This is a genomic window from Paenarthrobacter sp. YIM B13468 (assembly GCF_042788025.1).
GTDB lineage: Bacteria > Actinomycetota > Actinomycetes > Actinomycetales > Micrococcaceae > Arthrobacter > Arthrobacter aromaticivorans.
Genome location: NZ_JBHZPI010000035.1, coordinates 1 through 44,620, shown reverse-complemented (window position 1 = coordinate 44,620; position 44,620 = coordinate 1). Strand labels below are relative to the sequence as shown.

The 44,620-nt window shown below is 60.5% G+C and carries 32 protein-coding genes and 1 pseudogene; 27 read left to right on the top strand and 6 right to left on the bottom strand.

Annotated elements, in window-relative coordinates; all coding sequences use genetic code 11:
- The 3 genes from ACFX4T_RS24140 to ACFX4T_RS24130 all read right to left on the bottom strand — a co-directional run.
- Positions 1–578, bottom strand: a 578-nt coding sequence (locus ACFX4T_RS24140; protein WP_377654806.1) for an alpha/beta hydrolase, incomplete at its 3' end; no start/stop codon positions are given.
- A gap of 1,135 nt (positions 579–1,713) precedes the next feature.
- Positions 1,714–2,499 (bottom strand): enoyl-CoA hydratase/isomerase family protein, encoded by a 786-nt coding sequence (locus ACFX4T_RS24135; protein ID WP_377654804.1) that lies wholly within the window; start codon positions 2,497–2,499, stop codon positions 1,714–1,716.
- Between the two features lie 225 nt (positions 2,500–2,724).
- Entirely contained in the window at positions 2,725–3,726 is a 1,002-nt protein-coding gene (locus ACFX4T_RS24130) for an NAD(P)H-dependent flavin oxidoreductase (protein WP_377654802.1), read from the bottom strand.
- A gap of 921 nt (positions 3,727–4,647) precedes the next feature.
- Between ACFX4T_RS24130 and leuA the strand changes: the two genes are divergently transcribed.
- The 15 genes from leuA (at position 4,648) to ACFX4T_RS24055 (ending at position 25,095) form a co-directional block, all read left to right on the top strand.
- Positions 4,648–6,381, top strand: coding sequence for a 2-isopropylmalate synthase (gene leuA, locus ACFX4T_RS24125; RefSeq protein WP_377654800.1), 1,734 nt, complete (start codon positions 4,648–4,650; stop codon positions 6,379–6,381).
- A gap of 1,413 nt (positions 6,382–7,794) precedes the next feature.
- Complete coding sequence (locus ACFX4T_RS24120; RefSeq protein ID WP_377654798.1) at positions 7,795–9,933, top strand: 3-hydroxyacyl-CoA dehydrogenase NAD-binding domain-containing protein; 2,139 nt, start codon at positions 7,795–7,797, stop codon at positions 9,931–9,933.
- Positions 9,934–10,294: 361 nt separating this feature from the next.
- The gene (locus ACFX4T_RS24115; protein WP_377654796.1) at positions 10,295–11,080 is read left to right on the top strand and encodes a TetR/AcrR family transcriptional regulator; all 786 of its coding nucleotides are present in this window, start codon (positions 10,295–10,297) and stop codon (positions 11,078–11,080) included.
- Between the two features lie 579 nt (positions 11,081–11,659).
- Positions 11,660–11,995, top strand: a complete 336-nt coding sequence (locus ACFX4T_RS24110) for a hypothetical protein (protein WP_377654794.1) — start codon at positions 11,660–11,662, stop codon at positions 11,993–11,995.
- Entirely contained in the window at positions 11,992–12,918 is a 927-nt protein-coding gene (locus ACFX4T_RS24105; RefSeq protein ID WP_377654792.1) for an aldo/keto reductase, read from the top strand. The genes ACFX4T_RS24110 and ACFX4T_RS24105 overlap by 4 nt, the downstream gene beginning before the upstream one ends.
- Before the next feature lie 141 nt (positions 12,919–13,059).
- The gene (locus tag ACFX4T_RS24100) at positions 13,060–14,232 is read left to right on the top strand and encodes a thiolase family protein (RefSeq protein WP_377654790.1); all 1,173 of its coding nucleotides are present in this window, start codon (positions 13,060–13,062) and stop codon (positions 14,230–14,232) included.
- Positions 14,232–14,984 carry an enoyl-CoA hydratase/isomerase family protein gene (locus tag ACFX4T_RS24095; protein ID WP_377654788.1) on the top strand — a complete coding sequence of 251 codons (753 nt, stop codon included), beginning with the start codon at positions 14,232–14,234 and terminating at the stop codon, positions 14,982–14,984. The genes ACFX4T_RS24100 and ACFX4T_RS24095 overlap by 1 nt, the downstream gene beginning before the upstream one ends.
- Positions 14,985–15,164: 180 nt before the next feature.
- The gene (locus ACFX4T_RS24090) at positions 15,165–15,938 is read left to right on the top strand and encodes an electron transfer flavoprotein subunit beta/FixA family protein (protein ID WP_377654786.1); all 774 of its coding nucleotides are present in this window, start codon (positions 15,165–15,167) and stop codon (positions 15,936–15,938) included.
- A 52-nt stretch (positions 15,939–15,990) separates the two neighbouring features.
- Positions 15,991–16,980, top strand: coding sequence for an electron transfer flavoprotein subunit alpha/FixB family protein (locus ACFX4T_RS24085; RefSeq protein WP_377654784.1), 990 nt, complete (start codon positions 15,991–15,993; stop codon positions 16,978–16,980).
- Between the two features lie 108 nt (positions 16,981–17,088).
- On the top strand, positions 17,089–18,399 hold the full coding sequence (locus ACFX4T_RS24080; RefSeq protein ID WP_377654782.1) for a cytochrome b/b6 domain-containing protein: 1,311 nt from the start codon (positions 17,089–17,091) through the stop codon (positions 18,397–18,399).
- A 986-nt stretch (positions 18,400–19,385) separates the two neighbouring features.
- The gene (locus ACFX4T_RS24075) at positions 19,386–20,180 is read left to right on the top strand and encodes a citrate/2-methylcitrate synthase (protein ID WP_377654780.1); all 795 of its coding nucleotides are present in this window, start codon (positions 19,386–19,388) and stop codon (positions 20,178–20,180) included.
- Between the two features lie 7 nt (positions 20,181–20,187).
- Positions 20,188–21,384, top strand: coding sequence for a CaiB/BaiF CoA transferase family protein (locus tag ACFX4T_RS24070; RefSeq protein ID WP_377654778.1), 1,197 nt, complete (start codon positions 20,188–20,190; stop codon positions 21,382–21,384).
- A gap of 207 nt (positions 21,385–21,591) precedes the next feature.
- Positions 21,592–22,497: an SDR family oxidoreductase gene (locus tag ACFX4T_RS24065; protein ID WP_377654776.1), complete on the top strand. Its 906-nt coding sequence runs from the start codon at positions 21,592–21,594 to the stop codon at positions 22,495–22,497.
- An 88-nt stretch (positions 22,498–22,585) separates the two neighbouring features.
- A complete protein-coding gene (locus ACFX4T_RS24060) occupies positions 22,586–23,563 on the top strand; it encodes a 2-hydroxyacid dehydrogenase (RefSeq protein WP_377654774.1) in 978 nt (325 codons plus the stop codon).
- 1,244 nt (positions 23,564–24,807) lie between these two features.
- Positions 24,808–25,095 carry a hypothetical protein gene (locus ACFX4T_RS24055; RefSeq protein WP_377654772.1) on the top strand — a complete coding sequence of 96 codons (288 nt, stop codon included), beginning with the start codon at positions 24,808–24,810 and terminating at the stop codon, positions 25,093–25,095.
- Positions 25,096–25,400: 305 nt separating this feature from the next.
- On the opposite strand, the gene ACFX4T_RS24050 is transcribed toward ACFX4T_RS24055, so the two are convergent.
- On the bottom strand, positions 25,401–26,747 hold the full coding sequence (locus ACFX4T_RS24050; protein WP_377654769.1) for an MFS transporter: 1,347 nt from the start codon (positions 26,745–26,747) through the stop codon (positions 25,401–25,403).
- Between the two features lie 1,030 nt (positions 26,748–27,777).
- Between ACFX4T_RS24050 and ACFX4T_RS24045 the strand changes: the two genes are divergently transcribed.
- The 7 genes from ACFX4T_RS24045 (at position 27,778) to ACFX4T_RS24015 (ending at position 34,279) form a co-directional block, all read left to right on the top strand.
- Positions 27,778–28,914: a thiolase family protein gene (locus ACFX4T_RS24045; RefSeq protein WP_377654767.1), complete on the top strand. Its 1,137-nt coding sequence runs from the start codon at positions 27,778–27,780 to the stop codon at positions 28,912–28,914.
- A 93-nt stretch (positions 28,915–29,007) separates the two neighbouring features.
- Positions 29,008–29,805 (top strand): enoyl-CoA hydratase/isomerase family protein, encoded by a 798-nt coding sequence (locus tag ACFX4T_RS24040; RefSeq protein WP_377654765.1) that lies wholly within the window; start codon positions 29,008–29,010, stop codon positions 29,803–29,805.
- Positions 29,806–29,909: 104 nt separating this feature from the next.
- On the top strand, positions 29,910–30,686 hold the full coding sequence (locus ACFX4T_RS24035) for a nitroreductase (RefSeq protein WP_377654763.1): 777 nt from the start codon (positions 29,910–29,912) through the stop codon (positions 30,684–30,686).
- A 123-nt stretch (positions 30,687–30,809) separates the two neighbouring features.
- Positions 30,810–31,880, top strand: coding sequence for an acyl-CoA dehydrogenase family protein (locus ACFX4T_RS24030; protein ID WP_377654761.1), 1,071 nt, complete (start codon positions 30,810–30,812; stop codon positions 31,878–31,880).
- Complete coding sequence (locus tag ACFX4T_RS24025; RefSeq protein ID WP_377654759.1) at positions 31,877–33,022, top strand: acyl-CoA dehydrogenase family protein; 1,146 nt, start codon at positions 31,877–31,879, stop codon at positions 33,020–33,022. Before ACFX4T_RS24030 ends, ACFX4T_RS24025 begins: the two co-directional genes overlap by 4 nt.
- Before the next feature lie 367 nt (positions 33,023–33,389).
- Positions 33,390–34,121, top strand: coding sequence for a glycerate kinase (locus ACFX4T_RS24020; protein ID WP_377654756.1), 732 nt, complete (start codon positions 33,390–33,392; stop codon positions 34,119–34,121).
- Positions 34,109–34,279, top strand: a complete 171-nt coding sequence (locus tag ACFX4T_RS24015; RefSeq protein ID WP_377654754.1) for a hypothetical protein — start codon at positions 34,109–34,111, stop codon at positions 34,277–34,279. The genes ACFX4T_RS24020 and ACFX4T_RS24015 overlap by 13 nt, the downstream gene beginning before the upstream one ends.
- A 531-nt stretch (positions 34,280–34,810) precedes the next feature.
- Here the strand turns inward: ACFX4T_RS24015 and ACFX4T_RS24010 are convergent.
- Together ACFX4T_RS24010 and ACFX4T_RS24005 are read right to left on the bottom strand one after the other, a co-directional pair.
- On the bottom strand, positions 34,811–35,359 hold the full coding sequence (locus ACFX4T_RS24010) for an IclR family transcriptional regulator (protein ID WP_377654808.1): 549 nt from the start codon (positions 35,357–35,359) through the stop codon (positions 34,811–34,813).
- Positions 35,360–35,419: 60 nt separating this feature from the next.
- Positions 35,420–35,569 (bottom strand): annotated as a pseudogene (locus ACFX4T_RS24005) (helix-turn-helix domain-containing protein); the annotation flags it as partial.
- Positions 35,570–36,349: 780 nt separating this feature from the next.
- Here ACFX4T_RS24005 and ACFX4T_RS24000 point away from each other — a divergent pair.
- The 5 genes from ACFX4T_RS24000 (at position 36,350) to ACFX4T_RS23980 (ending at position 44,014) form a co-directional block, all read left to right on the top strand.
- Positions 36,350–37,933: an ABC transporter substrate-binding protein gene (locus ACFX4T_RS24000; protein ID WP_377654752.1), complete on the top strand. Its 1,584-nt coding sequence runs from the start codon at positions 36,350–36,352 to the stop codon at positions 37,931–37,933.
- A gap of 111 nt (positions 37,934–38,044) precedes the next feature.
- Positions 38,045–38,986, top strand: coding sequence for an ABC transporter permease (locus ACFX4T_RS23995; RefSeq protein ID WP_377654750.1), 942 nt, complete (start codon positions 38,045–38,047; stop codon positions 38,984–38,986).
- The gene (locus ACFX4T_RS23990) at positions 38,983–40,941 is read left to right on the top strand and encodes a dipeptide/oligopeptide/nickel ABC transporter permease/ATP-binding protein (protein WP_377654748.1); all 1,959 of its coding nucleotides are present in this window, start codon (positions 38,983–38,985) and stop codon (positions 40,939–40,941) included. The genes ACFX4T_RS23995 and ACFX4T_RS23990 overlap by 4 nt, the downstream gene beginning before the upstream one ends.
- Positions 40,938–42,218: an ATP-binding cassette domain-containing protein gene (locus ACFX4T_RS23985; protein ID WP_377654746.1), complete on the top strand. Its 1,281-nt coding sequence runs from the start codon at positions 40,938–40,940 to the stop codon at positions 42,216–42,218. The genes ACFX4T_RS23990 and ACFX4T_RS23985 overlap by 4 nt, the downstream gene beginning before the upstream one ends.
- Before the next feature lie 1,013 nt (positions 42,219–43,231).
- Complete coding sequence (locus ACFX4T_RS23980; protein ID WP_377654743.1) at positions 43,232–44,014, top strand: TetR/AcrR family transcriptional regulator; 783 nt, start codon at positions 43,232–43,234, stop codon at positions 44,012–44,014.
- Positions 44,015–44,620 lie beyond the last annotated feature (606 nt).

The following is a 44,620-nucleotide window of genomic DNA, read 5'->3' as shown; positions in this document are numbered from 1 at the left end:
CGATGGAAGGCCGCGGTGAAGGCGCCTGCGCCACCGGAGCTGAAGCCGCAGATGACCCGGCCCTTCGGGTCATCCGTGAGCCTGACCTTGGTCCGGATGACCGGAAACAGTTCCTCTACGAGGTAGCGGGCGAAGTCTCCGCTGACAGTGTCATATTCGACAGCACGGTTTGTGTTGCCGCCGTAGATCGGGTAGCCCGGTCCCGTCTCCCCAGGGTTGTGGAACAGGCCCACGGTCATTGGGATCTCGCCAGAGTGCACGAGGTTGTCCAGCACCGTAGTGGCACGGACATGCTCTCCAACGTATTCCAGGCCGTCCAAGCAGACCATCAGGTTGACCGACTCGGCCTCCTCGGCACCATGGGGCAGGTAAAGGTAGACGCTGCTAGGGACGCCGGGGTAGACGGTGTGGCTGGTCCACCGGAAGTGGTAGTACTTCCCGGCAGGAACGCCCTCCTGCGGCAGCGACTCGGATGTCAGGCGGTACCCAGCCTCGATGTCGTTTTCTGATAACTCAACAGCGGCTAGGTCCTTGCCCGGGAGCTGACTCTCATCCAACAGGGTTGCTTCAGACGACATCCCGCAATGGTCAAGATCGACAAGTTCGAGCCCCGTCCTTCCTGTCTGCGAGTGGTTCATGGTGAAATACCCTTCTTCTTCTCAAGGTGGTCGAGATCTAGTCTCGAGGTCGCGTGCGGAGACGCTGCGTCTAGTCCGCAGCACGCTGGGATGGTTCTTCGAGTGAGCTCACTAGCGCCCTTGCTCGTTGGCGGTCTCCAGCCTCGATCGCTGCCGCCAGCTCGCGGAATCGCCCGACGAAGACCTCGGGCATGGTCGATTCGGGCTGGTTTCTCAAATTTCATCAGCCATGATGTCGGTGCTGCGGAGCCGAGTCGCCCGGTCCTTGACCTGGTCGCGGAAAGTCCAGCGTAGTGTCCCTGGAAGCACCGCGCCGCGGGCCTCATACTTTGCCCTCCGGCGCCCAACACAAACTATCGAATCCTAACGGCGATACTGTAAGGCCACGTTGAGATCGTGGTTGGCTCTGCGGCCATGGCCAAGATCGGCTTACGCATCCAGCTGGCTCCCTCTGCATGCACACCCTCAGATGGTCTCCTTACGTTGAGCCCGTAGTCGACGGCTGTAAAGTTCGTGCCGTTTGAGTGGTCTTGAGTGACCTTTGCGCTGCCAATCAGGACACGAATCCAAACCCTCACTTCAGCAGCATGAGTTGATTCTGCCCCAAGTGAACTGTTTGGCTAGTGGTGGTTTAACCAATCGGCGCAGAAGGATTTGGTCCTGTTTCAGTGTCCAAACCCACTACCTGGGGTGTACCCCGCTTCACGAGGAGCAGATGTTCATATTTCTGTGAATGGTGGCGGAAGTATTTAGGCCGGTGTTGGAAGTCGTTGTTACTTGTGATCCCGAACAGCGCTTTCGATGAGGTACATGGAGAGCTCTTCGACCTGATAGCCCAGCTCTTGCGCACTCCGGACTGCACACCCGTCACCCAGGCGTTAAACGATCTCCGGCTTCGGCCATGCGGTTATAAACTCTGGAGGGAAGGCTTCCGTGCCGGACATCGCAGGCAACGCTGAAGTAGCGCCCGACCTGGAAGAGTTGATTATCAAGGCATCCTCATGTGCCACTAGTTCATCACGGTTGAAGGGAGACGTGTGCGATCTTGCCCTCGATTGCGAAGGAGACTGTTGATTCAGTTACCTGTGAACGCGATGGCGTTGAGGTCTCCTTTGCTCTGAAACGTGTTAACGGCACGTTTATGGTCTTCAGTGGCTGCGAGGACTCCTTGAGCAAGACCCTCGCGATCCAGTGCGTCTCCGAGGGTGCCGTCTACTGAGCGGTTGGTAAGTAATTTGGTCAGTCCGACGGCCAGGGGGGCTCGTTGGGAAAGCGCTGCACAGTACGCGACTGCTCGGTCGTCAAAAGACTCACCCTCCAGCACTTCTGCGACGAACCCCAACTGTTTGCCCTCATGCGCGGAAAACCTGCGCATGTTCAGCACTGCGTCCTTGGCACGGTGCAGCCCGATGGATTGGGCGAGCAGGTACGTTCCTCCCATATCCGGCATCAGCCCCAATTTAACGAACGACTGCTGGAACCAAGCCTGCGGGGCGGCCACGATGAGGTCACAGGCAAGGGCAAGATTGAAACCAGCTCCCGAGGCAATGCCGTTCACGGCAGCCACCACCGGCTTCTGCAGATTGGACAGGCCTTCGGTAATCTGGCGGCCGTACGTCAGCACCTGGTTCATCTCCGCCGGAGTGCGTTCCCCCATACCTCGAATATCGCCTCCGGAACAGAACGCGCGGCCAGCACCAGTCAGCATCAGAACCCGCACCTCAGGTTCAGAAGCCGACCGGACAATTTGCTCCACCAGGGCACGCTTGACCGGATCATCGAGCGCATTCAAAGTATCGGGTCCGTCCAACCGACAGCGGAGCACTCCCGCTGCGGGATGGTCAATTCTGAGCTCTGTCATGCCGACACTCCTAGAAAGGAGCGGCGATCTACCACGAGGGTCGGGTGGTTGTGCCATCTGACGTCGCGGTTGGAGTACCTGCGGATCCGACTGCCACTACTTAAGCAATCTGCGACGGGCAGTACCGTCGCGTTTGGACCGACCCATGTCGCCGAATGGCTAGGCGGTACCACGCCTGCAATATCGAGTGCGTGGGTATGCCGCTGCGTCGCCATCTGCATTTTGCTAGGCGTCAACGGCATCGGAATTATCGCGGGTTTCAAAGGGTGGTCGGAATGCGGGAATCTGGCAGGCAGCTTGGTACTCGATACATAGGCGCTGAACCAATTCCGCTACGGAAGGAGCATCGGCGATGAGGTCAATGCCTTGGCCGGCACTCCAGATGTCACGCCATGGTCGGGTGTTGGGCGGCAGGTGGTCATAATTACCGCGGCCGGAGGAGACCGGCAGATCCTCAGGATCTAAGCCGACTGAGGCGAGTGAGGGCTTCAACCAATTGGCCGGAACGGCAGTTACGCTGCTCGTGTAGATCAGATCAGTCGACCTCGACTCCACAAGCATCCGCCGATAGTCCGGAGGTATATTCGCCTCCTTTGTCGCAATGAAGCGAGTCCCCAGATATGCAAGATCTGCACCGAGGATCTCTGCTGACCTAATCGCGGCGCCGGTTGAAATGGCTCCGGCCAACAGGACCGTGCCATCGAATATACTCCGCACCTGCGGAATGAAGACGAATGGGCTGAGTAGCCCGGAGTGGCCACCTCCTCCGCCCACAATGCACGTCAGGCCGTCAACGCCGGCAGAGATCGCCTTCTCAGCGAAACGCATGCTCGTGACATCGTGATAGACCTTGCCACCCCACCCGTGAACAGTCTGGGTGAGTTCGGTGGGATCGCCCATGGCGCTGACGATGACCTCCACCCCGTACCGATCGCAGAGATCAAGGTTTGCTCTCATTTCATCAGCGGCCCAGCGCCGAGAGAAATTCACTGCCAGAGGACCGATGATCGCAGCAGGATATCGTTCCTTATGCTGATCAAGACCTCTACGGATCTGACGGAGCCAATCCGCGAATTGTGCGGTGTCCACGGCGTTGTGTCTAGGCAAAACGCCCATAATTCCTGACTTGCATGCCTCCCGAACCAAGTCAGGCCCGGACACCCCTGCCATGGGTGCACACACGACTGGAAGAACGAGCGAGCTACGTTGTGCTGGATCCAGTGACATGTAATCCTCTGCTCTTTCGACCAGGAACCTGGCCGGCGATCTCGATTCACACTTCTGAGATAGCAGCATACGCCAATATAGTTGCGAGTCAATAAGTAAGTTAGTTTTTGGTTAGCAACGGTAGCGCTTTACTATCACAGGCCTAAACAGTGTCTGTGGCAACTCGGCCTAAGCCGCTCCCTTTCTGGAATGCGTTGACCTTGGCAGAGATGCGTGCCGATTTTCATCTGCCAGAAGGGACAGTTGAGGACCAGCCGTGCCGGTCCGGCCAAGCCGCCCACCCGCCCGGACCGGGTTCGGTTCGGGGCGTCAAGGCCTACTCATCCAGAGCCATCCGAACCCACCTACGCGATCCTGGCATCGTCGCTGTTATCCCGCAGTCCTCCGACCAGATCGGTCACCGGAGGCGGCGAGGATTCGCTGGCGGTTGAGCCCCGGGCTTCGACAAAGAGGACTACAGGGCCGCAATTTCGTCGAACGAAACTTCAACACCTTCAAACAGTGGAGAGCCCTGGCAACCCACGACGACGCGCTCGTGCACTTACCTGCAGAGGAGGAGCTGTCCTCAGGGCAATCAGCGTCTGGCTGTCAGCATTAGGAGCTCGGGAGCCTCTCCGTGGGGTTGCGGGCTTGAGAAAACGGCCTTGTGGGGTGGCCCGGGTAACGGGCGGATGCGGGCGGCGCCGCGGTCGATGCCGCTTTGTCTTAATGCTTAGAGCCCGTCTAGGAGCGTGACGTGAAGGGCTTCCAGGGAACCGTGGAGGAACACCCGTGCTACACTCCAAGGGTGCGTGCAGAGTTCCTTCTTCTTAGCTGCCGCGGCGAGGCCTCAGACGCGATCTAGCGCAAGGCCCATCCTCGCCGCGGTGTTGGCTATGCCCGGCCAATCTTCCACCAAGATTAGAGAAAAGGCCCCACGCCATGCGCAACGCACAAAAACCCTCAGGAATGCCTATTCACCGGTACCTTCCATTCCAGGACCAGATCAGTGTCGAATTGCCTGACCGCACATGGCCCGACAAAATCATCACCAAGGCACCGCGCTGGTGCGCCGTTGATCTGCGCGACGGCAACCAGGCGCTCATCGACCCCATGAGCCCGGCCCGCAAGCTGAAAATGTTCCAGCTGCTGGTCAAGATGGGCTACAAGGAAATCGAGCTAGGGTTCCCGTCCGCCTCGCAGACCGACTTTGACTTCGTCCGTCAGCTCATCGAGGGCAAACACATCCCGGACGATGTCACCATCCAGGTCTTGACCCAAGCCCGCGAGCACCTGATCGAGCGAACCTACGAGTCCCTGGCCGGCGCGAAGCGGGCCATCGTGCACCTCTACAACGCCACCTCCGTGCTGCAGCGTCGGGTGGTGTTCAACCAGGATGAGGATGGCATTCTCGACATCGCCCTGCATGGCGCCCGTTTGTGCAAAAAGTACGAGGAAACGCTCGTTGACACGCACGTGATCTATGAATACTCACCGGAATCCTTTACTGGTACGGAACTGGAGTACGCGGTGCGGGTGTGCAATGCCGTCGCCGATGTTTTCGAGGCCTCCGCTGACAAGCAGGTCATAATCAACTTGCCTGCCACAGTGGAAATGGCCACACCCAATGTCTATGCCGATTCCATCGAGTGGATGAGCCGGCACCTGCACCCGCGCGAAGGCATCATCCTGTCCATGCACCCGCACAACGACCGAGGAACGGGCGTTGCGGCCGCCGAACTGGGATACATGGCCGGGGCCGACCGGATCGAAGGGTGTTTGTTCGGCAACGGCGAGCGCACCGGCAACGTGGACCTGGTCACCCTGGGCCTGAACCTTTTCGTCCAGGGCATCGATCCAATGATCGATTTCTCGGACATTGAAGAGGTCCGCCGGACTGTGGAGTACTGCAACCAGCTGCCGGTCCCGGAACGTACGCCTTACGGTGGCGACCTCGTTTTCACGGCATTCTCAGGCTCCCATCAGGACGCCATTAAGAAGGGTTTTGAAGCCCTCGAAAAGGACGCAACCGCTGCGGGCAAGGCTGTGGACGACTTCATCTGGCAGGTTCCATACCTGCCGGTCGATCCCAAGGACCTGGGACGCAGCTACGAGGCCGTGATCCGCGTCAACTCCCAGTCCGGCAAGGGCGGCGTGGCGTACTTGCTCAAGAACGAGCACAGCCTTGACCTGCCGCGTCGGGCGCAAATCGAGTTCTCCAGCGTCATCCAGCACCGCACCGACACCGTAGGCGGGGAAGTCAGCGGCGCGCAGCTCTGGCAGATCTTCCAGGACGAATACCTGCCCTCCGATAAGGCTGACGGGCAGTGGGGTCGCTACTGCCTGGGCGGGGTCAAGACGGAAACAGATGACGACGAGGGCATGACGCTCCGCGTCTCACTCACCGTGAACGGCGTACACGTTCAGCGCGTCGGCACGGGCAACGGCCCAATCGCTGCCCTCCTGACCATTCTCCAGGAGGATGGCGTGGACGTCCGGGTTCTGGACTACAGCGAGCACGCTCTCTCCGAGGGTGGCAACGCGTTGGCTGCAGCGTACGTGGAATGCGCCGTGGGGAAGCGCGTGCTGTGGGGCGTCGGCATCGACGCCAACACCAGCACGGCGGCGCTCAAGGCAGTCATCTCCGCCGCCAACCGCGCTGTCCGCGACGCTTAGGGCTGCAACGGCGTCCATCGACGGCGTCGGTGTTTCCGGGCGCGGCAGGACTCCCTCCCGTCGTGTCCGGAATCCTCGACCTCGGTCACTGGGTCAGGCCCAGCTTTGCGATCTGTCGGCTCCTCCATGGACGAAGACCCACAAAGCGTTCGTGCGGTTCCTCGTCATGAGAGGAACCAGCCTCGGGGAAGCGACCGCGATTCAAATTGCCTACATCGATCTGGCAGCACGAGTACCGGCCGCAAGAATCGCGAAAGCATCAAAACGCGACAACACTTTGGGCCACTACACAGGTACGCCGAAGACCGGCACAGACAAACGCACCATCGGAATCGACAGGACCCTCGTAAACCTCCTACCCCTTACTGACAGGCAACAGGTTGAACTGCTTTCACCACACGAACAGGTGGTCTGCATCAGCCACAAGGCACTGTGGCAACATGACTGGGACCATGCGGGTCATGTCACTGCCGGCCGATCTTGCTGTACGTTATACGCTTCGTACTTTGGTAAAAGACGGCATCACGATAGCTAGAACGAAAAGACCCAAATCAATGTCATCATAGCGAGGCAGCGAAGTCCCAGCCCACCATCGTTCCGGCGCAGCACGTAGGGGATGGGATTGTCGCAGCCCTCGCCCGCGAGAATTGTCTGCTTGAATGAGGAACTGGCCGAACTGGATGCGCGCATCAGTGAGGAAGTCACTGAACGCCAGCACCTCGAGTGGCCGTTGAGCATGCCCCGGTTCGGACCCGTCCTTGCTGTGGAATTCCTTGGTGACACCGGCGGAGACCTCACCGCCTTCGGGTCCGCCGGCCGACGCTACGGCCGGCGGCTCTTGCGAGTTTTTTACCTCTCCGGGCTTTTGGCGCTGAAGGTTCGAAGGGAAGAACCCATATCCAGGCGATGCTGTCACGTGCCCGGCATCGACTCGATGTCCTCTGGCGAGGCTTCGCGACGGAGCTACTTACACTCCAGCATCGGGACGGCGGCGTTCCTGGCAGCAATGATGTGGCGATCGCCTTCGTGGCTTTGTCCGAATTGGAAGCGCCCTTCGGTTGATCACAACCGTGCATACTGCTCGTTCGTCGATAGGGTACTTCTGCGCGCTATATCTGTGAATGGCCCACTCACTGCGCTTGCAAAATGCTACGCAGAAGGTCATAGTTGACCAACAAGTATTATCTTTACGACGCAGGCAAGGGCGTATGCGAGCGAGGAGCTCGTCATCATGCACTGGCCGGCTCCGCATGTGTTGGCCTTTCTGCACGACGACGATTCCCACGTTTTGTCTGCTGCAGAATTGCGAGTCGGCCGCCAAGGTTTGCATGGGTCACGATGCTCTTTCGTAACGTGTGCCTCGATCCGCTCCTTCGCACTGCTAGTTGCGACTCTCAACGCTAGGAACGACTTATGACACTGCCGCCTCGCGCAATGACCCAACCCGGTGATCTTGGTGCCCAACCTATCCGCCGCCTGTCGGCAAACGCACAGCTGACAGAAGTGCAACTGCCTGGAGCAGGCACTTTCGCTCTTATCACGCTGACCGGCGGTGAGGGCAAACCCGCTACCTTTGGGCCCGAGTCCCTGGAGGCGTTACGGGGGCTGCTTCAAGAAGTGGCGGAACGGGTGGACGCCGGACATGTGACCGGTGTTGGCATTACTGGCCAGAACCGGTTTTTTGTGGCCGGTGCAGACCTGAAGGCTTTGAAAGGCTTAGAGGACTTGGAATCAGCCCGAGCTATAGCACGCCTCGGTCATCAAGTGTTTGGCGCCCTCTCCGCTATGGACGTCCCAACCTTCGCCTTCATCAATGGCGTGGCCATAGGAGGCGGTCTGGAAGCTGCCTTGGCAGCCCGCTACCGCACAATCTCGACGGGTGCAAAGGCCATTTCTCTGCCCGAGGCGTACCTCGGCCTTGTGCCCGGCTGGGGCGGCGTGCACCGACTTCCTCGACTCATCGGGCCAGCTAGTGCCGTGAAGGTGATGATAGAGAACCCGCTGAGCAACAATAGGGTTCTTGACGGTCAGTCAGCATATGAGCTCGGCATCGCAGACGCTATATTCGACGGTCCTGATTTCCTTAGCCAGTCCCTGGCCTGGGCGGACGGTATTATCACCGACACGGCACGCAGGCAAGAACTTGACCAACGCCAGGCCTCTTTTGCAGGCTCATCGCAGGAGGAATGGGACGCGGCCGTGGCCGCGGGCCGGGCCGTCGTTGAGTCAAAGACGTCCAATGCCGCCCCTGCCCCTGCTCGCCTGCTGGAGCTCCTCGAGCTGGGCAGGAGCCTGGACCAGGCACAATCTGCAGATTTAGAGGCCAACGTACTCGGTGAACTGATCCTTACACCGCAGTTTAAGGACTCCGTATACGCGTTTCTTGACGTTCTGCAGCGTCGAGCCAAGAACCCGTCCTTGGCACCAAATCAGGCGCAGGTCCGACCGATCGACAAGGTCGGCGTCGTCGGCGCGGGACTAATGGCATGCCAATTAACCCTACTGTTTGTACGGGAGTTGCGCGTCCCAGTGGTGATGACGGACCTCGACCAGGACCGTGTAGATAAAGGTGTGAGTCACGTCCACGCCCAGGCTGACAAACTGTTTGACCAGAAGCGCATTTCCTTGGACGACGCCAAAGGCATTAAAGCCCTCGTCAGCGGTTCCGTTTCGAAGACCGCTTTGTCTGACGCTGACTTCGTGATCGAAGCGGTCTTCGAAGACCTCGCCGTCAAGAAGCGAGTGCTCGCTGAGGTCGAGTCCGTCGTTTCCGAAAAGTGCGTTCTTGCTACCAATACGTCGTCGCTGCTGGTGACCGAGATGGCCGCTGACCTACTGCACCCGGAGAGAGTCATCGGATTTCACTTTTTTAATCCGGTCGCCGCCATGCCCTTGCTCGAGATCGTTCAGGCAGCCAAGACCAGCGATGAAACCCTGGCCACAGCGTTCGTCCTCGGCAAAAAGTTGAAGAAGACCTCGGTGCTCGTCCGAGATGCTACGGCATTCGTCGTGAACCGCGTGCTCCTTCGGCTGATGGCGGAGGTATTAAGGGCTTTTGACCAGGGCACCCCTGTAGACGTGGCGGACAGGGCACTCAAGCCCATGGGCTTGCCGATGACTCCATTTAGCCTTTTGTCCATGATTGGCCTTCCAGTCGCGCAGCATGTTATCGAGTCCCTCCATGACGCCTTCGGCGACCGGTTCCCCGTGTCCGCCAATGTTCAGAGACTCATCGACAACGGCATCACTTCGCTGTGGACCAATGACGCTGCCGTCGGCCCACACATACCACGGTCCACCTTGGACATTCTCGAATTTGCTGACTGTCCGGCCACTTCGGAACAATTGCTTGAGCGTGTCCAGGACGCCTTGGCTCAAGAGATCGGGCTTCTGCTCGACGAAGGAGTAGTCGGCTCGGTGGAGGACGTGGACCTATGCATGATGGCAGGCGCGGGCTGGCCGCTCCACTTAGGCGGCATCACGCCCTACCTGGACCGGACGGGCGCCTCCGAGAGGGTCAATGGGAAGCCCTTTCACCTCGACAAGCGGTGAGCTCTAGCGGCAAAGACTAACAGTCGTGCCCCCATCGTGTGTGAGGGCTCCTCACGGCGGGGGCTTTCGGCCCGCTCGCGTGCGATCGGTATGATTTATTGGTGCGACAACCAATTGCCCGATGCCGCAGAACGGGACGTTCAAGGTCGGGCCTGGGTTGCCACTACTCCGAGGAAGGCAAAGTATCGGTATTGCTGGAGCTGCGGCGCCGGCATCGAGGCCTACTCGCGTCATCGTTAGCCTTGCCCGCCAGTATCGGAGTTGCCGACCTGCTAGATTCAATCTTTGATTGTGGATCACTTAACAACTTCCGATTGCTGATAAGTAAGTCGCTACACGGGGTTGTTCCAAGGAGTGCTACATGGGTAAAGAGCAGGCAATGCAGGAAGCCGTAGGATCGCTTGCGCGGAGTGCGGCTGGTCAGGACAGGGCTGTTTTGCCGAGGCCGTCCGCGCGGGGGAGCGTGCGGGCAGGAAGTGATGGGGCGCCACCTGCGGTTCCTCGGCGCCGCACGCAGCAGGAGCGGCGTGAGGAGGCGGAGGGGCGGCTTCTGGCCGCTGCCCTGACATTACTTTCGCGTAAGGGTTGGGTTGGAATGACCTTGGCGGATGTCGGTCAGGCGGCCGGTTACAGCCGGGGACAGGCTGCTCAGCACTTCGGTAGTAAGGGCGCGCTTTTGCGGGCGTTGACCTTGCACATCACCAACTCGTTCGCCGACGAGATGCAGGCTGCGCCGACGCAACCCGAGGGGCTGCAGGCGGTACTGGGCTATGTCCGCGTCTACCTTGGGCGCAGTGATCCGAAGTGGACAAACACCCGCACATTGCTGCTTCTGCTGGCGGAGTCCTTACTGGAGAACTCGGAAACAGCCGGAGTCGTCGCCGAATACAACCGGGAGATGTTTTCGTGGTTGGAGGAGAACCTGCGGGTGGGAATTACCCGGGGCGAGGTGCGCAGCGATATCGATCCCGCGCTCGGGGCTGAGTTCGTCGTTGGCGCTATGCGGGGCCTGGCACTACAGCGTCTACTGCAGGGCCCGGTGGCAGACATACGTGGCATCAGGGATCAGGTAGTGCGATTAGTCGAACACACGTTCGCAGCACCGATCAGCCACGACCTGAACGAAGAAGCAAACAATCAACGATGACATCCGAGAGATGCCCCATCAACGGCGGTAACCTTCCCCAATAGACCCTCCGACGTCCAGCTACCGGGGACCCATGCGCGTCACCGTGATCTCGGCTGTCAGACGTAAACCTCGAGGGGCTTGCCGCGAGCGCTCCGCCCCAGACCTTGGCAATGTATTTTTGCCCAGGATCCTAACCGAAGACCAAGGTAGCTCTCTTCTTCTCGAGACAATAGTTCTTCGACTCGGTTTCTTTGCCTGCCGCTTTGTCGCTGCGCCCCCGGGACTGCAAGAACACTCCTCGGCTCTATATTCGCTCTGGAGCGTCGCACCGTCGTCGGAACCTGGCCCACCCACCGGCGCATCGGACGAGACCAAGGCGCAACGCTGGCTTTCAGGAGAACCAGGGTCGGAGCTGGAGCACCGGAGCAGGCCCTTCCTACCGTTAATCCTCTGGTGCTGGAGGAAAGCACTACACATCTTTAGAAGTCCCTACTACTTGCTTATCGATCAGCAAGTGATATGGTTGACGGCACTTGATCGATTGCCGTCCAGGCCCGGACTCTCGCTCCACTTTCGTGGGGCAGAACTGGAGTAACTATGACCGACCGCGTAATGATCGCTGGAATTGGAACGACATCTCTTGGGAAGTTCCTCGATCGACCTGGGAGGAGTCTTTCTGAAGAGGTTGCGCGAGTGGCGCTGGCGGATGCTGAAATCGGCGCTGAGCGTGTTGGTCGAGTTTTCTTCGCTAACGCCGAACTGATGAACAGCCCGAGCGGCGGATTGATCACCATGGATCACCCCATTGGGCCGCCCGGGACCGCCCAATTATCCGAACTGGCACAGCAGCTGCGCGGGGAAACGGGTGGCTACGGCCGCGGTGGTCTCCATCCTCGTCGCCTAAAGGTGCCGGGAAAAGGGTTGAGTCGATGATTCGTTATGAAGAACGCTTTCTCACCAGCTCGGGTCTGCATAGTACGGTCTTGGGATTTGGCGCTATGGAGCTGCGCGGGGCTTCGCACCGCGTGCCTCGTTTACTCGATGAGGGAGTTGCGGAATTGCTCCTAAACACTGTCCTGGACGAAGGCATCGGATTCATCGATACTTCCATCGACTATGGCGAGAGTGAGGGGCTTATAGGGCGCTATGTAGGTCATCGTCGCTCGGAGTATCTGCTTGCGTCCAAGGTGGGCTGTCCGTTGGACCACCAGCCTGACGGCCCGTCCAACGGCCCTCTAGTCCATGACTATTCGCCCGCGAATGTACGCGCAGGAATCGAGCAAAGCCTCTCGCGTCTTCGCACTGATTATTTGGACCTGGTGCAAGTCCACATAGGACCGTCTGTGGCGGTTCTTCAGCGTGACGACGTGCTGGGGACACTGGAGCGTGCCCGGGAGGAGGGCAAAGTGCGGGCGATCGGCATATCGTCGACACTTCCGAACCTCCTTGACCACATCGATCTGGGCGTATTCGAGACCTTCCAAATCCCGTACTCCGCACTCGACCGTTCTCTTGAAAACTGTCTTCCGCTGATCAACGCCACCGGTGCCGGCGTCATCGTGCGGGGAGGCACCGCGCGTGCACCGCTGGCCAAACAGACCCCCGACGGCCGGGCTGATCTCCGCTTTGACGATCTGTTCGAGGGGGACGACTTGCAAGGATTCCTCCTTCGCTTCGCGATGACGCGGCCCGAAGTGTCAACCGTGATTGTCGGGACAGCCTCTCCTGAACATGTCCGGGAGAATGCCAAGGCCGCGGCTCGAGGAAGCCTTGCCGGGGACGTATACGCAGAAGCACAGCGGCGACTGGACATTGCCGGATTCCGCACTTCGCAGCTAAGCAAACAGACCTTTTGATTACGCCCCGGAGAGACCTGGTCTTTACTACGCCAAGCGGCCCGATACAGAACAAGTCCACGGCCTCTTGGGCTCGGTCGCTCGCGCTTTACCTTCTTAGTCACTCCAACAATTCACGTTAACAGCAATGGAGAACCAACAATGGAGAAAATCATCCTCCTGGACGGTGCGCGCACCCCCATCGGCAGTTTCGGCGGCATCTTTAAGGACGTCCCCGGCCATTTGCTTGGGGCGACCGCCAGCAAGGCAGCCTTGGAACGCTCCGGTGTTCCCGGCGACGACATAGACGAAGTCGTCATGGGTTGCATTGGCCAGGTGGGGGCCGATGCTTACAACGCCCGGCGGGTTGCCGTGGCGGCAGGATTGCCGACACGGGTTCCGGCCTACAACGTAAACCGGCTCTGCGGCTCGGGCCTGCAGGCCATCTGGTCGGCAGCTATGGAAATGCAGTGGAACCAGCTTGACTTCGCCTTGGCTGGCGGCAACGAATCCATGACGCGGATGCCCTACTACGACTTCGGCGCACGCCAAGGCTACCGTCTTGGCGACCGTTCTCTAAGCGACGGCACCGTCATGATGCTCACAGACCCTTTTGACGGCACCCACATGGGGGTCACTGCCGAGAATGTAGCCAGCAAATACAATGTCTCCCGCATGGAGCAGGACGAGTTCGCTGTCGAATCTCAACGCCGCGCAGCTGCACCCGAGGCCCGGGCGGCCTTCGCTGAGGAAATTACGCCAGTCGATGTCGCCGGCCGCAGACCTTTCACAGCCGAGACGGATGAGCACCCCAAACCAGAGACAACCGTGGAGACCTTGGCGGGATTGCGTCCTGCCTTTGCCACTGGTGGAACCGTAACGGCCGGCAACGCTTCGGGCATCAACGACGGCGCCGCGGCCGTGGTCTTGACTCGCGAGTCAGTTGCTACCGAGCGGGGTTTGAAGGGCTTGGTTAGTCTCGAGGCTGTAGCCACTGCCGCCATGGAACCCGAACTCATGGGGTATGCACCTACGCTTGCGTTGAGGTCACTGTTCGAGAAGACCGGCACGACGGCAAAGGACATCGGTTCGATTGAGCTTAACGAGGCCTTCGCCTCACAAGCGGTCGCTGTCATCCGGGATGCCAAGCTCGATCCTGCCCAGGTCAATCCCTACGGTGGTGCCATTGCCTTGGGCCATCCAGTCGGTGCAACCGGGGCGATCCTGACGCTCCGTCTTGCGAAGGACATGGCGCGCCGGGACTTGGAGCTCGGAATTGTCACCATGTGCATTGGTGGAGGACAGGCACTCGCAGCACTCTTCCGGAGGATCTGATGCCCAAGCCAGTCACTTTGACAACGACCGGCGGCGTCGCACACCTGCAACTCAACCGCCCGGAGGCAGCCAACACGATCAATATGCCCTTCGCGGAGGCGCTCGGAGAGGCGGTCGACCGCATCGCTGAGGACGATGCTGTTAAGGCGGTCTTGCTGACCGGTAACGGCAAGCGGTTCTGTGCTGGTGGCGACATTTCTGCGTTCGCAGAGTCCTCAGACCGAGGCGGATTCCTCTCTAAGCTGGCGGCCACGATTGATGGGGCTGTACAGGCACTCGAAGCGCTGCAGAAGCCCGTGGTGGCGGCCGTTCAAGGCGCTGTTGCCGGTGGAGGGCTTGGCATAATGCTGGCCGCCGATGTGATAATCGCAGCGGAGGGTACAAGTTTCGTGTTTGCCTACCCTTCTATTGGCCTCACTCCGGACTGTGGCACATCCGTGAGCCTTTCTAAGGCAATGGGTCTACACCGTGCACTGGCCTTTGCGTTGTCGGGCAGGCCATTGGACACCAGTCAAGCGCTCAACCAGGGACTTGTTACAGAGGTCGCCGTCGACCCAGTGGCCCGCGCTGGTGAGGTGGCCTCGGCCTGGGCATCCGGCGCGTCCGGTGCGCTCGGCGATGTCCGAACAATGCTGCGGCAGGCCCCTGGCCTTTCGCGGGCGGCGATAGGCGAACGCGAGGCCTCGACCATCGGCCGGCGTATGGCTACCGACGAGGCTCAAGTTCTCGTCCAGTCATTCCTTGGCCGTTGACTGGCGCGTGCTACCGCTTTTCGCGTTCTGAAAGTCCCCGTCTGACCCGTTCTCGACCATCCACCTTTGAATCCGCACTAGCGCCCAAGAAAATAGTTGTTGAACAACTAGTTTTTTAGACTAACTCCCCGTAAGTTGGATTCATGAAAGCGGCAGCTATAGCCCCAAGGAAGGTTCTCCATGAAGATCGTTGTGTTGACCAAGCAGGTTCCGGATACTTGGTCTGATCGTAAGATCGACCTTGAATCCGGAATGCTGGACCGCGGTGCGTCAGAGGCCGTGCCGGACGAGATCAATGAACGGGCGCTGGAGAATGCCCTTCGGCTCAAGGATTCGCGCGAAGATACCGAAATTGTGGTGCTCGCTATGGGGCCGGAGGACGCGGGCAAGACCCTCCGGAAGCTGTTGTCAATGGGCGCTGATTCGGCGGTGTTGGTCTCGGACGGTGCCTTGGCGGGTTCCGATATGGTGCAGACAGCGCGGGTTCTGGCTGCCGCCGTCGGAAAGCTCGGATCGGTGGACCTGGTTGTCGCCGGAAACGCGGCCACGGATGGGCGAGGCGGTATGGTCCCTGCAATGGTGGCCGAGATTCTGGGGTGGCCGGTGCTGCCTTCCTTGGATGAGCTGACAATCGCCCCGGATGCCGTATCGGGTGTGGCTCAGATCGATGGCGGTGTTTTGCGCTTGTCGTCAGGTTTGCCAGCCGTAGTGTCGGTCACGGAGAAGTCCGCGGATGCGAGGTTTCCAAACTTCAGGGCGATTATGGCCGCGAAGAAGAAGCCGTTGGTCGGTTGGTCGCTGGACGATGTGGGAATCGCCGCCACTCCGGAAGTTGCATCGGTGATGGTCTCGGCGTCGGCCCGGCCTGCTAAGAAGGCTGGCCCGAAGGTTGTCGACGACGGCACTGCGGCAGCGCAGCTGGCAGAGTTCCTGGCGGCAAAGCGCCTCATCTGAACTAGGGCGATCTCTTTTTGACACAGACGTTATAAAGCTGAAGGAAAACACCATGGCAAACACCGGAAATGTTCTGGTCCTGATAGAGACGACCCGCCAAGGATCGCCGAAGTCCACTGCGGCGGGCCTGCTGAGGCTGGCGGCTGACATTGGCGATCCCGTAGCCGTGGCGGTTATTGCCCCGGGGCGATCGGGGGACCTGGTCGCTGACCTGGGGACACTGGGAGCGACCCACGTGTACCTGGTCGAATCGGAGACCGCCGGCACCGAGCTGGGATCCGCGCAGGTCGGTGCCCTTGCGGATGCGGTCCGTGAGTACGGGGCGAGCCTGGTTTTGGTTCCGGCGACGAACGATTCGAACGCTGTAGCTGGCAGACTCGCAATCGTGGCTGGCGGTTCCGTGGCCGCTGACGCAGTCGCTGTTCGTTTTGATGAGGAGAGTCAAGAGACCATTGCTTTCCATTCTGTGTTCGGAGGGGACTTCACAACTGAGTCGACAGTGGAGGGTGGTCTGATGGTGGTCACGGTGCGTCCGGGTAGTACAGAGGGCGCGGCCGAACCCGTCGCATCTCCTGAGGTCACTACGGCTGACATAGCAACGATGACGGCGAAAGGCGCCACGATCGATGAGGCCGCCGAGGCCGGGGCGAATACAGGCCGGCCGGTGTTGAGGGGTGCGAAGACCGTTGTTTCGGGCGGACGCGGTGTCGGTTCAAAGGAGGCGTTTAGCCTCGTGGAGGACCTTGCCGACGCGTTGGGGGCCGCGGTGGGGGCCTCGCGTGCTGCTGTTGATGCCGGGTACGTGCCGCAGTCTTACCAGGTTGGCCAGACTGGTGTGACGGTAACGCCGCAACTGTATGTGGCCCTGGGGATCTCGGGGGCGATCCAGCATCGGGCTGGGATGCAGACTTCCAAAACGATCGTTGCTATTAACAAGGATGAGGATGCTCCTATTTTTGACGTCGCGGATTTCGGCGTCGTCGGGGACGTGTTCACTGTGGTCCCACAGCTGATCGAGGAGATCAACAACAGGCGCCGTTGACCGCAGCCGGCAGTCCGCTCCCTGTCCAGGACCATGATCACCGGCCCGGGGGAGGCCCCCCAACCAATTTTTAAGCGAAGTTGATACCCAGTTGAAGGACCGAGATCTATGACCAGCGATGAGAACCCCGTACATGCACCGAAACGGCGTCGCATGGCTGGATACACGCCGCTAACCACCGAGCACACCGACGGGGAGTCCGTGGCCGACATAGGGGATGCCTCCACTTTCGTCGACAAGGCGCAGGTCGAGGAGATGGACCTGCCCGCGGACGAGGCGCCGCATGAACGGGTGCAGCGGGAGTCTGCAACTGAGCATGCTCCTGCACGCAAGCGCCGGATGGGCTCCGCCTCGCCGGCTGCTGAAGCGCAGGAGGTGGAGGCGCTATCGAATACTTCAGCGGATGCCGCCCAAACGGGTTTGGTCACACCGACGGCCACTGCGTCCCCTTCGACTCGTTTGGGCGGCACAAAAGGTGCGGCCGGAAGCGTCCCCCCGAACAGGTCGACCGTGGCCCGTTCGGCATGGCGGAAGCCAGCCGTGATTACGGCCGTTCTGCTGGTTCTAGGCCTTCTTGTGGTGCTTGGCGCCCGTTGGTTACGCACCCTTGACGGTGTCCAGGATTTCCTTATGGCCTATGACGGGCACGCATGGCAACCCGAAGTTGCTCCGGACGGGATCCCGCCCTGGCTGGGCTGGCAACACTTCCTCAACTTATTCTTCATCGTACTGATCATCCGCACGGGTCTCCAAGTACGTACGGAGCGAAGGCCTCCTGGCTACTGGACTGCGAAGAAGGACTCGTTCTTCTCGCCGAAGGGCAATAGCCCCAAAAAGGTCTCATTGTCCCAGTGGCTGCACCAGAGCCTTGATGTGCTCTGGGTGGCCAACGGGATGATCTTCTTCGTGCTGCTATTCGTCAGCGGGCAGTGGATGCGGATCGTACCGATGAGCTGGGACGTCTTCCCAAACATGCTCTCAGCGGCCATTCAATACGCCTCGCTGGACTGGCCTGCCGAAAACGGCTGGCTGCACTACAACGCACTGCAGGTAATGGCCTATTTCCTCACCGTGTTCGTCGCCGCCCCGTTGGCGGTCATGACAGGCGTCCGGATTTCTACCTGGTGGCCCGAGCGCGCCGAGCGCCTCACGAAGCTGTACCCGGTTGGATGGGCGCGAGCATTGCACTTTCCGGTGATGCTTTACTTCGTTGGTTTCACGGTGGTGCATGTGTTCTTGGTGTTCTTCACCGGAGCATTGCGGAACCTGAACCACATCTACGGCTCCCGGGACGTCGTGGACTGGTGGGGCCTCGCCATTTTTCTGGTCTCCGTGCTGGTCATCGCCGCAGCTTGGTTCCTGACCAGACCACTGTTCACGACACCCATCGCAGCGCGCCTGGGCAAGGTCACCAAGTAGTTTAAACACACTCGTTTCCGTCGCAGATGTGAGTGACGTTCCGAAACTGCGGCTCCTGAGTAGGGCAGAAGGCGGCGTCGGCGCCTGACCAGGCCCGTGGGCTTGTCGAGTTTCGCGGCTGGGTTTCGTTAGAACCTGGGTCCGGATTTAGTCAGAGTGCGTGTGGCTCACCGGATCTCATACGATCCCCGGGGATCAAATGCCGTGTAACCCGTGGTTTCGCGGATTCAGCACAGGCAACGGCCGGCAATATCCCGCCGTTGCCTGTGCTGATTTTGGGCTGCTGATACGCCCGAGTCTTCACCATACGTATCGTGCCGTTCAAACGTTACGACCCGGAGGCCAGGAGTGTGGTCGGCCAGCCCTAATAGATCCCTGGTGGCTTCGTTCCTGGCGGGCCGGAATCTAAACTTCGCCGGAGAACTTCAACAATCAGCTGTATGTAATCGACTATCTGTAGGCCGATTCAGCCGGAAATTTGAGCCACATTGGTGGGTCGTTGAAGGTCAAAAGAGCGCTGAGAATCAGTCCAGCTTGTTCCAGAAATCATAAGTTCGGGGGCTTGCCTGGATGTAGATCACCGGGTAGCCCGGCCCTTTCCAGAGACGGACTGCCGTGCCGGGAGATCGCCCCAGACTGGGCGTCAGGGGGTCCTGGGTAACCAAGTAGGCCGTTCAGGAGAGCTACTTCCGCGGAGGCGGCTTTATATGGTTTGCGATTCATCCATTCGAAGATGATCGCCCGGATGGCACTAGCCACGCCTTTATCGGGCAAATTCGAGGAAGCGTATGCGAGGCCTTGACAAGTGGAAGCAGGGCGTCATAGATTCGCTGTACTGAACACCGGTACGCTGTGCCGGAGAACGGCACAAGCGACTTGTAGGATTTGGGCCGGCTCAGCTCGGCCAATGCAACTAACTGCGTGTAAATGCAGTGCGGGATCATCGGCGAATCCCAGCACACAATCAACATCAATGAGGAGTGAGAATGGCTGCAAGAGACACCAACTCGTGGGAGACTGCAATTGCGAAAATCGAACCTCACGACGTGATAATCCGAGGCGAGCGGATGAGTGAGCTCATCGGCAACGCTTCATTCGCCGAGGTGGCGTACCTGATCCTGTCAGGCAAACGCGCAACCAAAGGGCAAGCGAGAGTTCTTGAAGCTCTTCTCGTTTCGGTCATGGATCACAGCATCGCGCCATCCAGCACGGTCGCCAGGCTTCTGGCATCGTACGGTGTTCCCCTTCAGGCGGCCATCGCAGGCGGCGCATTGACCTTCGGAGACATACAGGGTGGTGCTGGTCAGGAGCTGGCACGGAACCTCAGCGCTATCGTTCAGCGGGTCGCAGCAGAGGGCGATGTCACTGACGAAACGCTGCGGAACGCAGCCAAGGAGCTGGTGGCCGACAGTAGGGCGCGTCGGGCACCGCTCGACGGGTTTGGTCACCCACAGCACGACCCTGATTTCAGGACACCCATTCTGCTGGAATTGGCCAAAAAGGAGGGTGTCTTCTCTCATCACTCCGCTTTGCTCAGCTACCTCGAGGATGCGCTTGCCGAGGCAATCGGGCGTAGGGTCGGGGCCAATATCGATGGTGCTTCTGCTGCCCTCCTTCTCGATCTCGGGCTCAAGCCGGACGTGGCGCGAGCCCTGATCGTAACGCCCCGCACTGTCGGCCTCGCCGCACATTACCTGGAAGAGATTGAGCAGGGGAACACATGGCGGCACGTTCCCGCCGCGCAAGTCACGTACACTGGCGCCCTGCCAGAAGGGTCGTGATAGTGCCGTGGAGGGTACGGATACCGTCAAACCGCTGTCGGGAGTGACTGTTATTGATTTGACTCAATTGATGGCGGGGCCGTCAGCGACGATGTTGCTCGGCGACATGGGAGCTGACGTCATCAAAATTGAGCAGCTTGAGGGTGAGCTGTCTCGGCGACTCGGTACTTCGGTGAAGTCGCTCTTCTTGGCGAACAACCGAAACAAGCGGTCGATGGCGCTGGACCTCAAGCACCCTCAGGCGAGGGAGATCGTGCGCGAGCTGGTCGCGCGAAGCGACATCTTTGTTCAGGGATTCAGTCCCGGGGCAATGGATCGACTGGGCCTGGGGTACGAGGATCTCATCAAAGTTCAACCTCGCCTCGTGTATGCGTCATTGTCCGGCTTTGGAACCTCGGACACGGGGATCAGCCGGAAGGGAGTCGATGCGGTGGTCCAGGCCGAGACTGGGATCATGGCCGCAACAGGGGAACCGAACGGCTCCCCTATGAAGGTTGGCTTTCAAGTGGTTGACGCAGCAGCGGGTCTGGCGCTAGCGCAAGGGATACTGGCCTCGCTGCGGTTGCGAGACATGACCGGTGAACCCCAGTACCTGAGTACGTCGCTTTACCAAGTGAGCGCCTTTCTCCAAAGCCACTATTTCGTTGAAGCCTCCATTACGGGTTGCGAGGTGTCGAGAATAGGCAACTCCGGCGGGACGCTGGCCTATCCCACTGACCTATTCGTGACGTCCGATGGGGGATATGTCCAGATTGCCGCGTACCTGCCGGAGCAGTGGCGGCTGCTGTGCGCAACCATCGAGAGGCCCGATCTTGTGGAGGACCCGCGTTTCGCCGACGTGTCCGCGAGGGTGCAGAATCAGGCACTACTAAGGGCCGAGTTGCAGGATGCTTTCAGTACTCGTTCGAGGGATGCGTGGACCTCCCGGTTCCGCGCCTGTGGCCTCGTGGCCGGCCCTGTGCTGAGCCATGGTGAGGTCATGCGTAGTGAGGAGGCGAGCCGCACGAACTGCTTCGCCGATGGGGAGTTCGATGGCCAGGCGTACAAGAGCGTGCGCATCCCTATCACGTCCGCGCCATACGACCAGTGCCCAGTCTCACCTCCTCGATTGGGAGCCGACACCGACACCATTCTCGCGGATCTCGGTTACACCGAAGGGCAAATACTGGCGCTCAGCGAGGCGGGAACGACTCCCGCTCGCTGACCATCGATTCTCATCGGTAGGAATCCCGTCCACATAGACGTTGAAGCGGATTCAAGAGAAGAGTTGTTGAGATGAACCCCGACGAGGCTGACGATTAGAGGCCTTGGGATATTCGGGGTGAGGGTGATCAGCGTGCCGTCGCCGCAGTCGCGCGCGATGAGATTCAGTGCTGCATCGTGCAGCGTAATGCTAGGAAGGTAGATGAACATGGGTGTTCTAGAAGGTCGGGTTGCGATTGTTACCGGCGCCGGGCAGGGGCTCGGGCGCGAGCACGCGTTGCTGTTTGCCGCAGAAGGGGCTCTGGTCGTAGTGAACGACGTCGGCAGATCAACCTCCGATTCGGGCTCGAGTCTGGCTCACAGCGTGGTCGACGAAATCACGGCGTCAGGTGGGCAAGCGGTCGCGAACACCGACAGCGTTAGCGACTGGGCCGGTGCGCAGCGTTTGATCGAGACTGCAGTGAACGACTTCGGTGACCTGCACGTCGTGGTCAATAACGCAGGGATCCTTCGCGACCGGATGCTGGTAAACATGACGGAGGAAGAGTTCGACTCGGTAATCAACGTCAATCTCAAGGGGACGTTTGCGGTGAGTCACTTCGCTGCGAAGTACTGGCGCGAGCAATCGAAACTTGGGCTTGACGCTGATCGAGCCATCATCAACACCTCGTCGGGGGCAGGGATGCAACCAGGTATAGGGCAGACGAACTACGCTGCCGCGAAGGCGGGTATCGCAGCAATGACGCAGGTCGCGTCGAAGGAACTGGGTCGGATCGGTGTGCGGGTCAACGGCATCGCGCCGTTCGCGCGGACTCAAACCACCCAGGCGACGCCTGGGCTAGTCGAACGCCTCGCCGAAGCCGAGTCGCGCAACGGCTTCGATCCATATCATCCCGGGAACGTATCACCCCTGGTGACCTATCTCGCTTCGAGCCAATGCCCCATGACGGGCCACATGTTCCGCGTCGTTGGCGACTTCATCGGTGTGTATGAGGGGTGGCACCTCGTCGACTCCTTCGAGAACGGGACGCGATGGGAAGTTACTGGCGTAGCACAGGCGCTGGCCGGCGTTCCCTCCGAACCTGTGACAGACGCACCCAAGATGCCTTCCTAGGTTGGTGCATGAGATCGCGAGGCGCCAACCGTGGCGCGTTTCCTGTCGAGAGAACTCCCCGAAAGAGGACAGACAAAAGGTGATTGCAGTGCCAGAGCCGCACGTCTTCCTTACCCGTCCGCTGTCCGAACGGGTCATGCGGGGCGCCCGGGAGTCAATACCCGCCGAACTCCGAGTGCATGCCGACATTGACGGCCCCCCATCTCGGGAGTCTCTCCTGGGGGGCTCCCGCGGCGCTTCAGGCATCATCACAATGCTGACCGAGAAAATCGACGAGGAAGTGCTGGAGGCAGCAGGGCCACAGCTTCGGGTCGTCGCCAATGTCGCCGTCGGCTTCGACAACATTGATGTGGAAGCTGCAGCTCGAAGAGGGGTCATCGTCACCAACACACCGGGGGTGCTTGACGAGGCCACCGCTGACCTCACACTCGCGCTGGTCCTGTCGACCGCGAGACGGGTGGTCGAGGCGGACAGGTTTGTGCGCACAGGACGGCCGTGGATCTGGGGTCCGCAAAGTTTTGTGGGTCTCGACCTCAGCGGCGGCGCCACCTTGGGTATAGTAGGCCTCGGCCGCATCGGGATGGCGACAGCGCGTCGCGCTCATGCTTTCGGCATGAAAATCCTCGCCACCGGCAGCCGAGCCACTTCGCAGGAAGCTGTCAGGCTCGGGGTTGAGGCGGTAAATCTCGAACAGCTCCTCGCACGCAGCGACGTGGTCTCCCTGCATTGTCCCCTGACTCGGGAGACCCGGCACCTCATAGGAGCCGAGGAGCTCGCCACGATGAGGAAGGGAAGCTATCTCATCAACACCGCTCGCGGTCCTCTTGTCGATGAGGAGTTGCTCGCCGATGCCCTTGAGAGCGGCCATCTGGCGGGGGCAGGTCTCGACGTGCATGAGTATGAGCCGCAGGTCAATGAGCGACTGCGTCGGATGGAGCAGGTTGTGGTTCTGCCGCATATCGGGAGCGCCGGCGCTGCGACCCGCGACGCCATGGGGACCATGGCGGTGAAAAACGTCGCTGAGGTGCTTCTCGGACGAGCACCCCTGACTGCGGTTGCTTTGTAAGAGCGAGAACGTGCTACGTGTCATGATCCTCCTGCCCTCGTCCATCATTGCGGCGATGACGTTCGGTGGATGTTGGAGCACGCGGCGTTCCTGTCAGTCCGAAGTTTAGTTGGCCCCCGGGCCGGGCTCCGTTGCGCTCCCGGCCCGGGGGGCCATTTTTGCGCGTCATTGGAAGCCCGCTGAATCAAGTGTGGGGGTCCTGCCCTGATAGGTGCCAGAGGCTGCTGTGGGATCGTGACATGCACGCACAACGCAGGCGATGACCACGCCATGACTACGAGCCGTCGAGTGAACGAGGCCCGTTAACAGTCGACTACGAATCGGTGTTTTTCGCCGATCCTTTGCGGCGCGATGGCAAAGCCAAGCATGGGACCCCTGGCGGACCTCTAGGCGCAGCCGGAACCAGCGATCGGAGCGGTCCCCGGCACGCTGGTCGTCAACAACGAGGCTGTATTCTCCGCCGGGGGCCTGGAGGCACGTGAGGTCCCTGCCAATGGCCACCTTACTTCGAGGCCACAGCGCTCGTGATGCCCTCACTGCTGGGGCGGGCAGGGAGGTTGCGAGATATTTCGTTCGCACTGGTGATCGCCCGATCTGCCATCCCGTTTCGAAGCTGGCGACCACCCGCCGGTGGGCCGACCCCACCCCGGCCGGGGACCACTGCGTCGCTCGATCTGTCCAAGGCCCGGGCGACTGGGTATAAGTGCCCCTGCCGGCCTGCGCTCCTCTCGCGACGGGAAGAGGGGCGAGCAGATCGAATACGGAGTACTCACCGACGGCCGGCCGGACTCCGTCCGCGTTGTCCCCGGCAACATCCGCGACTGCAGAGCCTTCGAGGACCTAGCCGCGGACTTCAAGAACCGATACAGGCTCGGCGAGATGTTCAGGGCGGGGACCGTGGCATGATCACCACCGCCAGGATAAAACAGCTCAAAGAACTCGGCGGTATCGGCTGAGAGACCGCGCTGCGCCCTCACGGCACTGGCCGCCGTCGACGGACCGCTGCAGATGTCTCTGTTCGACGAGACGGACATGGCAGAGATCTCCCATCCCGGCTGTCTCGGTAAACGCCCTCATCGCCTGCCGCAACCGCGCCCTGGCGCAAGAACGGGCCCGCAAGCGTGGCGAAGTGCGCATCGCCACCGACGGAGACTGGCAAATTCACCGCCGCCGCCGAAGCCGGGCGCATCAGGACGCCCGGAAGATCGGACTCCGTCCTGGCGAAGTCATCGGCAAATAACAAAATGGAAAAGCACTACTGCTCACCTTCACCGAAGACTTCCTTCACCTCCGCCTGCGACGTGGAACGGATCGCCGCCGAAGTGACCCTGGGCGGGGTCTCTATCATCCGGACCACCGTCAACACAACCCGGATGGACGCAGGCAAGGTGAACGCCGGCTTCGACCTTCTCACCAAGCCCGACACCCATCCAGCGCCCGGCCTTCGAACTCGTAGGCCGGCCCATCCCGACCACCATCAGAGGCAAGTGGCCCGACAAACAACCATCGGAACCAGTGAAATCCCCGCCTAAGCGGGGATTTCACGCGTCACGAAAGACGTAACTTCGGGTTATGGTCACGCCATTTCTCCCGGACTGCGGGCGGCGGCCCGGTGCCGCCGTCGGAGACTATCACTGCGGCACCCGGATTCTTCCGTACCACCGATGCGCAGCCGTTCGGGCAGGGCCAGCGTTTCGTGCAGGCAGCCCTTCGCCCGTTCTTTAACCGAACTGGTTCGATGCCCAGCCCTTAGCGGGCGTGCCAGTCGGCTTCGAGCACTCGCAGCGGTTACCGCCGCGGATACTCGCCCTCCCGACCGTTCCGACCTGAACGAGGATCAGATTCCAGTGCTCGTTCGTGCAGGGGCGTTACTGTCGCTCGGATTCATGGATGGGGCTACCGACCTTCCCAGCCACGCTGCAATTACGAATAGGGCGCCCCCTAACGCGAAGATCATCGATACCCCTATTGTGCTTGACGCGGCCGATGAGCCGACGAGTGCGATCGCGATCACCGGTCCCAGGCCTGCAGCCAGGGCACCGCTGGATTCCTTGCCGACGCCTATACCTGTGACGCGAGTATTCGTGGCGAACTGGCGCGCCATAAAGGGACTCGTCGCGACAGACAGCAGAGGGGCTAGGAAGCCCGTGCCCAGGATCAGCGCTACCCAGATCCAAATTGGTGTCTTGGTATCCAGCAGCCAGAAGAACGGCACGGAGTAAGCAATCACCAAGAGGCCGCCGACGGCGAGAACCCATCGGATGGGAACTGCGTCGCACAGTCTTCCACATATGGGTGTCCAAAAGATGGCGAAGAGGCTTGCCAGGGTGACCCCGAAGGTGCTTACAGATGCTCCGATGCCCTGGAACTCTGTCAAGTAGGACAGCCCGAAGGTCTTCCATAGCGTAGCAACAAGGGCGTACCCCCCGTAGACGATGAACACGATGAGCACGCCCCTCCAGTCCGACCGGAAAAGATCAGCCAGCACACGGAACCACCCACGCCGCGTCTGCTCCGGACGCAAGTCCAAGAACTCCGGGGTCTCGGGAAGCTTGAGGCGAATGATGTAACCTACGCCGGCCAATGCAAAACTGAGAACGAACGGGATGCGCCAGCCCCACGAGTAGAAGAAGTCATTGCCGATCAATGCCAGTCCGGCGACAACCAACGATGCAGCGAAGACCCCCAGGTTGACGCCAAGCGTCGGTAGGGATCCTAGCCTGCCCCGTTTGTTAGGGGCCGCAAACTCATAAGACACCGCGATAGCGGAACTGAACTCGGCGCCAGCGCCGACTCCCTGCACGATCCGAAGCAGGACAAGTAAGATCGGAGCCGCTATGCCGATCGTTGCGTAAGAGGGAATCAAACCCATGAGCCCGGTTGAGGCGCCCATCAGGATCAAGCTCCAGGACAGCACGGTCTTCCTACCGAACTTGTCTCCGATGATCCCGAATATCAACCCCGCGAAAGGTCGTGCGAGATATCCGACGCCGAACGTTGCCAGCGACGCGATCGTGCTGGCGACGGAATCTGTGGAAGGAAAAAATGTTGGACCAATGACAAGTGCGGCCATGGCTGAGTAGAGAAAGAAGTCGAAGTACTCGAGAGCGGTGCCCATGACAATGGCCGCGCCGACGCGCTTCTGGGATACCGGCCGCGCAGGTTGATTAGCAGTAACGTCCATAAATTTGCCTTCCGTCGTTGGTAAGGTCGGTGGCCCTTCCGTCGTTGGAAGGGTCATCGCGTAAACGCGTTCCGCCTGATGGCACAGTGGGCCAAAATGGAGTAGGGTTCATGATGATCATCACAATGAGTCCGTGTCAAGGACTTCTGAGAGTCATCGCTGACAGGCTCGGTTCAGGGATCCCATAAAATCCCGATGCGAGCCAGCAGCCAAGGAATTCCTATGTCGGGCCTCATGAAGGTTTCTTGCCGGCTCCCATTGGGAGGCCGCTATACATGGCGGTGCCGTTCATGTTTCCGCTGGTGAGGACCGGGTGCGACGCCGGGTCCCGCAAGGCTCGCGCTTCTGTTGACAAGGCGACAAACTGCCATGGATGATGGACGTACCGACAGGCGGCATTGCGTTTCGCCTGATGGCACGACTTCCGGCTCAACCCCAGGTGTAGCAAAGAATTTCGAGCGCATTTGTTCGAGAGCGCCCAACAGCCACAAGCGCGAGCGCTTAGGGGAAAGGTTGCAGCGGGAAAGCGTCATTGGGCGAGTCGGGTGCTGGCCGAGCGTGAAGGCACAGGTCAGTCGACACAGAGGTCGGGCTGGACATACAGGGCGACACAGCAGACATTTGGAACGAGGCACAAAATGGTTTCGAAGGATATCCCGAGTGAGGAGGCAGCGCCTCTGTGGGTGGACTCTGAGCGAGGGACCCAGCTTATTGGGTGGACTTGCCACAAGTGCGGCCAGGGGGGCGTTCCCCGCCAGCGCTTCGGGTGCGAGCGATGCGGAGCTTCTGGCGATGAGATCCGTGAGACGAGGTTCGAGGCACGCGGGGTCTTGCGGAGCTTTGCCGAGGTTCACCGGCACGCCAAGTGGCCGGTTCCATTCGTTATGGGAGAGATCAGCCTAGCCGAAGGGCCGACGATCCATGCGTTCCTGGACGACGAGGTTGAATGGCATCCCGGCGCGACGGTCGTCGGCCAAGGCGGCGACCGTCTGCGTGATTCCTATGTCGTCTTCACGCTAGGAGAACGCTGATGGTTCTGATTACTGATCTCCGTCCAGTACATGTTGTCGGCATCGGTCTGCACCCCTACCAATACCCGACCGAAACGTCGTACATCGAGCTGGGCCTGCAGGCCGTCAGGGAAGCTCTCGTCGACGCGGGGATTACGTGGCCGGCCGTCGAAGCCGCGTTCGTCGGGACCGCCAGACTAGGCATGGCGGCGGGGGTTCCCATGCTGCGGTACCTCGGGATGACGGGCCTTCGAGTTTCCCAGGTCGAGAACGCCTCGGCTACAGGCTCTACGGCATTCCGGCAAGCCGTCGCAGAAGTGGCAAGCGGTTTGGCCGATGTGGCTATCGCCATCGGAGTCGACAAGCCGATCGGAAGGATTGCTGCTCCGGATACCGGGATCACACCGATCTCGCCGGTCCAGGATGTCCCGTTTGCACGCTACGCGCTGTTGACTGAACGTTATCTGGCAGAGGCGGGGTACACCAAGGAGCAGATCGGTCTTGTTGCCGTCAAGAACCATAACAATGGCGCTCTCAACCCATATGCACAGCGTAGAAAGAGGCGGACACTCGAGGAGGTGGTCCGTCCTCCCTATGTCGCAGGATCGCTCAACAGTTTGCAGATCACCCCCATCGGTGAGGGGGCGGCGGCCGTGATCGTCATGTCCGATGAGGCGATGAGGCGCTACAAAGTCGATCAGCACCGTTCGGTCCGCGTTGCAGCATCTTCGACAGTGAGCGATCAGGCGTTCGACGGCGCAAATGCCGACGTTGCGTTGACCCAAGCCGCGACCCAGGCGGCTTACGAGGAATGGGGCGGGGATCCTACGGATCTGGATGTCGTCGAGGTGCACGATGCGTTCGCGATCGAAGAGTTGTTGTTCGTCGAGGCGATGGGACTGTGCCCGCCAGGGCAGGGTGCTGCCGAACTCGCCAAAGGATCGTTCGACATCGGCGGCCGACACGCTGTCAGCCCCTCTGGCGGCCTGCTCGCGATGGGCCATCCCCTCGGCCCGACGGGCCTGGGGCAGATAGCCGAGATCACGAGGCAACTGCGCGGAGAAGCAGGAGACAGGCAACAGCCGGATGCAAGGGTCGGGCTGGCGCACATGGTCGGGATCGGCCCCGTGTGCGTCGTGCACATCCTGCAGCGATGAGCTGCGCCAACAAGCACTTGTAAAGAAAAGCGGTTGCTTTTGCAACATAATCACCGAGCAAGTACTCGTTCGGTGACCGAGGAAGGAATGTCGATGACCACGGAAACGAATGACGTATCGGATGAGCTCCTAACAGAGCGACGAGGGTCGGTGTTGTGGCTGACCCTCAACCGGCCGAAGGCACTGAATGCCGTAACGGCAACCATGCTGGATGCTCTCGTCGCTGCTATTGAAGAGGGCGATCGCGATCCAGGGGTACGCGCGATGGTGCTTACCGGCAGCGGCCGAGGTTTTTGCGCGGGCGCGGACCTGAAGGACAGCGCCAAGCGGACTCCCGAAGAGGGCGCGAGGTTCGTCAAAAAGATCGGCGAGCTCACCAGCTTCATCGAGGCGACCGGCACCCCGGTAATCGCTGCAATCAACGGCATCGCCGTAGCCGGTGGTCTGGAACTCGTTCTCTCCTGCGACATTGTGGTGGCAGCGGAGTCGGCGGTTATCGGTGATTCCCACTCGAACTTCGCGATGTTCCCAGGTGCCGGAGTCACCGTTCGGCTTCCCCGGAAAATCGGACTTAACAATTCCAAGTACTTGATGTTCACCGGGCAGACGCAGACGGCGCGTGAGTGGATGGAGTACGGTCTGGTGAACCAGGTCGTCGCAGATGACGAACTCGTGGGCTCGGTTGAGCGCCTCGCCGAGACGATTTCTGCGAAGAGTCCGCTGGTGCTCGCGCGCATGAAGCAGGCGCTGAACGACTCACTCGACCACCCTGTGTCGACTGGTCTGCGCTACGAGCGTGCGCTGTCTGCCGCGCACAGCTATTCCTTCGACCGCGTAGAGGGACTGTCCGCCTTCCGGGAGAAGCGCGTTCCCCAGTTTGAGGGCAGGTAAGGACGGTGTCCATGCCGCCGAAATCTCAAGCCGGGCACCGATTTACCTCCCGACCGGACGAGACACATGCCCCACATCAGCCCATTCAATCCGAGGAGGTGCCGTTGTCCGCCTCCAGAGTTGCAGCGCAGATCGACGACCCTGGCAGTGTCCTGGCCGCTATCGAGACGCGATTCGCATGTCGGGCGTTCGACCCCAACCGTCCGATTGATCGCGAGGTCATTGAGGAAATTCTGCGCGTCGCCAGTAGGTCTGCATCCGGGACGAACACACAGCCATGGAAGGTTTACGTATTGCAGGGGCAGCCCCGCGATGACCTGGTGGCCGAGGTATTGGCAGCGGATAATGCTGTTAGTGACGATCCTAATCTCGTAGCTGCCTACCGTGATGACCCCGATTTCTACCCCAGCGAGTGGGTGTCGCCCTATATCGACCGCAAGCGGCAGAACGGATGGAGCCTATACGGCTTGCTTGGGATTTCGCGGGGGGAAAAGGACAAAATGCGCGCGCAGCGACAGCGCAACTATCACTTTTTCGACGCGCCAGTAGGACTGATCTTCACAATGGACCGAGTTATGGGGCGCGGCTCATTCCTTGACTATGGCATGTTCATGCAGAACATCATGCTTTTGGCGAGAGCACACGGATTGCACACATGCCCGCAGGCTGCATGGAATTACTATGGCAAGGTCGTCCTTCCCTTCTTGGACGCAGGACCGGACGAAACCCTGGTCTGCGGCATGGCACTTGGTTACGCGGACCAGGAAATGATTGTTAACACTCTCCAGACTCCGAGAGAGCCCTTGGAGGTCTTTACCAGGTGGGTTGAGTCATCGGGGGAGCGGATCGTCACTGGTCATCAGTTCGGCGAGAGACCGTGACCTACCCTCGGGCGCGAAAAATAGGTCGCCAACCACGTGAGCTCAGATCAGGAGCCGGTATTGCAACGAGTGGGGTACACCTGCCCGGTACTTCCCACAGCGACCAGAAAGAAGGAATGAACGATGGACGATGAAACGCGCGAGATGCTTCATCAAGCTCTGGCGGAGATCTTCGCTGATGAACCGTCTGATTTATGGGGCTCTCTCCAAGCTACCGGTGTGGATAAGGCTCTGGTGCCCGAGAGTAAGGGAGGCATCGGTGTGAACTGGGCGATTGCTTGCGAACTCTTGGAGATCGCAGGCAATAACGCAGCTGCTGTGCCGCTTGCCGAGACAATGATCGGCCACTGGCTGATTGACCTGGCTGGTGCCCAGGAGACGGATCAGCCTACGATCGCATTTGCTTCTACGGATGCACCGGTCCAGCTGAGTCGCTCAGGGGATGTGTGGCGGGTAGAGGGCACTCTCAGACGAGTCCCGTGGGGTAGCACGTCTACGCATGTAGTGTTTATGAGCGACGGCCCTTCGCCTCAGCTCGTCGTGGTAGACCGCCAGGCGTCGGGTGTCTCTGTCACATCTGGTCGGAATCTAGCGGGGGATCCGCGCGATGATATCCGACTCGAAGGCGTCATACCTGCCGAGGTAGTGCCTGCGCCGTTCGAGCCCAGATCGCTGCTGGTAATTGCTGCTATCGCCCGCAGTGCATTGATGGCGGGCGCTCTGGAACGTACCTTGTCTTTGTCCGTGGAATACGCAAACATGCGAGTGCAGTTTGGACGGCCGATCGGCAAGTTCCAAGCCATTCAGCAGAACGTTTCTGTTCTCGCGACGCAGGCCGCAGCCGCGCGGGCAGCCACGGAAGGTGGTAGTGAGGCGATCGACGAATGGCTTGCGAGTGAAGACGAGTCGCTCTTTCACAGCGTTGCTGCGCTGAGCGCGAAGATCCGTGCCGGGGAAGCTGCCGGAGCGGGCGCCGCAATCGCACACCAGGTGTTCGGGGCAATCGGATTCACCGAAGAACTCAATTTGCAACTGTTCACCAAACAACTCTGGTCCTGGCGCGACGAGTTCGGCAATGAAGCCTACTGGGCTGACGAACTAGGACGACAGATCCTCGGCGAAGAACTCGAGACCACCCTCTGGCGCACACTGGCGCCCATGGGTGCCGGCATCACAGTAGGAGAGTCGAAATGAACGCTCTGACCTTCCCATCCCCTCAACTCTCTGAGACGGGCGAACGGCTACGAGCGGAGGTGCGAGAATTTCTTGACGGTTTCGAGTGGCCCGTCGACCGTGACGCGGCCACTGCCTTCGGAGGCTACGACCCTCAATTCAGCGAGGCGCTCGGCGCGCGTGGGTGGATCGGCATGGGCTTTCCCGTGGAGTATGGCGGGGGTGGATACGGCCTCGTTGAACGCTACGTCGTACTCGAGGAATTGCTCGCGGCACGCGCTCCGATCACCGCGCACTCAGTAGCAGACAGGCAAAGCGGCTTTCTGCTATTGCGGTATGGCAGCGAACAACAGCGCCGGGAAATCCTTCCCCGCATAGCCGCAGGCAAGGCGTACTTCTGCATCGGGATGAGTGAGCCCGATTCCGGGTCGGACCTTGCTTCGGTTCGAACCCGCGCCAACCGAGTCGACGGCGGTTGGCTTGTGAATGGAACGAAGATCTGGACGACGAATGCACACCGCAGCCACTACATGATCCTGTTCTGCCGCACCGCGCCGGCGGGCGAGAAGCGGCACGAGGGCTTGAGCCAGTTCTTGGTCGATATGAAGACACCCGGTATCGTGTGTCGGCCAATCACCGACATCGCCGGGGGTAAACACTTCAACGAGGTGCACTTTCAGGATGTTTTCCTTCCCGACGACGCGATCATTGGGACCGAGGGCGATGGCTGGAATCAGGTCACCAGTGAGTTGGCTTTCGAACGAAGCGGTCCGGAGCGATTCCTTTCGCATCTCCGCGCGCTGGAGGAGTTCGTTAGGGTCTTAAAGCAGTATCCTTCTGCAGAAGGTACGAGGGTAGTCGGGCGGATTGTGTCCCATCTTGGGACGCTGCGTCGGATGTCGAGGTCGGTGGCGTCGATGATCGCCGATGGCAAAGATCCTGCGCTCCATGCGGCGCTGGTGAAAGACCTGGGCACCTGCTTCGAACAAGAGATTCCCGAAGTCCTTCGGTTGGCCTTGCAGACGGAGCCTGACTCGGACGCCTCGAACGCTTACCAGGCAGTGTTGGCACATGTGATACTCAACTCGCCTTCCAGCACGATCCGCGGCGGTACGAAAGAAGTGCTCCGAAGCATTGTCGCGCGAGGTCTGGGACTGCGGTGAGCACGGTGACGAATGGGGCAATTCGCGCGAGAATGCCGATGACCAGGCGGGCAACCGGTCGGCAGGCGTTGCGAACGCGGATGACCGTCGTGAACAGAATCGACGTCGTGACCGTTTACGACGGTGTGACCACCTCACCTCTCCGATGAGCCGCATCGTCTTGGCTTAGGACAGCTTCAAGGGCTCGCTGGATGCGTCCGCGGTCGCGCAGACGCTCGCAGAGGGCTGGAGGCAGCACGATCCGTACGCCGAGATCGCGCTGAGTCCCGAATGCCGACGGCGGAGAAGACACGGTCGCCTGCTTCGCGCTAACGGAGCCAGCCGCCCGGCGGATGCCCGTCGGGGTGCGTGGGCCGGACGGCCTACCGTGAACGGCGGAGTGGTTGCTGCTGCCCGCGACCGACCGCGATCCCGGAGGGGGGGCACGGTCGAGCTCGCGAATACCGCTGGGATCGAACTGTTAGGTGAACGGCGGTTTCCCGAAGATGCCGACACCACCGGATTCGGCCAGGCCATCGCCGCGGCTCTCGACCACGGGGTCTCCCGGCTGGTGCTCGGCATCGGGTCGAGTGCCTCGACCGACGGGGGACTTTGGATGCTGCGGGGGTTGGGCGGGACGTTCACAGATGCCGCCGGCCTGCCGGTGGTTTCGGGCGTGCGGGGGCTTGCAGCCATCGCCTCGGCCGACCTCACGGTATTGCGACCGTTGCCCGACGGCGGAGCTTCGGTGATCACGGACGTGACCAATCCACTGCTCGGTTCGTTAGGTGCTGCCGCAGTCTTCGGACCTCAAAAGGGGATGGATGCCGCTGGCGTACAGTGTGCCGACGAGGGACTGCGGCGTCTCGTCGACCTGCTCGGCGGCGAACCCGGTTCCGGTGCCGCCGGCGGCACCGGTTATGCGTTGCGCCTGTGGGGTGCGCGGCTCGCACCCGGTGCCGAGGCGATCGCTGGGCTCGTCCGGCTGCGAGAGGCGGTCGCCGACGCCGACCTGGTGGTAACGGGAGAAGGGCAGTTCGACTCGCAGTCCCTGTCGGGGAAGGTACCAGTGCGGTCGCCGCGATTGCTCGTTCGGCGGGGGTGGCGGTGGCCATCGTAGCGGGACAAATCGCACCGGGTGCCGACTCCTCGGACTTCTCACACGCGCTCTCGATGACCGATCTAGCCGGCGGTCCGGAGCGGTCGATGGCCGAATCCGCGCGCTGGTTGTGCCGTGCCGGCGCGCTGCTCTCCGAGACAGTGTCCCTGCCGACCTGACATGGCTGCTCCGATTAAGCGCCGAGCAGCATACCCAGTGGAACACCGCGGGCAAGCGAGGGCCGCACCTCCGCCACACCACCGCGACGATTACGCCACACCACAGGCTCTCGGCTGTGCACATCACCAACGAGGCGCTCATAGGCGTGGCGGACTTGGGTGTGAATGCCGAGGCGCTGTGATGGCAATCAAACACGTGGGTTTCACCTGGTTATCGCCGCTAATTTATCGACCGACGGCACAGCGGGCGTTCTGCCATGGATGATCGCCAAGTTCATCGCCATGCCGCAGCTCATGTCGTTGTCGAGTATTGATGTCACTGATTCTGCGGTATCTCGGGCACCCGTGTGGGTTTGATCAAGATCGAGCGGCACTGCGCCGGCTGAACCTTCCGGTACCCATGGCTCCTGACACCCATTAGGGGTCACCGATCGCGTCCGGCCCGATGTCGCACCTGCGCTCCGGTTTGCCCGTGAGGCGTCCACGCACGCGCAGCTTTACTACGTCTCACTAGGCAGGAGTCAAGGCTTATCAGCCTTCTCCCAGGCCATGGGCGATGGAGCGTGCGGCCCCCACCACCAGTGCCCCGTATTTCTCTTCTAGTTCGGCCGAAATGCGATGAACCGGCGTAGAAATGCCGATTCCTGCTACACCCACCCCGGCGACCACGATAGGCGCTGCAACGGCGTGAACGCCTTCTCGCCACTGCTGTTCATTCACTGCGTAACCCGTCTTGCGAGCTTGATCGATGACGGCCAGAAGTGCGTTTGCGTCAGTGATCGTGTGCGCATTATAGGCAGTCAATCCACGAGCGAGGAGTTCATGGATCTGGTCATCTGACCAGGTTGACATCAGAGCACGGCCATTAGCAGAGACCGCAATTGGTAGCAACATGCCGAGGCCGATGTGGGCTCGCACCCCTTGAGGACTCTCGAGGGACTCCAGGACGAAAACCGAATCTCCTTTCACGGTGGCAAGGTGGACGGTCTCTCGAGTCTCCTCCCAGAGCTGCTGCATGACTGGAAGTGCGATCGCGCGAAGATCGTTGCCCGCGTGATGGCGTTGGCCCAGCTGGAACATCTTGGGAGTCAAGGTCCAACGAACACCTAGATCTCGGACTTCGAAGGCCCAGCCAGCCTCCTGCAGAGTGCGGAGCATTCGTTGCACAGACGACTTAGGGAGATCTAGATCTCTGGCCATTTCTGAGACGCCCGCCGCCACCCCGGGCTCAGCGAGTCGCTCCAAGACCCGAAGCGCCGTCAGCACGCTTCTCACACCTGCGCCGTCCATTCCGATTCCCCTTCGCCGCCACGAAGAGCGATGTGCCCTCGGACTACTTTACTGTTGTCAACTGCAAGATACGTGATCCCCTTGGGGCCGACCGACCCCTTCTCCCAATCTAGCTGGTGTCTCGGGAGTGCGCCCACGTGGAGTTTACAGGTTGCGGGTCGTACTCCTTTTGCTGAGCCTACGTTATTTGAGGATCAGTGGATCCGTCGGGTGGTAGCAAGCCGTGAGGCGCCGAGAGCCGTTGCGAATAGGTGATGATCCGGATGATCATGCGGCGCCTCACGGCGGCCCGGGTCTGCGGTTCAGGTCGCGATTCTTCGAGAGCGCTGACCGGATGCCGTGGTCCCGGCGTATGCGTTGGATCGTGTTCTGCCTGCTGCGATGCCCTTATGAACGAGTTCGTCGGCGATAAACCGGTACCTGAAGCCGGGTCGTAGGTGCGACTAAGCATCGTGGTGACACTTATTGCTCGACGCATTGTTCGGAAACTTTCCAATGTTCAGCGAGGGCCGCCCAGGATGATCATGAGACATGACTCACACTGTCAGGGATAGCGCCACCTTTACGACGAAGGTCAGCTGAATTCTATGTTTTCGCGAAGTTTGCCAAATCCCGGCGGTAGTGGACGTCGGAAAGATCCGCATTACACACCGAAGTGCCAAGAGCTTTGAAGGGTACACAGCACTGGCCCTGAACTAAAAGATGACCGTCACGAGATGGTTGGACCGAATGGTTGAGTGTGAATGCGCGCGACCACGGATGACAGTAGGAGAAGGTAGCATGCAAGACCTGAAGCAAGATCGGAAGATAGGAAAGGTGCGCCGCGGTAGACGGCTCGCAGCGGGCTTGATCGCCGTGGCGCTTGGAGTGGCGGCCCTCACCGCGTGCAGCAGCAGCGGCAGCTCCTCGTCAGGGTCGGCGTCCGACACACTCACTGTCGCACTTCCTATCGATTCGCCCACGAGCTTTGAGCTCACGCAGCAATGTTCGAGCCCGATGTTCCAGCTGGCCTACGAACCGCTAATTCGAATCACCAAGGACGGCGGTTACGAGCCCGGCATTGCTGCGTCCTGGGAGTACTCTAGCGACAACACGGTCTTCACGATGAAGATCCGCAGCGGGGTCAAGTTTGCCGACGGAACAGACGTCACGCGTGATTCGGTGCTGAACACGCTGAACTACTACAAGTCGGTGCCCGGGCTCAATGACGGCTTCATTAAGCCGTGGAAAATCGCAGCGGTCGATACGGACTCCGTCGCGATCACGTCGCCTGCGCCGTTCACCGGTATGGAGTCGATCCTGTCGGACAGCGGCAACTGCAACAACGGCATGATCATCAGCGCAGCTGGGCTCGCCAACCCCGACAAACTGAAGACCGCGACGTTCGGCGCGGGTCCCTACGTCTACGACGCAGCGCAAAGCCAGAACGGCGACCACTACACGTACACGCCGAACCCGCTGTACTATGACAAATCGCGCCAGAACTACAAAAAAATCATTCTGCGTGTGATGACAGACCAGAACACGGCGATGAACGCGCTGGCCTCCGGCCAGATCCAAGTGAACATGACCGGTGGTGCCCAACTGGCCGATCAGGCCAAGTCGAAGGGTTTCGATAGCACCGTAGGACGAGTGCAAGCAACCGCCATCATGCTCTGGGACAGGGCAGGCGAGCTCACCCCCGAACTCGGCGATGTCCGGGTGCGGCGAGCGATGGCACTGGCCTTGGATCGCGACTCGATCGCCAAGGCAGTCGGAACCGCGATCACTACCCAGGACCAGTTCATCGGCGCCGGTTTCCCTGGCCACGACGACAACCTGCCCTCGAAGTACACGTACGACGTCGACCAGGCTAAGAAGCTGTTGGCCGACGCCGGCTACCCCGACGGTTTCTCGATGACTCTCGAAGTGAACAGCGACGACCCTGACGCGACTATCGCAGTGAACGCCGCAGTGGCGCAACTCGCCAAGATCGGCATCAAACTCGACCTGAAGTCGCTCCCGAACTCGTCCTTCTTCACGGACTTCGCGGCCAAGAAATACTCCGCCGGCGCTGTTTCGTACGGGCTGTACGGCACACTTCCCAACGAAGCGTACCGGCTGTACAAGCTGCCTTACTCTGCCGTATGGAATCCGTTCGCTTCGACCGATCCGGATATTGACAAGGCGTACGATGCGCTGAACGCCTCCACGAAAGATACCTTCGAGGCGAACGCGAAGCAGTTCAACGACACGATGACGGCTAAGGTCTGGTATGTCCCGATTGTGGCGGTTCCCCAATTCATTTACTCCAAGGGCATCGACGTTGGAAAGCGTGATCCCATGGGTCAATTCGCCATCTCGGCCTGGGCTGCGAAGAAGTAGTTTGTCTGTCGCTGCGGCTCCTACCACCGGGGGCCGCAGCGTCACTTCAGCCGGGAGCACCTCGACTCGCGTCGAAGAGCTCGCGCCTGATGTGATAATCAAGGAGAGATTATGCTAAGTGTCGTCATACGACGATTGATCGTGGCGGTTCCGCTGATGGGAGTGATCTCACTCATCGTCTTCGTGCTGAGTTCGCTTGCGGGGGGGAGCGTCGGGCAGGCCATCCTCGGCCCTACCGCTTCCGCGGAGTCTGTGGCTGCGCTCAACGCGAAGCTCGGCGCCGACAGGCCAGTACTTGTGCAGTACGTTGATTGGCTAGGCCACGCGATCACCGGCGACTTGGGTTCGTCAGTCGTCTCTGGTGTGCCAGTGGCCGATACCATCGCATCTCGCATCCCGGTGACGATGTCGCTGGCCGTGGGGGCCTTGCTCCTCGTCATCATTCTAGGTGTGACGTCTGGCGCGATCGCTGCCATTCGCGGCGGCATCACCGGACGGTTGGCGGAAGTGCTCGCCGTCCTCGGTCGAGGCCTCCCCAGCTTCTGGCTCGCCCTGATCGCCGTTCTCGTATTCGGCGTGAATCTCGCCTGGTTACCCGTCTCCGGATACGTGCCCTTTGCCGACTCCCCATCGGGATGGATCCAATCGCTGATTCTCCCAGTGCTCGTCCTCGGCGTGTCGGAAATCGCGTTGGTCGCGGTCGTGACGCGGGCCGAGATGTTGAGCGCAATGCGAAGTGACTACGTTCGTAGCCTCCGGGCGAACGGCTACCCGTGGAAGCGGATCGTGTTCAAGCACGTAGCCAAGAATGCCGCTGCACCTGTGCTGACCATGGTCAGCCTGGTGTTCGTCAGCCTGATCGGCGGCACCATCCTCATGGAGCAGATCTTCGGCATGCCCGGTCTCGGCACGCTGATGGTGAGCGCCACCACCAAGCACGACCTGCAAGTCATCCAAGGTCTGGCGGTCTTCTACACGGCTATGGTCGTAGTCGTATTCCTCTTGACCGACATCGCTTCAGGATATCTAAACGCGAAGGCGAGGGCGCGATGAGCGCAGTCATTGAAGGTGCAGCAATACAAGAACAGTCTCGTAGGGCGGCCGAACGCGGGGCCGGTTTCCTCGGGCGTCTCGTCAGACAACCGATAGTCGTCACATGCAGCCTCGTTCTGATCGTGATCGTCTTGGCCTGCGTATTCGCCCAGTGGGTCTCGCCTTACGAACCTCTCGACCAGGATTTGCAGAACACGGCCGCAGGGCCAAGCGCGAGCCACCTCCTCGGAACTGACCAGCTCGGCCGTGACATCCTGTCAAGGATGCTCCACGGTGGCCAAGTCACCCTGCTGGGAATCGTTCAGGCAGTGGTGGTGTGCGCCGTTATCGGACTGTTCCTCGGTCTTACGGCAGGCACACTCGGGGGGTGGGTCGAAACTGTCGCCATGCGACTGTGCGACCTGATGCTCGCTGTACCTGGATTGGTGATGCTGCTGGTCATTCTCGGCATCTACGGAAACAACGAAGCCGCGGCCATGATCACGTTGGGCGTGATCATGGCTCCGACACTGGCCCGAGTGGTGTATTCCGCGACGATAGCCGTTCGTGAGGAGCTCTACGTCGCCAGCGCGCGGGTGGCCGGGCTGACGAGTCTCCAGATCATGCGCCGACACATCCTCTCGGGCGTGACAGGGCCGGCGCTGACGCAGATCAGTATTGTGGCCGCTGTGGCGTGCATCGCCGAAGCAGGCATCGGCTTCCTCGGACTCGGCGTTGCGCCTCCCGCCCCAAGCTGGGGAAACATGGTGACAGACGCCCAGAACATGATGCCTATAAGTGCATGGATGCTCGTACCGACCGGTGGCATCATCGCCGTCGTCACTCTGAGCCTCACCCTTCTAGGAAACGGGATCCGCGATGCCTACATGGGCCGGTCGAGCGGTTCCTCGAAAGCTTTCAGCTGGCGCGCGCTCGCTGTGAAGGTCTCTCAAACCGCGACTCCGGCAGGCGGAGGAGCAGCATCCCTGGGGCAGGAGTCGATCTTGAGCGTGAAGGGCCTGACGGTCAAATTGCCGCGGGGCTCGAGCGAAGTCACGATCGTCGAAGACGTCAACTTCGAGGTGGCGCCGGGAGAGGCAGTCGCGATCGTAGGCGAGTCCGGTTGTGGAAAGTCGGTGACCATCTCGGGAGTGCTTCGTGTGCTTCCTATGGGCGCTCGCATGGCAGCCGCCTCGATCTCGTTCAAAGGCGCGGAATTGACCTCGCTAAGTGAGCGCGAGATGAACGCTTACCGGGGCAGAGGAATCGGGTTCATCTCGCAGGAGCCTATCTCCAGCTTGAACCCGGCATTCACTGTCGGCCATCAGCTGGAAGAGGCGGTCAGGTTGCACCGGGGTGTCGGCAAGGGCAAGGCACGCCAGATAGCCAGGGAACTCATGGCCCGTGTGCGTCTGCCTGAGCCCGATGCGGTCGCCAAGAAATATCCGCATGAACTCTCGGGCGGTATGGCACAACGCATCGCCATCGCTCGGGCACTAGCCGGCGAACCAGAACTCCTGATCGCTGATGAGCCCACAACTGCTCTCGATGTCTCAGTGCAGTGTGAGATTCTCGATCTGCTCAGAGACTTGCGCGAGCAGACAGGGATGGCGCTCATCCTGGTTACCCACGACTGGGGAGTCGTCGCAGAGGCCTGTGATCGCGCGCTCGTAATGTATGCCGGGCAGGTCGTCGAGGGCGCGGATGTGCGGTCGATCATCGCCCATCCTGCGCACCCTTACACTCGGGCACTGCTGCAGTCATCGTCAGTCGGTATTGCTCCACGTCAACTCCTGCCGGTCATCTCTGGCAGCGTGCCCCCGCCGGGGTTCTGGCCGCACGGGTGCCGGTTCGCCAGCCGGTGTGAGCTGGCGGAGGACGCCTGTCGCACAGGGCCTATTCCGATGGTGCCCCTCGACGAAGGCTCCGCTGCACGATGTATCCGTACCGACGTGGACGAATTGGTGAGAACATGAGCTCGTTGCTAGAAGTCCAAGACCTGACGGTGATGTACCGCGGACGAGGTCGCCGGAAAGACAAGGTGGCTCTCGAGGGAGTCAGTGTCAGCCTTAACGAGGGAGAGACCCTCGGACTGGTCGGGGAATCCGGTTCGGGCAAGTCGACTCTGGGAAACACGGTGCTCGGGCTCGTCAAGCCCGAGCGAGGGAGAATTTCCTTCGACGGTAACGACATCGCTGGTCTCACCGGCACAGCGCGTCGCAAGCTGAGCACCCAGATCCAGGCCGTCTTCCAGGATCCGTACACCTCGTTCAACCCGCATCGAACGATCGAACAGAGCATGGGCGAGACGCTGGCGAATTCGCCGCCGATGTCGCGGAGGGAGACTCGGGCGCGGGTCCTCTCCATGCTGGAACGTGTCGGCCTGGATAGCACGGCGCTGTCGAAGTTCCCCGCTCAATTCTCTGGCGGACAGCGACAGCGCATTTCGATCGCGCGAGCGCTCCTCCCCGAGCCGAGGCTCGTCGTTTGTGACGAGTCGGTCTCCGCACTCGACCTGTCGGTGCAAGCTCAGATCCTCAACCTGCTCCTGGAACTACAACGCGAGCGTGGCGTGGCCTACCTGTTCATCACCCACGACCTTTCTGTCGTACGACACATGAGCACGCGCATTGCTGTACTCGAACATGGCAAACTCATCGAGCAGGGCGACGCTGCGGGAGTCACGGACGAACCTTCTCAGCCGTACACGCGTCGACTCATTTCGGCGTCGTTGAGTGCCGATGCTGAGTTGCAACGCGATCGCCGATCTACCCGTCGGGCCATGACACGGCTTGCTGCGGATGCGACCGGTGACCGCAGCAAGCTGGCTGACGAGGTGCTCCGAACACTTGAACATCAAGCTGTGACTGAGGTGTTCGCCCAACCTGTTCCTCAGTCCCGGGCGTTGGCGCTTCCGCTTTCTCGGGGCCTGGCGGGAGTCGCCGACGTCGACGGCGTCACCGCGCTAAGGGCTGCTGTTCTCGAGCTGGCGCCCCGAACCGCGGCGGCCATGACCCCGGCAGCCATGTTAGCTTTCGTCCAAGAGGCGCGAGCGAGAAAGTGCAGTGCACTGGTCTCCCGTGGCCAGTCCGGCGTGCTTTACGGGCTAATCAGAGATCTGGCGGTTGCAATCGAAACAGGCGATCGAGTACGCGCACTTGAGCTCGTCGGTTCATTCGACGAGCCGCTCGAGCCGAGCCCTCATCACAACGGAGCCAGAGTCGGGGGACACACGATCGAAAGCCAAGCATGAACGACGAATTGTCGCCGTGATCTCGTGAGTAACCGCCCAGCTGTCCGTGATTGTATAGTTCGACGTTCCCGTAGGGATGAGCGCCGGTGTTCTCCCTCGGGGTGGCGGGCACGACCATCAGGAGAGGGGCCGTAGCCAGCCTTGGTCGCCCGCACAGGCCGTACAACAAGTCCGGAGTTGGGGTCGCGGACTGGGAGTTCCGACAGTTATGGGGCTCGTTGCATTGTCCTCGCATGCTAAATCTGCGGCGTGGTTGGGTGCCAAAAAAGAAGACCTCCGAGTGAAGCGGGGCCTGTCCAGGCTCCGCTTCACTCGGAGGTCTTCAATGTCCCAGGCTGACGCCGAAAGGCAGGCTCCGTCTGGCACATGAATGGTCGATGCAAAGTAGCCGCTGCGTCGCGCGGATGACCGGTGCCGGTCACGACCGCGGCTCGGTGGGTTGCCCCCAACACTTGTGTTGCGCCGGTCCTAATCCTGTGTGGGGGAATCGAGGAGGCTGTTGGAGGCCTGGGTATCAACGAGGTACTGAGCCTCTTCCTTGGTTTCCACGTTGGGCAACGAGCCGTTGAGGGTCTTCCTGCTTGTTTCCTTGAGGAAAAGGATGGAAAAGCCGAAGAGCGTTGGAACGCGAGGCGTCGGGAACTACTCAGACAGTCAAGAAGCGTAGCTCGACGAAAAGAGGGTTGTACAGACTCTGATGAAGAGTGTCCCGAGTTGCGAGCCTCAAATTTGGCCGGAACCCATCATCATGAACGCTGGACCCGGAAGCAGCCGCCTTCTTGATGCGGTTACGCCCACCAACTGATCAGGTTGGCTGTTAGCCCTTGATGCTCTTCTGTAGAGTGCCCGATCCGGCTGTTTCAGGCTGCCGATGCTGACTCTCTAGCCCGATTTGCAGGCCCGCATCGCCTTCATCAACCTGCTAGATTCAATCTTTGATTGAGAATCCAATTACGAGTTTCTGAGTGTTGGCCAGTAGGTTTTGCGCTAGCTTGTTTTTCAAGGAGTAGAGCATGGGTAGTACGCGGGACGCGCAGGAAGCTGCCGGGTGGCTTTCACGCAGTGCGGCCGGTCATGACAAGGCCGTGTTGGAGGGAAGGACTCGGCAGAGTGGGGGTCCAGCGGTCGGGGTTGAGCAGTCTGCGGTTCCTCGGCGCCGCACGCAGCAGGAGCGGCGTGAGGAGGCGGAGGGGCGGCTTCTGGCTGCCGCCCTGACGTTACTTTCGCGTAAGGGTTGGGTTGGAATGACTTTGGCGGATGTCGGTCAGGCGGCCGGTTACAGTCGGGGACAGGCTGGTCATCACTTCGGTAGTAAGGGTGCGCTGTTGCGGGCGTTGACCTTGCATATTAATCGCTCGTTCGCCGACGAGATGCAGGCTGCGCCGACGCAACCCGAGGGGCTGCAGGCGGTACTGGGCTATGTCCGCGTCTACCTTGGGCGCAGTGATCCGAAGTGGACAAACACCCGTTCATTGCTGCTTCTGTTGGCGGAGTCCTTACTGGAGAACTCGGAAACGGCCGGAGTCGTCGCCGAATACAATCGGGAGATGTTTTCGTGGTTGGAGGAGAACCTGCGGGTGGGAATTGCCCGGGGCGAGGTGCGCAGCGATATCGATCCCGCGCTCGGGGCTGAGTTCGTCGTTGGCGCTATGCGGGGCCTGGCGTTACAGCGTCTATTGCAGGGGCCTGTGGCAGACATACGTGGAATCAGGGATCAGGTAGTGCGATTAGTCGAACACACGTTCGCAGCGCCGATCAGCCACGACCTGAACGAAGAAGCAAGCAATCAACGATGACATCCGAGAGATGCTCCATCAAACGTCTAGCTGCCGGGGGCCGATGCGCGTCGGCGTGATCTCGGCTGTTAGGCGTAAACCTCCAGGGGCTCGCCGATGAGAAGCCGAACCCGAGTCGCTCGCCGCAGCGGAGATTGCCGAGGGCAGTCACGCCATGGGTGCTGACGCCTAAGGTCGCTCCTTATCCCCTGGCGCCTTGCATCGACACACTGCCGCTCGACAGTGGTTGCTCGTTTTGTCGCCGTGCACCCCACCGGCGAACGACTCTTCGGCATTGTGAGTCGCCGGTTATGCTGTCGCTCCTCCCCAAGAACGGGATGGGCGCGAGCATGGCACTTTCCAGTGATGCTCTACTTCGTTGATTACGGTGGTGCACGTGTTCTTCACCGGAGCATTGCGGAACCTGAACCACATCAAAGGCTCCCGTGACGTTGGGGACTGCTGGGGCCTCGCCACTTTGCTGGTCGCCGTGCTGGTCATTGCCGCGGCGACGTCAACCACATGGGGTCCTGGTCTTCAGGGCCATGCTTTCTGTCAGCGCTGGTCGAATAGTGAGCCATTTCGTGGGTTGAAAACTGAGCCACGTTGACGTGGTTATTCTTCCGT

Bases quoted from the DNA above. Each gene is read 5' to 3' on its own strand.
- ACFX4T_RS24100 (WP_377654790.1), top strand. From the start codon at position 13,060: ATGGAGAAAATCATCCTCCTGGACGGTGCGCGCACCCCCATCGGCAGT.
- ACFX4T_RS24095 (WP_377654788.1), top strand. From the start codon at position 14,232: ATGCCCAAGCCAGTCACTTTGACAACGACCGGCGGCGTCGCACACCTG.
- ACFX4T_RS23995 (WP_377654750.1), top strand. From the start codon at position 38,045: ATGCTAAGTGTCGTCATACGACGATTGATCGTGGCGGTTCCGCTGATG.
- ACFX4T_RS24050 (WP_377654769.1), bottom strand. From the start codon at position 26,747: ATGGACGTTACTGCTAATCAACCTGCGCGGCCGGTATCCCAGAAGCGC.
- ACFX4T_RS24080 (WP_377654782.1), top strand. From the start codon at position 17,089: ATGACCAGCGATGAGAACCCCGTACATGCACCGAAACGGCGTCGCATG.
- ACFX4T_RS24045 (WP_377654767.1), top strand. From the start codon at position 27,778: ATGGTTCTGATTACTGATCTCCGTCCAGTACATGTTGTCGGCATCGGT.
- ACFX4T_RS24000 (WP_377654752.1), top strand. From the start codon at position 36,350: ATGCAAGACCTGAAGCAAGATCGGAAGATAGGAAAGGTGCGCCGCGGT.
- ACFX4T_RS24075 (WP_377654780.1), top strand. From the start codon at position 19,386: ATGGCTGCAAGAGACACCAACTCGTGGGAGACTGCAATTGCGAAAATC.
- ACFX4T_RS24130 (WP_377654802.1), bottom strand. From the start codon at position 3,726: ATGTCACTGGATCCAGCACAACGTAGCTCGCTCGTTCTTCCAGTCGTG.
- ACFX4T_RS24110 (WP_377654794.1), top strand. From the start codon at position 11,660: ATGACCGACCGCGTAATGATCGCTGGAATTGGAACGACATCTCTTGGG.
- ACFX4T_RS24120 (WP_377654798.1), top strand. From the start codon at position 7,795: ATGACACTGCCGCCTCGCGCAATGACCCAACCCGGTGATCTTGGTGCC.
- ACFX4T_RS24090 (WP_377654786.1), top strand. From the start codon at position 15,165: ATGAAGATCGTTGTGTTGACCAAGCAGGTTCCGGATACTTGGTCTGAT.
- ACFX4T_RS24010 (WP_377654808.1), bottom strand. From the start codon at position 35,359: ATGTTCCAGCTGGGCCAACGCCATCACGCGGGCAACGATCTTCGCGCG.
- ACFX4T_RS24115 (WP_377654796.1), top strand. From the start codon at position 10,295: ATGGGTAAAGAGCAGGCAATGCAGGAAGCCGTAGGATCGCTTGCGCGG.
- ACFX4T_RS24025 (WP_377654759.1), top strand. From the start codon at position 31,877: ATGAACGCTCTGACCTTCCCATCCCCTCAACTCTCTGAGACGGGCGAA.
- ACFX4T_RS23980 (WP_377654743.1), top strand. From the start codon at position 43,232: ATGGGTAGTACGCGGGACGCGCAGGAAGCTGCCGGGTGGCTTTCACGC.
- ACFX4T_RS24055 (WP_377654772.1), top strand. From the start codon at position 24,808: ATGGAAAAGCACTACTGCTCACCTTCACCGAAGACTTCCTTCACCTCC.
- ACFX4T_RS24030 (WP_377654761.1), top strand. From the start codon at position 30,810: ATGGACGATGAAACGCGCGAGATGCTTCATCAAGCTCTGGCGGAGATC.
- ACFX4T_RS23985 (WP_377654746.1), top strand. From the start codon at position 40,938: ATGAGCTCGTTGCTAGAAGTCCAAGACCTGACGGTGATGTACCGCGGA.
- ACFX4T_RS24135 (WP_377654804.1), bottom strand. From the start codon at position 2,499: ATGACAGAGCTCAGAATTGACCATCCCGCAGCGGGAGTGCTCCGCTGT.
- ACFX4T_RS24105 (WP_377654792.1), top strand. From the start codon at position 11,992: ATGATTCGTTATGAAGAACGCTTTCTCACCAGCTCGGGTCTGCATAGT.
- leuA (WP_377654800.1), top strand. From the start codon at position 4,648: ATGCGCAACGCACAAAAACCCTCAGGAATGCCTATTCACCGGTACCTT.
- ACFX4T_RS24040 (WP_377654765.1), top strand. From the start codon at position 29,008: ATGACCACGGAAACGAATGACGTATCGGATGAGCTCCTAACAGAGCGA.
- ACFX4T_RS24085 (WP_377654784.1), top strand. From the start codon at position 15,991: ATGGCAAACACCGGAAATGTTCTGGTCCTGATAGAGACGACCCGCCAA.
- ACFX4T_RS23990 (WP_377654748.1), top strand. From the start codon at position 38,983: ATGAGCGCAGTCATTGAAGGTGCAGCAATACAAGAACAGTCTCGTAGG.
- ACFX4T_RS24065 (WP_377654776.1), top strand. From the start codon at position 21,592: ATGGGTGTTCTAGAAGGTCGGGTTGCGATTGTTACCGGCGCCGGGCAG.